This is a genomic window from Chromobacterium sp. Ag138, assembly GCF_055181315.1.
The window spans coordinates 618,568-671,228 of sequence record NZ_JBUPWA010000001.1 but is presented as its reverse complement, the minus strand read 5'-3'; the positions used below and the strand labels follow the sequence as shown (position 1 = coordinate 671,228).

At 67.6% G+C, this 52,661-nt stretch carries 14 protein-coding genes (1 of these 14 running past the window's edge); 11 read left to right on the top strand and 3 right to left on the bottom strand.

Features of this window, described 5'->3' with window-relative positions; all coding sequences use genetic code 11:
* A partial coding sequence (locus ACY3GB_RS02760) for a helix-turn-helix transcriptional regulator (protein ID WP_463087385.1) occupies positions 1 to 1,214 on the top strand: 1,214 nt, incomplete at its 5' end.
* Between the two features lie 510 nt (positions 1,215 to 1,724).
* On the top strand, positions 1,725 to 3,407 hold the full coding sequence (locus ACY3GB_RS02755) for a HilA/EilA family virulence transcriptional regulator (RefSeq protein ID WP_463087384.1): 1,683 nt from the start codon (positions 1,725 to 1,727) through the stop codon (positions 3,405 to 3,407).
* Positions 3,408 to 3,507: 100 nt separating this feature from the next.
* On the opposite strand, the gene ACY3GB_RS02750 is transcribed toward ACY3GB_RS02755, so the two are convergent.
* From ACY3GB_RS02750 to ACY3GB_RS02740, 3 genes are read right to left on the bottom strand one after another with little or no spacing between them, the layout of a single operon-like run.
* Complete coding sequence (locus ACY3GB_RS02750) at positions 3,508 to 6,573, bottom strand: efflux RND transporter permease subunit (protein ID WP_463087383.1); 3,066 nt, start codon at positions 6,571 to 6,573, stop codon at positions 3,508 to 3,510.
* Positions 6,574 to 6,583: 10 nt separating this feature from the next.
* Positions 6,584 to 7,750 (bottom strand): efflux RND transporter periplasmic adaptor subunit, encoded by a 1,167-nt coding sequence (locus ACY3GB_RS02745; protein WP_463087382.1) that lies wholly within the window; start codon positions 7,748 to 7,750, stop codon positions 6,584 to 6,586.
* The gene (locus ACY3GB_RS02740; RefSeq protein ID WP_463087381.1) at positions 7,747 to 9,285 is read right to left on the bottom strand and encodes an efflux transporter outer membrane subunit; all 1,539 of its coding nucleotides are present in this window, start codon (positions 9,283 to 9,285) and stop codon (positions 7,747 to 7,749) included. Before ACY3GB_RS02740 ends, ACY3GB_RS02745 begins: the two co-directional genes overlap by 4 nt.
* Positions 9,286 to 9,868: 583 nt before the next feature.
* Here ACY3GB_RS02740 and ACY3GB_RS02735 point away from each other — a divergent pair.
* The 9 genes from ACY3GB_RS02735 to ACY3GB_RS02695 all read left to right on the top strand — a co-directional run.
* A complete protein-coding gene (locus ACY3GB_RS02735) occupies positions 9,869 to 20,500 on the top strand; it encodes an SDR family NAD(P)-dependent oxidoreductase (RefSeq protein WP_463087380.1) in 10,632 nt (3,543 codons plus the stop codon).
* Between the two features lie 19 nt (positions 20,501 to 20,519).
* Complete coding sequence (locus tag ACY3GB_RS02730; RefSeq protein ID WP_463087379.1) at positions 20,520 to 23,921, top strand: beta-ketoacyl synthase N-terminal-like domain-containing protein; 3,402 nt, start codon at positions 20,520 to 20,522, stop codon at positions 23,919 to 23,921.
* A gap of 10 nt (positions 23,922 to 23,931) precedes the next feature.
* On the top strand, positions 23,932 to 25,203 hold the full coding sequence (locus ACY3GB_RS02725; protein ID WP_463087378.1) for an FAD-dependent oxidoreductase: 1,272 nt from the start codon (positions 23,932 to 23,934) through the stop codon (positions 25,201 to 25,203).
* Positions 25,204 to 25,239: 36 nt separating this feature from the next.
* A complete protein-coding gene (locus ACY3GB_RS02720) occupies positions 25,240 to 25,983 on the top strand; it encodes an SRPBCC family protein (RefSeq protein ID WP_463087377.1) in 744 nt (247 codons plus the stop codon).
* An 8-nt stretch (positions 25,984 to 25,991) separates the two neighbouring features.
* Positions 25,992 to 26,771 carry an START domain-containing protein gene (locus ACY3GB_RS02715; protein WP_463087376.1) on the top strand — a complete coding sequence of 260 codons (780 nt, stop codon included), beginning with the start codon at positions 25,992 to 25,994 and terminating at the stop codon, positions 26,769 to 26,771.
* A gap of 77 nt (positions 26,772 to 26,848) precedes the next feature.
* On the top strand, positions 26,849 to 27,586 hold the full coding sequence (locus ACY3GB_RS02710) for an SDR family NAD(P)-dependent oxidoreductase (protein WP_463087375.1): 738 nt from the start codon (positions 26,849 to 26,851) through the stop codon (positions 27,584 to 27,586).
* Between the two features lie 14 nt (positions 27,587 to 27,600).
* Positions 27,601 to 27,867 (top strand): hypothetical protein, encoded by a 267-nt coding sequence (locus ACY3GB_RS02705; RefSeq protein WP_070978679.1) that lies wholly within the window; start codon positions 27,601 to 27,603, stop codon positions 27,865 to 27,867.
* Positions 27,868 to 27,912: 45 nt separating this feature from the next.
* Positions 27,913 to 43,416, top strand: coding sequence for an SDR family NAD(P)-dependent oxidoreductase (locus tag ACY3GB_RS02700; RefSeq protein WP_463087374.1), 15,504 nt, complete (start codon positions 27,913 to 27,915; stop codon positions 43,414 to 43,416).
* A gap of 62 nt (positions 43,417 to 43,478) precedes the next feature.
* Positions 43,479 to 52,661, top strand: the 5' portion of a protein-coding gene (locus tag ACY3GB_RS02695) for an SDR family NAD(P)-dependent oxidoreductase (protein WP_463087373.1). It continues 4,944 nt past the right edge of the window; only the first 9,183 of its 14,127 coding nucleotides appear in the window; the start codon lies at positions 43,479 to 43,481; its stop codon lies beyond the right edge, outside the window.

Sequence of the window (52,661 nt, the reverse complement as noted above, 5' to 3'; positions counted from 1 at the left end):
GGATGCGAGCCTCAAAAGAGGAGATGCGGGCGCTTTCCTCCCGCAATATGGGATGGCAGCAATTGTTTCGTCGCCGTTTCAGCACGGCTATCGGGTGTTTCACTCGCTTGGTCAACGAACCCGACATCGATCCTCGTCGCAAGGTTGAGGGGATGTTCGGCATCATGAGCATCTTGTTCGAAATGGGGCATCTGAACGATGCCGAGGACATGCTGAACGATATCGCCGCCAAGGCGGAGGAACTGCCGGCCTCCGATGAAGAGCGCTCGAACTGGCGAGGCCTGATCCGGGCGATGTACGCGGATTTGGCGGTGCAGCGTATGCTGCGCCATGCCCCTCAGCTATCCGACCACATCTACTGGCATTCCGGGAGGCTGAATGATTTCATGGCCTTGCGTGATGCGCCGGCGGGCGTTCCGCAGTGCCCGCGCGGAAGCAACGACATCGAGTTGCCGGTGCTGAGGGCGCGGTTGGACTTCAAGGAGTCATTGAATCGCTTGGCCAAAGGCAACAAAGAGGAGCGGGACTGCTTGCTGGCGCATCTGGACTGGGCTGATTCGAATAGTCTTAAGGCGTACCAGAACTCCCTGCGACAGGAAATCGCGCTGGCCAGCCTGGTTGGCGATTACCCGCAGTTGGCGGAAATGGTGTTGCGGCCGTTGAACGCCGACGCGCGCGCCGGAAGCGGCCATCGCCAACTGGAAACCTTGTACTGTCTGTCCAAGGTCAATCAGGCCCAAGGCTATACCGATCGCGCGCGCCAGTTGTACAGCAAGTATGCGATGGCCGCGGCGCATTGCATTCGGGAGGGGGCGGGCGTGGTGGCGCAAAGCAGTCCCAAGAACCATGCCCAGGGGGTCAGCAACGACATTACGGCGAGGCTGCCGGCTAAATATCGGCGCGCTTACCAATACCTTCTGGACAATTTGGAGCGCAGCGATCTTTCCATACGCGAGATCGCCGTGGAAATAGGCGTCACGGTTCGCGCTCTGCAAAATACTTTCCGCAGCAATCTGGGCTCCACGCCATCTGAAATCATTCGGCAGGAACGGATGGTCAGAATACGGCGGGAGCTGCAAAGCGATGATTCAAAGGTAGGGCAGAAGGTAAGGGAAGTGGGCAACAAGTGGGGCGTGCCGAATCGATCCACCCTACTGAATGCGTACAAGCGGCAATTCAATGAAGCGCCATCGCAGACGTTGAATCGGAAGTGAAGCTATTTTGGCGAGAGTTTGCCTATCATGCTGAGTCTTGGTTGACAAGCCGATACTGACCTAAATGACAGGTTGTTTTTTTGAGGTTGTTGTTTCGACGATGGCTATTATTTCGAAAAAATGACATCGATATTTGGCATTTTGGATAATGCATCAAAAAACTCTTGCCATTAGTAATTAAGCGACTTTATATTGTGCGTGCCAGTTCTATATATATATGCCTATTCGGCTGGAATGGCCTTGGCATTTGAGCTGGATCAGATGAAGCGCTCTTTTCATGCCGTCAAATAGCCTGGCTTAGCCGCCAGCCTTTAATTTCAGGGCTGGCGGCGGCATCGCTTTCCCTTTATTCCTCGATTTTCTTTTGAGAGGGGATTGTCGCTTGAATGGCGATGGCTGGATTCGCATTGCGCCAAAAATAGATCAAGCGTTTGAATTAAGTTGCGCAAGACTGCGGCGCCGATGATGTCTCCGCAATAGAATTGCATTCGTAAAGAGGGTTGAAAGAATATGTATCAAAAGCAAGACCACCTTGCGAGTCAGCAATTTATTTTTGGCGACTTTGTATTGCAAGCGGACGGGGTGTTGCTGCATCGTAATCGGCAGGTGGATATCCCGCCGAAGGAGCTGGCGGTTCTGACTGCGTTGCTGCAGGCCTCGGGCGCGCTGATAAGCAAGAACGAGCTGCTGGAGAAAGTCTGGCTGGATGAGGATGTCGGGCAGGAATCCTTATGCCGCTGCATCTACGCTTTGCGGCGTATTCTTTGCGAGAACAAAACCAACCGCTACATCGAAACCGTCTACGGCAAGGGCTACCGATTCTGCCGGCATGTGGCTTTCGTATCCGCGCCGCCTCAGCAGACTAGGCGCTACACCCTCGCGATTTTGCCATTCCATTCAGATGCGCCGCTGGAGGCCCAGGTCCTTCATGCCGAGCTGGTGCAGCATCTTTCGGGCTATGCGCCGTCCCATCTTTCGGTCCTGCCCGCAAGCCTGACCCGCGACTGCCAGGATATGGACAAGATTATGTCCATGGTTGATCGACTGGCCCCCGATTACTATCTCGCCGGCCAGATCCATCGGCATGAGGAAGCCTGTCGTTTGAACCTGGAGCTGGTGCGGACCGAAGGGCACCGGGTGTTGTTGCATGACAATATACAGTTGCCGCAAGGCCTGTTTGCAGCCGATCTCCGCGTCCACTTGGGACGATTGGCGGTGCAATGCGTTCCGGCGCTGCAGGGCACGCCGGGCGAGGTGGCCGAGTTTCGGTCGATGGAGGCCGCGATCGCCTATTTGAACGGCCGGAATGATCTTCAGCAATATACGCCGGCCAGCCTGAAAAGAGCATTGGCCCTGTTTTGCCAACAGGTCAGCGCCAGTCCGCGTGAAATTCAACCATATTGCTGTCTGGCCGAGTGTTACCTGTCCATGGCCCAGCTGGGTCTGTTCGATCAGGAGCAGGCGCTCGAGCAGGCTTGGCAGCTGGTCAGCAAGGCGGTTGAACTCAAGGTCGATCATCCCCAGGCGCTCAGCCTGTTGGCGAGAGTCAGCAGCTTGCGCGGCGAGTCGGTCATCGCGGAGACGCTGTTCCGGCAGGCAAGGTTGTTGGCGCCGGATTCCATCGATATCTATTACCACTATGCTTGGCATCTGTTTCTGTGCGGCAAGCTGGAGCAGGCTCAGCATGAGTTGGACTGTTGCCTGGGACGAGATCCGTCGCGCATCGCCGCCAGCATCCTCAAGGTGTGGATCTCCTACTGCCAGCACGATCTGGAAGAGGCCATCGCATTGGCAACGCGGCAGTTGAACCAGCACGGCCAGGACCATCCGGTGCTGCAAAGCAATCTCGGCCTGCTGCTGGCGGTGAAGGGTGACCTGGCGGCCGCGGACGAACTGGCCCGGCGCGTCCGCGATTCCGGCAACGAGGTGGGCATGCTCGCCGCGCATAATCTGTATATCCGCAGCAGGGTAGAGGGGCCGTCGGCCATTTTCGCCGTTCGTAGCTACCTGCGGGGTATCGACAGCCGCCATGTGCGTACCAGCCTGTTGCCGCTGATTCTGGAAATCGACGGCGTGGAAGCGGCTCAGCTCTATTGGCAGACGCTGGAGAACGAGAATTATGTGTGGCTCCGGGTTTGGCGTTTCGACCCGCGTTTGCAGCCGCTGTTCTCCGGCCGCAACATGGCGGTGTAGCTTACGCGACTCATTCCTGCGGCAGGCGGTGTCCGTCATTGTCGTCAGGTCTCCCTCGATGCTGGGCTGGCTTTGCCGGCCCAGCTGTTTTTCATGCCGTTTACGATGCCAGGGCCGCTTGGGCCGAGTCCTTCTTTGCGCCTTGACGGTCGGCGCCTAGCAGCAGGTAGGTCGCCGGCACCACGAACAATGTGAACAAGGTGCCGATGGACAGGCCGGCGAAGATGACGATGCCCATCGCGTTGCGCCCCGCCGCGCCGGCACCGGAGGCCAGCACCAGAGGCAGCACGCCCAGCGCCATCGCGGCCGTTGTCATCAGGATGGGGCGCAGCCGGATGCCTGCCGCTTCTTCCAATGCTTCCCGTTTGTTCCGCCCCGCGCGCTGCAGCTCGTTCGCGTATTGCACGATCAGAATGCCGTGCTTGCTGATCAACCCCATCAGCGTGACCAGTCCCACCTGGGTGTAGATGTTGAGCGTGGCGAGGCCGATGTTGATGAAGACCATCGCGCCGAACAAGGCCATCGGCACCGACACGAGGATGACCATCGGGTCGCGGAAGCTTTCGAATTGCGCGGCCAGCACCAGGTAGACGATGAATGCGGCCAGAAGCAGCACGATGACAAAGCCGCCGGTTTCCTGCATGTACTGGCGGGATGGTCCGGAGTAGTCCACCGAGTAGCCGCTGGGCGCCACTTCAGCCAGCGTCTTGCGCATGAAGTCCAGCGCCTCGCCCTGGGAAAGGCCGATCAAAGGCACTCCTGACAGAGTGGCCGAGTTCTGTTGCTGGAAGCGGTAAATGGCCGCGGGCGCCACTTCCTGCTGCAGATGGGCGACAGAGGAGGCCGGAACGATGCCGCCGCCCGGTGTGCGCAGCTTGTAATCCAGAATCTGGGATGGATTCAGCCGGTCGCTTTGCTTCATTTGCGGAATCACCTTGTAGGAGCGGCCGTCGATGGAGAAGTAATTGACGTAGGCGCCGCCCAACGCCGCGCCCAGCGCCTGGCCGACATCGCTCTGGGTCATGCCCAGCATGGCGACTTTGTCGCGGTCTATGACCAGCGTGGATTGCGGCCGGTCCACCTTGAGGTCCGAGTCGACGAAGAAAAACCGCCCGCTCGCTTGCGCCTTGGCCAGCACGGCCTGCGCCACGCCGTTCAGCTTGTCCACCGGCTCGGCGGTGCGGATCACGAATTGCATCGGCAACCCCTGGGCACCGGGGAGGGAAGGGAGCTGGAACGCGGCGACCCGAGCGCCCGCCACGGCCGACCACTCCTTCTGCATTTCCTGTTGCAGCTTGGTTGCGCTCAGCTTGCGTTCGCCCCAGGGTTTCAGCAGCATGCCGCCTATGCTCTGGTTGACGGTCGGGGTGCCGGTCATCTGGAACATCTGCGCGTACTCAGGCCGCTTTCTGGCGATTTCATACACCTGGTCGGCATAAGTCTGCATCTGCTGGATGGTGGCGTTGGGCGGGCCCTGGACATGCGCCAGCACGATGCCCTGATCCTCTTGAGGCGCCAGTTCCGACATCGAGGTCATGAACAGATAGATCAGGCCGCACAAGATCAGGCCGCCCATCGCCACCCACACCTGCCAGGTGTCCAGCGCGCTTTTGAGCATGCGCTCGTAGCGGAGCTGGATGCGCTCCATTCTCCTGTCCATGAAGCGGGCCAGCTTGCCGGGCTGGTGGCCGGCGCGCATCAGGCCTGCGCTCATCATCGGCGACAGTGTCAGGGCGATCACGCCCGACATCGTCACCGCGCCGGCCAGCGTGAAGGCGAACTCGGTGAATAACGCGCCGGTGAGGCCGCCCTGGAAACCGATGGGCATGTAGGCGGCGATCAGCACCGCCGTCATGGCTACGACCGGGCCAGCCAGTTGCCGCGCGGCCAGCAGCGAGGCCTCCAGCGCAGACAGACCGTCCTCGCGCATGTGGCGGTCCACGTTTTCGATGACGATGATGGCGTCGTCCACCACCAGGCCGATGGCCAGCACGAATGCCAGCAAGGTCAGCAGATTGATGGTGTAGCCCAGCATCTGCATGATGATGAAGGTGCCGATCAGCGACAGCGGAATGGCGATCACCGGCACGATCACCGCGCGCATATTGCCCAGGAACAGGAAAACCACCGCCGACACGATGATGAACGCTTCGATCAGCGTCTTCACCACTTCGTTGACCGAGATGTTGATGGTGTCGGTGGCGTCGAAGACGATGCTGCTCTTCAGGCCGGTGGGCATCTCTTTCTGCAGCTCGGGGAAGGCCGCGCGCACGCGCTTGGCCACGTCCAGCGCGTTGGCGCCCGGGGCGACCTTGACGCCGAGGAAAACCGAACGCTTGCCGTCGAAGGACACGCTGGAGTCATAGTTGTCGGCGCCCAGCACCACGTTGGCCACGTCGGACAGGCGCACCAGCGCGCCATTCTCCTGCTTGATCACCAGCTTCTTGAATTCCTCCACCGAGTGCAGCTCGGTGCCGGCGTTCAGATTGACGCTGACCATCTGGCCCTTGGTCGCGCCCAGCGTCGTCAAATAGTTGTTGCTGGCCAGCGCGGCGTAGACTTCGTTGGCGGTGACGTTGTGGGCGGCCAGCCGGGTGGAGTCCAGCCAGGCCCTCAGCGCGAACTGGCGGTCGCCCAGCATCTGGGTTTTCTGCACGCCTTCGATGGAGTCCAACTTGGGTTTGACCACGCGCAGCAGGTAGTCGGTGATGTGGTTGCCCGGCAGCTCGTCGCTGTAAAAACCCAGATACATCGCATCGGTGGTCTGGCCTATCTGCACGTTCAGCGTAGGCTGCTGCGCTTGCTGAGGCAGCTGGTTCTTCATCGACTGGACCTGGGTGTTGATCTCGGTCAGCGCTTTGTTGGGGTCGTAGTTCAGCCGCAGCGTGGCGACGATAGTGGACATGCCGCTGGAGCTGGTGGACGAGATGTAGTCCACGCCCTGGGCCTGGGCGACGGCGCTTTCCAGCGGCTGGGTGATGAAGCCGGCCACCGTGTCGGCGCTGGCCCCGTAATAGGCGGTGCTGATGGTGACGATCGCATTTTCGGTTTTCGGGTATTCGCTGACTTTCAGCGAGGAGAACGCATGCAGCCCAAGCACCAGGATCAGCAGGTTGAGGGTAATGGCCAGCACCGGCCGGCGGATGAAGATATCGGTGAATTTCATCTGGCCGTCCTTATTGTTCCTGCGGAGCCGGATTGGCTTCGCTGGCGGGCTGGACTTTGTTGTCGATAACCAGCGCGGTGCCGTTCTTGAGCTTGAGCTGGCCGCTGGTCACCACCTGGTCGCCGGCCTGGATGCCTTTGAGGATGGCCACTTGGTCGCCGCGGGTGGAACCCGTGGTGACAAACACCTGCTCGGCCACCGGCAGCGTCTTGCCGTCTTCGCCGGCCTTGGCGCCCGGCTTGACGATGAAGGCCGTGGCGCCGTAAGCGTTGTAGGACAGCGCGGCCTGGGGCAGGGTCAGGTGGCGCTGACGGGCGCCGGCATCGATGCGGATATTGGCGTACATGCCAGGCAGCAGCTTCTGCTGGTGGTTGGCGAGCTGGGCCTCCACCCGTACCGAGCGGGTGGCATCGTCCACCTTGGGGCTGATGGATGTGATCTTGCCGCCGAACCATTGCCCGGCGCGCGCGTTGGTTTCCACATTGACGGTCTGGCCGGGCGAGAGCTGGGCTAACTGTTCTTGCGGCACGCTGAAGTCGACGAACAACGGGTCGAGCGCCTGCAGCGTGACGATGGCGTCGCCGGGTTTCAAGTACTGGCCCGGATTGACGGTGCGTATGCCCAGTTTGCCGGAAAAGGCTGCGCGTATCGTTTTCTTGTCCACCAGCGCCTGTTGCTGCCGGGCCAGCGCTTGCTTGCTTTTCAGGTCGGCCGCCGACGCATCCAGCGTGGCCTTGGGGATGGCCTTGATCTCGTATTGGGTGCGGTCGCGGTCATAGGCCGTCTTCGCCAGTTCGGCGGCGGCCTTGTGGGATTGCAGCAGCGCGATGTCGTCGGTGTCGTTCAACTCCAGCAGTACTTGTCCGGCTTTCACCTCATCCCCGGACTTGAAGCGCACCTGACGAATCAGGCCCGCCACTTCCGTGGTGACGTCCACGCCCTGGGCGGCGCGGATGCTGCCCACTGCGTGGATTTGCGGTTGCCAGGTCTGGTAGCCGGCGCGGGCGGTGCTGACCGTGACCGGTTGCGCCGACATCTCGCCGACGAATTTGGCGATCATGTAACCCTTGAGAAAATTGAATCCGACCAGCGCGCCGAACAGCAGCGCCAGACAGATCAGCATCACGATCATCCGCTTTCTCAACGGGCGCGGAGTCGGCAGGGTGGTTGTTGTCATCGGGTATTCTCCTGTTGCGGCGGTGCGGCCGTTTTTTGGGTTTCGTCCTGATGCCAGCCGCCGCCCAGCGCCTGGAACAACGCGGCGGTGTCGGCATAGCGCGCGGCCCGAGCCTGGGCCAGCGCGATGGTGGTCTGCTGGTATTGGCGTTGGGCATCCAGCAGCGACAGATAGCCGATCGCGCCCAGGCCGTATTGTTTGCGCGCAAGCTCAAGGGTGTCGCGGGCGGATGACCAGGCTTGGGTTTGGGCGCGCAGGCCTGCCGCGTCGTTGTCCAGCGCGCGCAGCGCGTCGGCTACGTTCTGGAAAGCGGACAGCACGGTTTCGCGGTATTGGGCCTCGGCTTGTTCGTACGCCGCTTCGGCCGCGCGCTTGCGCGAGCGCAGCTCTCCGCCGTGGAACAGCGGCTGGGCCAGTCCCGCGCCGAAGTTCCATACGGCCGCCGCCGGGGTGAGCAACTGCGATCCGGCCCCCGCCTGGCTGCCATAGCCGGCGGACAAGGTCAGTTGCGGATAGAGCGCCGCGGCGGCCACGCCCACCTGGGCGCTGGCCTGACGCAACAGCGCCTCAGAGGCCAGGATGTCGGGACGCCGGCGCGCCAGTTCGGACGGCACGCTGACGGGCAGGCTGTCCGGCAGCGTGAACATGTCCAAGTGGAAAGCCGGAAGTCCGCCTTCTCCAGGCAGGCGTCCGGATAAAGCGGCCAGCCGATGCCGGGTTTGAGCCAGCGATTGGCGCAGCGGCGCCAGCGAAGCTTCAGTTTGCGCCAGCTGGGTTTGCTGCAGCAGCACGTCGGTGCGCGCCGCGCCGCCGGCTTCGAATTGCCGGCGCAGCACGCCCAACTGGCTGGCCTGGTCGGACGCGATGCGTTCGGTGGACTCGATCTGCGCCCGTAGCGAGGCTTCCTGCACCGCCGAGGTGACCAGATTGGCGCTCAGCGCCAGGTAGGCCGCGCGCAGCTGGAAACCTTGGTAATCCACGCTTGCCTGCAACTTTTCCAATTCGCGGCGGGTTCCGCCGAACAGATCGAAACGGTAGCTGACGTTGACCGAGGCGTTGTACAGGTTCAGCGCGCTGGCGAAGTCGGGTTGGCCGAACGGAATGCCGTTGATCTTCTGTCGCTGGGCGCCCAGCTGGCCATCCACTCTGGGCAAGGACTGGCCGCCGCGTTCGGACTGATAGATCTCTCCCGCCTGGCGCAATGCCGCCTGCGCCGCGGCGATATTGGGGCTGCGCGCCAGCGCGTCGCGGATCAGGCCGTCCAGCGCTTCGTTGCGGAACAGTTTCCACCAGTCGGCGGGAATGTCTTCGCCAGCGGCAAATCGCTGCGCCAGGCCTCCCGGGCCCGGGCTGCCGACGGTTTGCGCGGGCAAGGCTGTTTCGGTGTAGCGGTCGGCCTGCGGCATGGCGGGGCGGCTGTATTCCGGGCCGACGGCGCATGCCGACAGTGCCGCGGCGAGGGCCGCGGCGCAAATCAACCGCGGCGCGCGCGATGGGATCGTTCTGTCGGCGCGAGGCCGAAAACCTTCGATCATTCAGTCACCTCATGATGTTGCTATGCGTGAATCCGGCTTCCGCCGCAAACGCGGGCGGGGGAGGACTAGCCAGGGCAGGCCGCTGATCTGGTCCGGCCTCTCCTTCGGGCAGGCGCCGGCCGGGCGATGGCTGAGAGGCTGGAGAACAAACCGCAGGGGCGAAACAGGGGCGAATTTCCGCTTCCGACGAAATCCCGCAGGCAAAACCGATTCGATGGCCGGCATGGTTTCGACCGTTGGAAACGCCACCTCCCGGCATGCGGCTCAATATATCCCGGCTTTGTTTTTTCACTCCGGGCAATGGGAAGCGCGGCGGATGGAGGCGAAGTACCGCGCATTCGCATTTGATTCCCCTGGTTCGCCTATCCGGATGGCGGGGAATGCCGCTTTGCTATAGTCGCCGGCAATCGATCCGTCGCGCCTATTGCGTCAATAAAACGCATGCGCATGGCAAGCGGCCCGAATGGATCGATGCCGGCCGGACCCGGTTTCATCGGGAAACGGCCGTGACAATTTGTCGCCATCGCTGCGATGCGAACGCTTAGCGCGCTTCGCATTCCTGAACATTGGGGTGTCCGTCGAAATGGCTGAGATTGAAAAGTTCAATAATGAACATTTGCAGGAATTGGCCCAGTCCTATTTGCAAGCCGCGATCGCGGAATCGGCGGAGGTGGCGGCCGGCTCCTCGGCTTCATTCGATATTGCCGCGCCATTCGGCGAGTTGGGCCTGGATTCCTTTCGTATTCTGAAGGTCATCAAACGGCTGGAGAGCGATTTCGGCACCTTGCCGAAAACCCTGCTGTTCGAGCACTTCAATATCGAATTGCTGGCTGCTTATTTCGTCAGCCGGCACGCGGCGGCGCTGGCCGAAAAATGCGGCGCGCCTGCCTCTGCGCCGCCTGCCGCGGTGAGCGCGCCCCCGGCCGCAAGCGCGGCGGCGCCGGCGATGCCGGCCGACAGCATACGCATGCTGGAAAAGAATCTGTCCGCGCATCCGGAATTGCAGGCGCAGATGGAAAAGCTGTTCGCCGAGCACAAGAACGAAGGCAGCGTATCCCGCGGCACCCGCAACATCGCCCCCAATCTGTTCATCGGCGCGGCCCGCCGCGGCTACTTTCATTACGGCCGCTACAAGGACCTGGTGATGGCCTACGCCTACACCGGCCCGGCTGAGCACTTCGCGGATCTTGCCGCGGAATTCCATCGCTACTGCGAATCGCGAGGCTACCAGCTGAACATGCTGACCGACGCGCCAGTGGAGACGGTGGGCGAGACGGCGTTCTCCTCCACGCCTTTCGGCGTGGTGCAGAGGGTGCTGGACATCGGCTCGTTCACTTTGGAAGGCGGCGCGATGCGCCGGCTGCGTTACCAGGTATCCAAATTCGAAAAGGCCGGCGAAGGGCGCACGGTCGAGTACCGCTGCGGAACGGACGCCAAGGTGGATGGCGAGATCGCCGCTGTCATTGACCGCTGGTGCGAAGCCAAGCCCATGGTCAATCCGCTGATCCGCATCGTGCGCGAGGAAATCCTGGCCGGCCGCCTGGATGCGCAGCATCGCTTGTTCCTGACCTATTTGGACGGCGCGCTGCAAAACGTGATCCTGATCTCGGCGATGAGCGCAGCCGAACACAAAGGCTACCTGATGGACCTGGAGTTCTATCCGAAGGACATGCCGCTGGGCGGCCTGGAATTCGCGATAGTCAATATCATCGGCGCGCTGGCGCAAGAAGGCTGCGACATGCTCAGCCTGGGCGGCACCTACGGCTGCCGGCTGGAGGGCAGCGGCAACGCCGACCCGGAGGTGGACCGCATCCTGGACGACTTGCACCGGCAGGGCATCTTCAACGACGAAGGCAATCTGCAATTCAAGAACAAGTTCCGTCCGGAAAACCGCACCATCTACCTGAGCCGTCCGGCTGGCAGCGGCCGCGCCGACAATGTGATCGACATCATCCTGATGATCGCCGATCCGGAACGGGCCCAGACCCCGGACGAAGAGAATCATAATCTGCCTGCGCCCGGCGCAAGCGAGGCGATGGCCCCGCCTGTCATCGCGATGGCTCCGCCGGCCATCCGGCCTGCCGCAACCGAGGCCGCGCTGTCGGCTGGCACAGCGCCAAAGGGCGCGGCGCGGCTGGATGGCGAGCGGGTCCGCGCCCTGGAGGCTTGCGGCTTCAATCCGCACAACCTGGCGGCGGCACAGGTGGAATTCGATCTGCGGACCGATTCGTGGGCGCAGCTGGAAACCTCGGCGGTGAGCCGCCGCGTCGATTATCTCCGCGCCAAGTTGCAGCAACCGGCCAATATCGAAGCCGAACTGAAGCGGCTGCTGGGCTTCGAGTATTGTTTGCCGACCGAGTCCGGCCGCGCCGCGGAGAGCTTGTTGTGCAAGGCATGGCCGAAACGCGGCCGCGTGCTGGAGAACCTGCTGTTTCCGTCCGGACTGTTCCACCAGATAGATCAGGGCTACGAACCCTGCGAGCTGCCGCACCCGGCGGCGCTGCAGCCGGATGCGGACGAGCCGTTCAAGGGCAATCTCGATTGGGACGCGCTGCGCGCGCAGACGGCTGACCATGCCGGGGAGATCGCCTTCGTCTGCGTGGAGGTGTGCAACAACGCCTGCGGCGGCCAGCCCGCCGCGCTGTCCCACTTGAAGCGGGTCAAGGAGCTGCTGTCGGCGCATGGCATCGCGCTGGTGATCGATGCCACCCGGGTGCTGGAAAACGCGTTATTGCTGATCCGGCGAGAAGCTGGCCAGACCGGGCGCGATGTTTGGGAGCTGGCGCGCGAAATACTGGACTGCGCCGATATTGTCACCGCCTCGCTGGCCAAGGATTTCGGCGTCAACCGCGGCGGGGTGGTCGCGGTGAGGGACGCCGGCCTGTTTCGGCGGCTGCAGGAGCAGCAGCGGCGCGATGGCGGCGGACTGGATGTGCTCGACAAAAAACTCGTGGGGCTCGCGCTGGCGGAAAGCGATTGGGCATCCGCCCAGGCCGCGCGCCGCGTGGAGTCGTCCGAAAAACTGTGGCAGGCGCTGAAAAACGCCGGCGCGCCGCTGATGTCGCCGGCCGGTGGCCATTGCGTGGTCGTCGATGTCGCGCGCATGCCTGAGTTTTCCGGTTTCGCTCATCCGCTGCCATCCTTCCTGGCCTGGCTGTACCTGAGCACGGGCATCCGCGCCGGCGCGCACAGCGCAGGCATGCGGCAGAACGGGCCGCTGGGCGGCATGGCCAGGCTGGCGGTGCCCCTGGGGCTGAAAGCGGCGGAAATCGATGAACTGGCCGCGCGGCTGGCCCAGGCCTTCCGCGAGCGGGCGAATATTCCCGAGGTCGAGCCGGTCGGCGGCAAGCAGGCCGCCGCCGGCGACATGCATGCCGAGCATGGCCTGATCCGCTACCACCGCCTCCGTCCAGGCGCGGAATCGGAGGCGTCTGCGCCCGAAGCGCGCGCGGAGGCCTCATCGGCGATGGCGTCCGAACCGGTCGCCACGCGCGCCGCGGGCGACATCGCGGTGGTGGGCATGGCCGGGCGCTATCCGCAGGCCGGCACGCTGGCCGAGTTCTGGGACAATCTGCGCGAGGGCCGCGACTGCGTGACCGAGATGCCGGCGGAACGGCTGGCCCTACGCGCCAGCCGCGTCTTCAACCGCGCCTACCGCGGCGGCTTCATCGACGGCATCGACCGTTTCGATTCGCTGTTCTTCAACATTTCGCCGCGCGAAGCGGAAATGCTGGACCCTCAGGAACGGTTGTTCCTGGAGGTGGCCTGGGAGGCGGTGGAAGACGCCGGCTATTATCCGGAAATCCTCGGCGGGCCTGACGGCGGCCGCAAGGTGGGCGTCTTCGTCGGCGCGGTGTGGGCGATGTACCAGGTGGCGGGCGTGGAGGCCAAGCTGGCAGGCGCCGAGGTCCACCCCAATTCCTTCCAGTGGAGCATTGCCAACCGCGTGTCCTACTGGATGAATCTGAACGGGCCCAGCCTGTCGGTGGATACCGCCTGCTCGTCCAGCCTGACCGCGCTGCATCTGGCTTGCGAGGCGATCCGCAACGGCGATTGCGCCAGCGCCATCGTCGGCGGCGTCAATTTGGATGCGCACCAGCACAAATTCGACATCAACCATGCCGGCGGCGCCTTGTCCCCCGACGGCGTATGCCGCACCTTCGGCGCCGGAGCCAACGGCTATGTGGCTGGCGAAGGGGTGGGCGCGCTGTTGCTCAAACCGCTGGATCAGGCATTGCTTGACCGCGATCAGGTCTACGGCGTGATCCGCGCCTCCGCTGTTAACCACGGCGGGCGCTCCGGCGGCTACACCGTGCCGAATCCCAAGGCTCAGGGAGAATTGATCGCCGAGACGCTGCGCCGCGCGCGCGTCGACGCGTCCTCCATCGGCTACATCGAGGCGCACGGCACCGGCACGGAGCTGGGCGACCCGGTGGAGATCGCCGGCCTCGGCCATGCCTTCGCCGGCCAGGCGGCCCAGAGCTGCGCGATAGGCTCGGTGAAAACCAATATCGGCCATCTGGAGGCCGCCGCAGGCGTCGCGGGCGTCAGCAAGGCGCTGCTGCAGATCAAGCACCGCCAGCTCGCGCCGTCGCTGCACGCCGAGACGCTGAACGCTCACATCGATTTCGCCGCGTCGCCGTTCCAGGTGCAGCGCGAACTGGCGCCGTGGCTGCCCAAAGACGGCGCGCCGCTGCGCGCCGGGGTCAGCTCTTTCGGCGCGGGCGGCGCCAATGCCCACGTGGTGCTGGAGCAGTATCCCGATGAGCCGCCGCGGCCGGAAAGCGCCGGCCTGAGGGTATTCCCCCTGTCGGCCCGCAGCGAAGAACAGCTGAAGCTGATGGCGCATCGCCTGGCCGCCCATCTGCGCCGCCCTGATGCCGGGCGCCGGCTCTCCGACATCGCCTACACCTTGCAGCATGGCCGCAAGTCCTTCGATTGCCGCTTGGCGGTACTGGCGGACAGCGTCGACGCCTTGGCGGACAAATTGGCGGCCTTCGCCGCCGGACGAAGCGACCCGGACGTGCTGAGCGGCAACGCGCGCGGCGCCGAGGGCGTCGCACGCCTGTTGAGCCGAAGGGAGACCGAGCAACTGGTGGGCATGCTGTCCGCAAGCCGGGATCCTCGCAAACTGGCGCAGTTGTGGCTGGAGGGCTTGCTGCCGGATTGCCAGGGCATGGAAAGCGAGGGCCGCCGGGTGTCGCTGCCCACCTATCCCTTCGCCGACAAGCGGCACTGGATTTCCCGCGGCGAATCCGTGGCCGCCGGCGCGCCGCAAGCCGCGCTGCATCCGCTGCTGGACAGCAATGAGTCCACCTTCGAGCGTCAACTCTTCCGCAAGACCTTCCGCGCCGGCGAGTACTTCCTCGCCGACCACGTGGTGTCCGGCATTCCCACCCTGCCCGGCACCGCTTATCTGGAACTGGCGCGCAAAGCCGGCGAATTGGCCGCCGGCCGTCCGGTGGCGCGGCTGCGCAACGTCACCTGGGTCAGCCCGCTGGCCTTGGATGGCGGCGGCAGCCGCGAGGCTTTCGTCGAGTTGAAGCCTGACGGCGAGGCGGTGGCTTTCGAAGTGCGCGGCGGCGAGTCGCGCCAGCTGCATGCCCAGGGCCGCTTGTTCTACGCCGACGGCGGCGAAGCGCCCGAGGAAAGAATAGATCTGGACGCCATCCGCGCCCGCTGCGGCCGGACGCTGGACGCCGGCGAGGTGTACGCGGCTTTCGCCGCCGCCGGCATGGCCTACGGCCCCGGCTTCCGCGTGCTTTCCGAGGTGCGCTGCGGCGATGGCGAGACGCTGGGCCGTTTGGAGCTGCCCGCCGTTTGCGCCGCCGACTTCGACAGCCTGCCGCTGCATCCCAGCCTGCTGGACGCGGCGATGCAGGCCGGCGTGGCGGCTTTGCTGGGCGCATCCGGGGAGGCGAGGGTGCCGTACTCGTTGGGCGAGGTGGAGATGCTCCGCCCGCTGCCCCGCGTTTGCTACAGCCACGTGATTTACGGCAGCCGAAGCGCGTCAGGCGTCGCGCGCGACGAGGTGGCCATCGTCGACGAGGATGGCCGCGTGCTGGTGCGCATCCATGAAACCGTCGGCGTGCCCTTGGCCAGTGTGCACGAAAAACCCGCCGCGCGTTACGCGCCGGCCGAAGCGTTCGAGATGCTGCATTACGGCTGCGAGTGGCAGGCCGCACCGCTGGACGCGGAGCGCGCGGATGCCGCCCCCGGCCGGCTGGTGCTGTTCGACACCGATCGGGCGCTGTTCGAGGCATGCATCCGCCGCGGACTGAAGGCCGCGCTGGTTCTGCGCGCCGACCGCTACGCCGAGCCCGGGGACCATGTCTACGAGGTGGATGCGTCCCGGCCGCAGGACATTGCCCGCGCGCTGGCCGCGCTGGCGGAGGCCGGCTGGCCTTTGGAAAGGATTTGCTACGCTTGGCCGGCGGGAGAGGCCGGCGATGAAGGCGGGTTGCGGCAGGCCCTGGACCGCGGCGTGGGGGGCATGCTGTCGCTGTGCCAGGCCCTGATCGAGCGCAAGCCCGCCGCCGCGCAACTGCTGTATCTGCATAGAGGAGATGGGACGCAGCCGCACAATGAGGCGATTCATGGCTTCGCCCGTTCGCTGGAGCTGGAAAATCCCAAGTTGTCCTGCAAGACGCTGCAATTGCCGGACGCGTTCGACGCCGATGAAACCCTGGCGGCGGCGATGGCGGAACTTAGCGCCGCCACGGCGGCGGACAAGGCCGTGCGCTACGCGGGCGGCGGCAGGCTGGCGCGGGCGCTGCGCCGCTTGTCGCTGGACGCGGCGGATGCCGGTCGTCCGGCATGGCGGCAGGGCGGCTCCTATCTGATCACCGGCGGCGCCGGCGGACTGGGTCTGATCTTCGCCGGATATCTGGCGGAACGCTGCCGCGCCAGGCTGACGCTGACAGGCCGTTCCGCGCCGACGCCAGCGCTGGAGTCCATGCTGGAAGCGCTGCGCGCCAAGGGGGCCGAGGCGTCATACCTGCAGGCCGATGTGGCGACCGAGGACGGCGCGCGCGCGGCGGTCGAGGCTGCCCGGGCGCGATTCGGCCGGCTGGACGGCATCCTGCACGGCGCGGGGGTGCTGCGCGATTCGCTGATCAGGAAGAAGACGCGGGAAGACATGGACGCGGTGCTCGCGCCCAAGGTTATGGGCGCCTTCCATCTGGATCGCACCGTCGGCGACGGCGAGCTGGACTTTTTTGCGATGTTCTCTTCGCTGGCGGCGATAGGCGGCAACGCCGGCCAGTGCGATTACGCGTTCGCCAACCACTATCTGGATGCCTTCGCCGCCTGGCGCGACGCGCAGCGGCAGGCGGGCCGGAGGCAGGGCCGCAGCCTGAGCCTGAATTGGCCGCTGTGGGCCGAGGGCGGCATGCGGCTGGACGAGCAGACCGAGAAAATGTTCCGCCACAACCTGGGCATGGCGCCGCTGGCGACGCCGGATGGTCTGGCGGCCTTCGAGACGGCGCTGGCCTCGACGCGCCATCAGGTCGCGGTGGTCAGCGGCGTGCGCGACAAGCTGGAAAAAGCCTGGGGCCTGTCGCCGCGGGCGGCGGCGCCGATCCAGGCTGGAGGCGCGGAAACGGGAGGCGACGCGCTGCGGGCGGCAGTCGCTGAGAAACTGAAGTCGATCGTGACCGGACTGTTGAAGCTGGGCGACGACGACTATTCGACCGACAGCATGCTGCTGGACCTGGGGTTCGACTCCATCGGCCTGACCGCTTTCGCCAACGCGATCAACGAGGCGTACGGACTTGAAGTCAACCCGGTGCTGTTCTTCGAGCATCCGACGCCGGCCGGAGTGGCGGACGCGCTGTGCGGCGAACACGCCGCCGCCGCGCGCCGCGTCCACGGCGGCGCGGCGGCGGCCTCGCAAGCCGTCGCGGCCAAGCCTGCGGCGTTGCTAAGCGGCATCGACAAAGGCTGGCGCGCGCCCGCCGCGGACAGGCCTGCCGGCGGCAACCGTTTCGCCCGGCAACCTATCGCCATCGTCGGCATCGCCGGGGTGATGCCGCAGTCGGAAAACCTGCAAGCCTTTTGGGACAGCCTCAGCCAAGAGCGCAATCTGGTCACGGAAATTCCGCGTGACCGCTGGATCTGGGAGCATGTGCACGGCGAGCCGGTGAAGGATGCCAATAAGTCCTACTCGCGCTGGGGGGGCTTCATGAAGGAAGTGGACAAGTTCGATCCGCTGTTTTTCGGCATCACCCCGCGCGAAGCCGAGATGATGGACCCGCAGCAGCGCTTGCTGATCCAGACCGTGTGGGCGGCGGTAGAGGATGCCGGCCACAAGATGTCCGATCTGTCCGGCACCCGCACCGGCCTGTTCGTCGGTGCCTCCTCGCAGGATTACGTGGATGTGCTGGCCGACAGCGGCGCTTCGCTGGACGGCTATTCGGCTTCCGGCAACTCCCATTCCATCCTGGCCAACCGCATCTCCTTCCTGTTCAACTTGCGCGGACCGAGCGCGCCGCTGGACACCGCCTGCTCCAGCTCGCTGGTGGCCTTGCACCGGGCGATCGAGTCCATCCACACCGGCAGCAGCGAGATGGCCATCGTCGCCGGCGTACAGGTGATGCTGACGCCCACCGCCCATATCTCGCTGAGCGCAGCCGGCATGCTGAGTCCCGAGGGCAAGTGCAAGACTTTCGACAAGTCCGCCGACGGCTATGTGCGCGGCGAGGGCGTGGGCGCGATGCTGATCAAGCCGCTGGACAAAGCGCTGGCCGACGGCGACCCGATCTACGCAGTGGTCAGATCCACATCGGAAAACCATGGCGGCCGCGTCAGCAATCTGACCGCGCCCAATCCCAAAGCGCAGATCGAACTGCTGATTGACGCCTACGATCAGGCCGGCATCGATCCCGCCACCGTCGGCTATATCGAATGCCACGGCACCGGCACCAGCCTGGGCGATCCCATCGAGATCCAGGCGCTGAAGAAATCCTTCGCCGATCTGTACGCGAAGCGCGGCCGCGCGGCGCCGGCAACGCCGCATTGCGGCCTGAGCTCGGTGAAAACCAATATCGGCCACCTGGAGCCGGCGGCCGGCATGGCGGGGCTGCTCAAGACGCTGCTGGCGATGCGCAACCGGCAAATACCGGCGCTGCTGCATTTCGACGCGCTCAATCCCTACATCGACCTGGCCGGCAGCCCGTTCTACATCGTCGACAAGACCACGCCTTGGGCCGCTCCGCGGGATGCAAGCGGCGAGGCGCTGCCGCGGCGCGCCGGCGTCAGCGCCTTTGGCTGGGGGGGCGCCAATGCCCACGTGGTGCTGGAGGAGCACGTCCCGTCAGCGCGCCGTCCGGCGGCGGCGGGCCCGCAGTTGCTTACGCTGTCGGCCAAGAACGATGAGCGGCTGCGCGCCAGCGCGGCGAATCTGGCCGTCTACCTGCGCCGGCATGATGTCGATCTGGCCGATCTGGCCTACACGCTGCAATTGGGCCGCGAAGAAATGGACGAACGGCTGGCGCTGGCAGGCTCGACCCGCGAGGAGTGGATCGCCGGCCTGGAGGCGTATGCGGGAGGGCGGGAGGCCGATGGCCTGCTGAGCGGCCGCGCGGCGCGCAAGCTGGCCGAAGAGGATGCGCTGCGTCCCCGCGGCGGCGACGACTTGCGCCGCCTGGGCGAAGCCTGGGTGGCGGGCCGCCGCGTCGAGTGGGCGGGACTGCATGCCGGCGCTGACCGCCGCCGGCTGAACCTGCCCGGCTATCCGTTCGCCCGGGAGCGCTATTGGATAGCGCCCGCCCCGGTCGAACGCGGCGCGCCGGTATCGGTATTGCGCGGAGCGCAGGTGGGGCGCGTGCTGGCGCGTCCCGCATGGACGCCGCTAGCCGCGGCCGCCCGAAAAGCCGCGGGCGATTTCAGCCGCCGCGAGCTGCTGTTGTGCGGCTTGCCCGCGATCCATGCCGCCAGCCTGGCCGGCAAACTGGGTTGCGACGACGCTTCGCACGCGGCGATGCCGTCCGACGCCGGCTTGGCCGAGCGCTACCGCGCAGTCGCCGTGGAGGGGTTTGAAAGGCTGCAGCGCCTGCTGCGCGCCAAACCGGCTGGGCGGGTCCTGTTCCAGATCGTTGTCGCGGAAAGCGGAGACGGCACGTTGCTGGCCGGCTTGGAAGGCCTGGTCCGCAGCGCCCGGCTGGAACATGGCGGCCTGGCGGCGCAACTGGTGCTGTTGGGTGATGCCTGCTCCGAGGCCGTTTTGGCCGAAAGGCTGAAGTTGGCGGCCGCCGCGCCGGACGAGGCCGTGCTGCGTTTCGCCGGCCGCGACGCCGCCGTCAAGCGCTGGCATGAGGCGGATGCGCCTAAGCACACCGCGCCGGCCTTGCGCGCGGGCGGCGTCTACCTGATCACCGGCGGTTTGGGCGGACTGGGGCGCATCTTCGCCCGCGACATCCTGGCGCGGGCCGCGGACGCCATCGTGGTGCTGACCGGCCGCGGCGGCGAGGATGGGGAGCGGCTATCCGAGCTGAAACGCCTGGCTGCGGAAGCTTCCGTCCAGCCGGCGCGCCTGGCCTACCTGCGGATGGACCCGGCGGATCCGGCCCAGGTGGAGGCCGCCATCGCGGAAACGCTCAGCCGCTTCGGCGCGCTCAATGGCGTGATCCACAGCGCCGGCATGACCCGGGACGGGCTGATCGCCGGCAAAACCCGAGCGGATTTCGAGCGGGTGCTGACGCCCAAGGTGGACGGCGCGGTGAACCTGGATGCCGCGACCAGCGAGCTGGATCTGGATTTTCTGGCGCTGTTCTCCTCGGCCAGCGCCGTTTTCGGCAACGCCGGCCAGGCCGACTACGCGGCGGCCAACGGTTTCCTCGATCAATTCGCCCATTGGCGCAACGGACAGGCGGCGGCCGGGCTGCGCAGCGGCCTGACGCTGTCGATCAACTGGCCGCTGTGGGAAGAGGGCGGCATGGGGCTGCCGGCCAAGGCTCGGGTCCGCATGCTGGAAGCGACCGGCATGCTGCCGATGCGCAGCGAAACCGGCCTGGCGGCCTGGCATGACTGCCTGGCGTCCGGCGGCGGGCAGACGCTGGTGATGGAGGGACAGACGCCGCGGCTGAGGCGGCTGCTGTCCGGCAACGAAGAGGAAGAGGCCCGGCAGCCGTCCGCGCCGGCGCGCATCCCGTCCGCCGACAAGCTGCGGCAGCTGGTGCTTGCCGATTTGCGCGGTTTTCTTGCAAAGGAAGTCTGATATGTTGCATCCGTCACGAATGAGCGCGCTCGACCGCCTGACCGGCCTGATCGAGACCACGTTGAAATTGCCGGCGGCGAAGGTGGACGCCGATGCGGCGCTGCCCGAGCTGGGCATCGACTCCATCATCATGATGGAGCTGATAGACGGCATCGCCCGCGCGTTCGGCCTGGCATTGACGCCGGCCCAGTTCGCCGGCGTCGGCACGCTGCGCGAGCTGGCGGCGCTGTTGGACGCCAACGCTCCGCAAAGCGAACCGGACGCGGTCCGGTCCGCGCCGTCCGGCGCCGATCTGGCGGACTTCGTCAGCCGCCGTTACGGCATTCGCCTGGAGGACGCGGAGGGCGCATCGGCCGAAGCCGTCGCCGACGCGCTGGTTTCCCGGCACGCGGATGCGTTGATCCGCCATTACGGCTTGGCTGGCGAGGCGCCTGCTGCTGCTCCGGCTGGCGGCGACATCGCGCTGGTGGGCCTGAGCTGTCTGTTGCCCGACGCGCCGGACGCCCGCGCGTTCTGGCGCAATCTGATGGCGGGCAAGAACAGCGTCCGCCCGGTGCCGGAGTCCCGCTGGCGCTGGGAAGCGCATTACGCCGACGCGCCGGCGCCCGGCAAGACCCTGTCCAAATGGGGCGCGCTGGTGGACGGCGTCGATTGCTTCGATGCGGCTTTCTTCAATATTCCGCCGGCCGAGGCGCGGGCGATGGACCCTCAGTTGCGCCTGCTGCTGCAACAAGCCTACCGCGCAGTGGAGGACGCCGGGGTCGACATCCGCTCGCTGGCGGGCTCCCGTTGCGGGGTTTTCGTCGGCTACCAGTACTCGGAATACGAGCAGCTGCTGCGCGGCATGGATTTCCGCGCGCTGGCGGACGGCCCGGTGTTCACCTCGTCCAGTCCTACCTATTACCTGGCCAACCGCCTCTCGCATGCCTTCGACCTTCGCGGCCCCAGCGAGGCGATCAATGTCAATTGCGCGTCGTCGGCGGTGGCGATCAACCGCGCTTATTACTCGCTGCTCAACGGCGAGTGCGACCTGGCCATCGTCGGCGGCGTTTCGCTCAATCTGGGCGCGGGCGATTACGTGGCGTCCTCGCAGTACGGATTGCTGTCGCCTGACGGCAGCAGCGGCGTGTTCGACAATGACGCCAGCGGCTTCACCCGGGGCGAGGGCGTCGGCGTGATCGTGCTGAAGCGGCTGGCCGACGCGCGCCGCGACGGCGACCGCGCCTATTGCCTGATCAAGTCCTGCCATCAGAACCACCGCGGCGGGGCGCGCAGCCTGTCCGAAGTGAAGCACGAGTCCATCACCGCCGCGCTGGCAGATTGCTACCGCAAGGCCGGCGTGGAGCCGCACTCGGTGCGCTACATCGAGGTGGACGGCTATGCGCGCAAGTGGGCGGATTCCTTCGAGTTCGAGGGCGTCAAAAACGCGCTGGGACAGGCCATGGCCGGCAAACGCTGCGCGCTGGGCAGCGTCAAGGGCAATATCGGCAACGTGGAAGCCGCCAGCGGCGTGGTCAACGTGATCAAGCTGGCGCTGTCGCTGCGCCACGGCCGCTTTCCGGCCACCATTTCGATGCGCAAGCTCAGCAGCTTCATCGATATCGCCAGCGAGGACCATCCGCTTTACATCGCCGACCGCGAAATCGTCCTGGACGATATCCGCGACGGCGACCAGCCGATCCGCGCCGGCGTCAACTCCTTTGCCGACAGCGGCAGCAATGTCCACATTTTGCTGGAAGAGTGTCTGGAAGCCCGCGAGCGCGAGGAAGATGCCGGCGAGCAGCTGTTCGTGCTGTCGGCCAGGACGCCGGAGCGGCTCGCCGCCTATCTGGACGCTTACCTTTCTTTTCTGGACGCGGAGGGCGCGCATGCCCGCCTGGCGGACCTGGTCTACACCTCGCAGCTGGGGCGCGAGCCGATGGACGCGCGGCTGGCGGTGGAGGCCGGCTCGATAGCCGAGCTGCGCGACAAGCTGGCATCGGCGGCGAAGAGCACAGAGCCGTCCGGCTTGGAGGCGCGCGGCATCTACTACGCCGCCGCCGATGCCGAGCGGCGCAATCCGCTGGCGGGCCTGATCGGCGGCGACATCGCCGCCATGCAGCTGGAACAGGCGCGGGATGGCGGCCGATGGGGGCATGTGGCGCGGTTGTGGGTGCATGGCGTGGAGATGCCTTGGCGCGCGCTGTGGCGCGGCCGCCGCGTGCAGCCGGTGTCGGCGCCGGGCTATCCCTTCGCCGGGACGCGGCACTGGCTGGGCGAGGATGAGGATGACGCGGCCCTTCCTTTGGCGCCGCAGGCCGCCGAGGCTCAGGCGCCGGACGATTGCGCCGGACTGGACGCCGCCGGCCGCGCCATCGTGCTGTTGAGGCGCGAAGCCGCCGTGAAGCTGGGTCTGGCCGTCGGCGACGTGGCGACCGACAAACCATTGATCGAGCTGGGGCTGGGCTCGGTGGACATCATGGAGATGATGCAGCGGGTGGACGCGGAGATGGGCGTGGCCTTATCGCCGGCCGACATTTTCCGCTACCCGGGCATCGCGGCGTTGGCCAGCCGCATCGCCGCCCTCGCGGCGGCGCGCGAGCCGCGGACCGAGAATGGCGGCGAACGGCTGGTGCCGATGCGCGCCGGCGGCAGCCGGGAGCCCATCGTCGCCTTGCCCGGCGCGGGCGGCGGCGCGCTGTCCCTGCAACTGCTGAGCCGCGAGCTGGGCGATAGCCAGCCGTTCTACTGCGTGGAGCCCGCCGGCGGCGCATCCAGCGTGGAGGAGGCGGCCGCAGCCAATGTCCGCCTGCTGGGCGACGCCGGCTTGCAGGGACCGTGCCGGCTGCTGGGTTATTCCAACGGCGGGGTGGTGGCCTATGAAATGGCGCGCCAGCTGCTGGCCATGGGGCGGCAGGTGTCGTCGGTGATTCTGCTCGACACCCTGCGCCCCGATCTGCGCGGCTACGGCATGGCGGCCATGATGGCCGAAGTGTTCCGCCATTTCTCCCGGACGCTGGGCGCCGAGATATCCGTGGATGCCGGCGAACTGGAAGCTCTGCCGGCCGGCGAGCGCGGCGCCAGGCTGCACGCCCTGCTGGGCGAAAAGGGCGTCCGGATTCCATTCGACGCTTTCCAGGCGACGCTGGACATCGCGGTGGCCAGCGAGGGAGCTTGCCGGGCCTACCGGCCGCAGCCGCTGCCGGGCGGCGCGAGGCTGACGCTGCTGCGGGCAGGCGGCGGCTTCGCCGGCGCGCCTGAGGATTATGGCTGGAGCGAGCTGGCGGCGGAGCGGTTCAGCGTGTTTGAGATCGCCGCCGATCATTTTTCCATCGTGACCGATCCTGCGGCGGTGGCCGAGGTGGCCAAGCGCATGCGGCAGCGCGACGCGAAGCCGGCCCGCAAGCCCGCCGCGCAGGGCGAGCTGGCCGTCAGCGGCTAGGGGGACATCCATGAAGCATGAAGAATTCGACGTCATCGTCGTCGGCTCCGGCGTATGCGGCGCCACCATCGCCCGGGCAATGAGCCGGCAGGGACGCAAGGTGCTGATGCTGGAGAGGGGCGGCTCGGCGCCGGCCTGGGAAAGCCTGGCGGGCATCGCCGGCATCGCCGACGAAGTCCGGCTGGGCGAGCGCAAGCTGGCCACGGTCAGGGCATTGACCACCGGCGGCTCCACTTCGATGTATTTCGCCGTCGCCAATATGCCGCCGCTGGAGCTGTTCCGCGCGCACGGCATCGAGCTGGCGGATGATCTGGAAGCGGTGCGCAGCGAATTGCCGATCGCCGCGCTGCCGGACAGGCTGCTGACGGCCAAGGCGCGCCGGTTGCGGGCCAGCGCCATCGAGCTGGGGCATGACTGGCGCAAGAACGAGATGCTGATCGACGCGTCGCGGTGCGATTCCGGCTACTGCTACGAAGCCAAATGGAAAGCGCTGGACTACGTCGAGGACGCGCTGGCGGCTGGCGCGACGCTGATCTCGCGCGCCATGGTGGTGCGCGTGCTGCGGGAAGGCGGCCGGGCGATAGGCGTGGAATACCGGCGGCGCAAGGGCTTCGGCTCCGAGCTGCGGCAGGCTTACGCCAAGAAAGTGGTGCTGGCGGCCGGCGAGCTGGCCACGCCAGCGATGCTGCGGGACTGCGGCGTGGACGGCGTCGGCGCGCGCGGCTTCTTCTGCAACCCCGGCTACGGGGTTTACGGCTTGGTGCCGGGGCTGGGCGGCGGCGAGGAGGGCTTCGTCGGCAGCATGAGCTGCCATCTGGACGACGGCATCGAGCTGGGCGACGCCAATGTGGCCCGCGTGCTGCACCGGCCGATGATGCTGGCGGCGCTGCGTTTCCGCCACTTGTTCTCCTACAGCGATTGCGTGGGCGTCGGCGTCAAGGTCAAGGATGGCCTGGGCGGCCGCCTGGAGGCGGACGGGCGCTTGCGCAAGGGCTTCGACCACGACGACCAGGTCCGGCTGGAGCGGGGGCGGCGCGAGGCGGTCCGCCTGCTGGAGCGGGCGGGCGCCAAGCATATTTTCGATGTCGGATTGCGCGCCGCTGGTCGCATCGGCGGTTTGATCCGCATCGGCGAGCACGTCGATGGCAAGCTGGAAACCTCGCTGCGCGGCCTGCACGTTTGCGACGGTTCCATCATTCCCGACGACATGCGCGGCACGCCGACCGTTTCACTGATTTGTCTGGCGCGCCATCTGTCCCGGCACCTGCTGGCCGTGACCTGAGCGCGGCTTTCATCCACCAACCTTCGGAATCGAGCAATGACATCAAGCAATCAGATGGCGGCCGCCATCCCGGGCCAGGCCAAGCCGCAACGGCGATGGCGCAAACGTCTGCTGCGGGCGGGGCTGGCCCTGCTGGCGCTGGCCGTGGCCGCCCATTTCGCCTGGGTGTATTCAGGCTCCAACCGCTGGGAGCCTTCGCGTGATCAGGACGGCGTCCAGGTGTGGACGTTGAAGACGCCGGGCAGCGGCCTGGTGCTGGTGAAGGCGCACGCCCGCGTCAAATCCAGCCTGTCGGGCATGGTGAAGCTGCTGGAGGATCTGAGCAGCTGCGCCGAAGCCTACTGCTACGACGGCTCGGTGATAGAGCGCCTGCCGACCACGCCGGACCGCTACGCCGCGTACGTGCAGTTCAAGTTCGACATGCCGTTGTTGAAAACCCGCCAGTACGTGCTGCTGCAGGAACACTGGCAAGACCCGGTCAGCAAGCGGCTGGAGCTCAACATCATCGCCGCGCCCAACCGCATCCCGCGCGACGAGTGCTGCGTGCGCATCGCCCATCTGAGCAACCACTGGACCATCACGCCGCAGCCGGGCGGCTGGCTGGACATTGAATTCACCCAGGACACCGACGTGGGCGGATTGCCGTACCCGCTGGTCAATCCGGCGCTGATCGAAAGCACCTACCAGATTCTCCACGGCATGCAAGGGCTGATGAATATGGAGAAGTATCGCAACGCGCGGGTCCCCGGCATCCGCGAACTGGACACCCCGAATACGTGAGGATGTAGATGAGCAAGCTCGAAAACACTTTGTCGCCGGCCGCGATGCCGGCGCCCGCCAAGCGCCGCTCCCGCCTGCGCCGGCTGGGCAAGGCGCTGATCTACGCCGTGCCGGCGCTGGCGCTGCTGTCCGTGCTGGGCAACTGGCTGTGGATGCTGTCCGGCTCCAATCGTTGGGAGTTGCAGTCCGACGCCGACGGCGTGCAGGTCTACACCATGAAGACCCCGGGCTCGTCGGCGCTGCGCGTGCGCGGCATCACCACGATGAAGCAGTTCAGCCTCAGCAACCACATCGCGCCTTTCCTGGATGAAAGCATCCAGAACAACTGCGCCGAATGGGTGCAGGGCTGCCTGGGCTACCGCATCGTCCAGCCATGGGACCCGCGCAGCGGGAGCATCGTCACATTGTGGTCGGTGGAGCTGTTTCCGCCGTTCACCCCGCGAGAAATGCTGCTGCTGGGCCAACTGAGGCAGGACCCGGCCACCGGCGTGGTCACGCTGGAGAACATCGCGGCGCCCAACAAACTGCCGCCAAACGAGAACCGGGTGCGGCTGGAACACATGCACAACGTCTTCCGTTACACCCCGCAGCAGGACGGCGCGGTCAAGGTGGAGGTGCTGTACGACATGGACATGGGCGGCGGCTTTCCGCAGTGGGCGCAGAACTTGATGGCGCCGATGGTGGTGAGGCAGATGCTGACCAAGGACATTCCGCGCCAGCTGAATCAAGAGAAATACCGCAAGGCGAGGTTCGACTTCCTGTCCGACCGGACGCTGGCCAAGCATTGAGCGCGGCGGGGCGCGCTTCAAGGCGCGCCCGGGAGGGCGCTCGCGCGCCATGTTTATGGCAAATGATTGGAGCGACCATGCAGGAAGCAGTCAAACCGGTGGTAGTGGTCAGCGGCGGGAGCCGCAGCCTGGGTCTGAGGATTTGCGAAAGCTTGCTAGCCGGCGGCTACCGGGTGGCGACATTCAGCCGCAACGACACGGCGGAGTTGAGCCGGCTGCGGGATAGCGCCGCCGGCGATTTCCATTGGGAGGCCACCGACGTGACCGACGCGCCGGCGCTGTCCCGTTTCCTCGGGCGCGCGCGGGAGAAGCTGGGTCCGCTGCGCGGCCTGGTCAACAACGCCGGCGTCTATCACGAGGGCTTGTTGGCGATGAGCCGGCCGGACGACATCGCCCGCTTGCTGGACGTGAACCTGGGCGGCGCGATCCGGCTGGCCCAGCTGTGCGCCAAGCAGATGATGGTGGGCGGCGGCGGGGCCATCGTCAACGTGTCCTCGGTGGCCGGCGTCCGTGGCTTCGAAGGCGTGGCGGCCTACAGCGCCACCAAGGCCGCGCTGGACGGGTTGACCCGCAGCCTGGCGCGGGAGCTGGGGCCGATGCGCATCCGCGTCAACGCGGTGGCGCCCGGGCTGATGGAGACGGAAATGGTCTCCGGCATGGTGGCGAGGCAAAAGGAGCAGCTCGTGCGGCAAACGCCGCTGGGCAGATTGACGACGGTGGACGACGCCGCCTCCGTCGTCCGGTTTCTGTTGTCGGACGAGGCAGGATTCGTCACGGGGCAGACGCTGATCGTGGATGGCGGTTTGACGACTTGACGGGAGATATCCAGATGCAACACGACGTTAGACAAGTGATTGAAAAGACGCTGCGCCTGGTGGCGGAGGAAAACCTGCTGAGCCTGCCGGCCTATGGAGACGACACCGAGCTGGTGGATGAGATGGGCTTTACCTCGGTGAGCATCGCCATGCTGTTGTTCCGGGTGGAGGTGGAACTGGGCGTGGACCCGTTCCTGGACGAAAACGTGCGCATCACCGACATCCGCACCGTCGGCGATCTCTGTCGCGTTTACTCGGACTGCCTGGCGGCGCAAGCGTAACCCGGCGGTCGCGCACCGCCCGTTTTCTCGAGAGATGAAGAGCACATGAATAAGGCTAGAGATGTTGCGGTGATCGGCATGGCCGGTCGTTTTCCGGGCGCGGACAATGTGTCCGAACTGTGGACCAAGCTGTGCGCGGGGCATCAAGGCATCCGCGACCTGTCGGACGAAACGCTGCGCCGCGCAGGCGTGAGCGAGGCGGAGCTTGCCGACCCTAGCTATGTGAAGGCCTGCGCGCCGCTCGCCGACGCGGATCGCTTCGATCCGGGCTTTTTCAAGATCGCCCCGCGGGAGGCGGAGTTGATGGATCCGCAGGTCCGGCTGCTGTTGCAATGCGCGTGGGAGACGCTGGAAGACGCGGGCTACGCCGGAGCGGGGCCGCAGAATATCGGCGTGTTCGCCGGCGCCGGCGGCGTGGTCACCAGCTACTTCGCCAACTTCGTCAATCTCCATGATCGCATCGAGAAAATTTCGGCGGGCGCGACCCATATCAGCAACGACAAGGATTTTCTCTCCACCTATCTCTCGTACAAGCTCAATCTGACCGGACCGAGCATGACGGTGCAGACCGCCTGCTCGACCTCGCTGGTGGCGGTCCACCAGGCGCGGATGAGCCTGCTCAACGGCGAGTGCTCGATGGCGCTGGCCGGCGGCGTCAGCGTGCGGGTGCCGCTGGAGCACGGCTACCGCTACCGCGAGGGCTATATCTTCTCGAAAACCGGGCGCATCCGCGCTTTCGACGCCGACGCCGACGGCGTGGTGTTTGGCAGCGGCCTGGGGCTGGTGTTGCTCAAGCGGCTGGACGAAGCGGTGCGCGACGGCGACCACATTTACGCGGTGATCAAAGGCTCGGCGATCGGCAACGACGGCAAGGCCAAGATGAGCTACGCCGCCAGCAGCGCCAGCGGACAGATATCCTGCATCCGCGCCGCGCTGGACAACGCCGGCGTGAGCGCCGACAGCATAGGCCTGGTGGAAACCCACGGCACCGGCACCGCGATGGGCGATCCGGAGGAGGTCAAGGCGCTGTCCAGCGCCTTCAAGCGCGATACCGAGCGCAAGGGCTATTGCGCGCTCGGCGCGGCGAAGGCCAATCTGGGCCATCTGGAAGCCGCCGCCGGTGTGGTCGGCCTGATCAAGGCCGCGCTGGCTGTCCAGCGGGGCGTGATCCCGCCGGTCGTCAACTACGCCAAGCCCAATCCGCGGATACGCTTCGAAAACACGCCGTTCTACGTCGACGCCGAGGCGCGAGGCTGGCCGAAGCAGGATGGGCCGCGCCGCGCCGCCGTCAACGGACTGGGCGTGGGCGGCACCAACGCTTTCGTGGTGCTGGAGCAGCATCAGCCGTCCCGCCGCGTCCGCAAGGCCTCGGGCACGGTCGTGGCGCCCCTCTCGGCGCGGACGGTGGAAAGCCTGCGCGCCTACGCGGGCCGGTTGGCTGACTTCCTCGGCCGCGAGGCCCCGGACCTGGGCGATCTGGCCTATACGCTGCAGACCGGCCGCCAGCACATGGCTTGCCGCGCGGCCTTCGTCGCGGACACTGTCGAGCAGCTGCGGGAGCAGTTGCAGGCCTATGCCGGCGGCTATGAGCCGCTGGCCGCCGCCGGCGCGCAAGGCGAGCTGGCCGCCGCCTGGATGGCTGGAGGCGACGTCGACTGGAGCGCCGCGCGCGGCAAAGGCAAGCGCCTGCGCGTCAGTCTGCCCTCCTATGTTTTCGCCCGCGAGCGCTATTGGCTGGAAGCCGAGGCCCGCGCCGGCGGAGGCGCGCTGCTGCACCCGTTGCTGCACGCCAATACCTCGGATCTGGACGAGCATCGCTACAGTTCGCTGTTCAGCGGCGAAGAGTTCTTCCTGCGCGACCACCGGGTGCGCGCGGAGGCGGAGGGTGAGGCCAGTCGGGTGTTGCCCGGCGTGGCCTATCTGGAAATGGCGCGCGCGGCGGCCGAGCGGACCGGCCTCGCCGACGGCGGCTGGACCCTGCGCGACATCGCGTGGCTGAGGCCGGCCGTGGTCGACCAGCCGCGCCGAGTCAATATCGCGCTGCTGCCGGACGACGCCGGCATCGCTTTCGAAGCTTACGGCGAAGATGACGCCGCGCACTGCCAGGGCCGCGCGGAGGCGGCCGCGGGCGCGTCGCCGGCCAAGCTGGACGTCGCGGGGCTGGAGGCCTCTCTGGACGGCGAGGCGCGCGGCGCCGACGCGGTCTACGCCGCCTTCGATGCGATGGGGCTCGCCTATGGGCCGGCGCACCGGGCGATACGCGCGCTGCGCCGCGGCGAAAACGCCGCGCTGGCGCGCTTGTCGCTGCCGGCGTCCGCGCGCGACGGCGCGGGCGAATTCCTGCTGCATCCCAGCTTGCTGGACGGCGCGCTGCAGGCCGCCTCCACGCTGCTGTTCGATTTGGATGCGCCGCCGAGCGCGCCCGTCGTGCCGTTCGCGCTGGACCTCGTCCGGGTCTGGTCGGCCTGCCCGGCGGAGGAAACACTGGCGTGGGCGCGGATGAACGAGTCGGGCAGCCTGGACATCGATCTGGCCGACGCTGACGGCAATGTCTGCGCGTCGCTGCGCGGCTTCGCCGCCCGCGCGCTGGACGGCGGCCGGCGAGGCGCCTTGTTGGCCACCGAAACCTGGGCCCGCCGCGCAGCCGGCGAAACGGCCTTTTCCGGGGAGAGAATCGCGGTTCTGTGCGGTCTGCCGGATGTGGATGCCGGCGCGCTGGGTTGCGAAACCCTGGCGCTGCCGATGCCGGGCGGCGATGCCGCCGAGCGTTACGCCAGTTTGTCGCTGGCTTGCTTCGGCCTGCTGCGCCAACGCCTGGCCGGCAAGCCGGAGCGGGAAACGCTGCTGCAGTTCGTCATGCCGGATGGCGACGAACCGCGCCTGATGGCCGGCATGGCCGGCATGCTGAAGACCGCCGCGCTGGAAAATCCTTTGCTGCGCGGCCAATTGATTTTCACCGATTTCGCCGGCGGCGAGGCCGCCTTGGCGGCGCGGCTGGCTGCCGACGCCGGATCGCCTGAGCAAACCCTGATCCGCCACGTGGGCGGCGAGCGCATGGCGGCCATTTGGGAAGTGCTGAACGATGCGCCGCAGGCCGGTTCGGAGGAAGCGCCTTTCAAGGCAGGCGGGGTTTACCTGATCACCGGCGGTCTGGGCGGCCTGGGCATGCTGTTCGCCCGCGAGATCGCCAGGAAGGCTGAAAGAGCGCGCATCGTGCTGACCGGCCGCGCGGAGGAGGACGTGGCCGCTTCCGCGGACAAGAGCCGCTTGTTGGCGGAGCTGGCCGGAGCGGGCTGCTCGGTGGAATATCGCCGGATGGACCCCGCCGACGCGGAGCGGACGCGGGAGGTGATCGCCGCCGTCGCGCGCGACTACGGCCGACTCAACGGCGTGCTGCACAGCGCCGGCATGATAGACGATGGCTTTGTCCTGAAAAAAACGGATGAAAGCTTCCGCGCGGTGCTGGCGCCCAAGGTGGCCGGCGCCTTCAATCTGCACCAGGCGACGCTGGATCTGGACTTGGACTTCCTGGCGCTGTTCTCGTCGCTGACGTCCGCCCTCGGCAACCTGGGGCAGGCCGACTATGCGGCGGCCAATGGCTTCCTTGACCGTCTCGCCGCTTATCGCAACCGGCTGGTCGAGGCCGGCGTTTGCCGCGGCCGCGCGCTGGCCATGCTGTGGCCCTTGTGGCGCGAGGGCGGCATGACGGTATCCGGACAGGAAAGCCAGCGGCTGGCCGACGCCATGGGCATCCGGCCGATGGCCACGCAAACCGGCATGCGTCTGTTCGCCCAGGCGCTGGCCGGCGGTTTCGACCAGGCGCTGGCGATGGAAGGCGACCTCGCCGCGATGCGCCGCGTCTTGAGCGAGCACGCCTCGCCAATGGAAACCGCGGCGGTTGCCGCGGACAGCGCGTCCGCGCCGGAGCTGGCGCGCCAGGCGGAAGCCTGGTTGTGCGGCCAATTGCGCGCCTTGCTGAAGCTGGACACGGTGGACCCGGCCGCGTCGCTGGACGCTTACGGCATGGACTCCATCCTGGCGTTGGACCTGACGCGGCATCTGGAGAAGTCGTTCGGCCAGTTGCCGAAAACGCTGTTTTTCGAATATTTGAACCTGCGCGACTTGGCCGGCTACTTCGTCCGCGCCCATGCCGGCAGGCTGACGCGGCTGTTGGGCGGCGAGGCGGCGGGCGGCTCAGCGGCAGAGCCCGCCGCTGAGCTTGCGTTTTCCAATGCGCGCAGCCTGCGGGGGCAAGGCGCGCGCGCGCGCCGCTCCAGCGGGGAGGAGCCCATCGCCATCATCGGCCTCAGCGGGCGCTATCCCGGCGCGCGCGATGTCGGCGCGCTCTGGGAAGCCTTGCGCGAAGGGCGCGACTGCATCACCGAAGTGCCGCGCGAGCGCTGGGACTGGCGCGAGTACTACAGCGAGGACAGGAGCAAGCCGGGCGCGCACTACAGCAAGTGGGGCGGCTTCATCGAGGGCGTGGACGAGTTCGACGCGCGCTTCTTCAATATCGCGCCGCCCGAGGCGGACAAGATGGACCCCCAGGAGCGGCTGTTCCTCGAACACGCCTGGATGGCGGTGGAAGACGCCGGCTATACCCGCGCGCGGCTGCACGCGCCGGCCGGCGGCAAGCCGGCGCAGGCGGGCGTCTACGCCGGCGTGATGTACGGCGAGTACCAGCTGTTGGGCGCCGAATCCAGCCTGCTTGGCCAGCGCATGGGCTTCGCCAGCAATCCGGCCAGCATCGCCAATCGCGTATCCTATTTCCTCGACCTGCGCGGCCCCAGCATGGTGGTGGACACCATGTGCTCGTCCTCTTTGACCGCCATCCATCTGGCCTGCCAGGATCTGCGGCTGGGCCGCATCGGCCTGGCCATCGCCGGCGGCGTCAATGTCACGATCCATCCCAACAAATACCTGATGCTGAGCGCCGGCCAGTTCATTTCCGGCGACGGCCATTGCCAGAGCTTCGGCGAGGGCGGCGACGGCTATATCCCGGGCGAGGGCGTCGGCGCGGTAGTGCTCAAGCGCCTGTCCGACGCCGAGCGCGACGGCGACCGCATCTACGGCGTGATCCGCGGCAGCGCGCTCAGCCACGGCGGCAAGACCAATGGCTACACCGTGCCCAATCCGCAGGCACAGGCCGCCGCGATACGCCAGGCGATTGAGGAAGCTGGCGTCGACGCCAGGAATATCGGCTACATCGAGGCGCACGGCACCGGCACCAAGCTGGGCGACCCGATCGAGATCGCCGCTCTGGCCAAGGCGTTCGGCGAAAGCACAGGAGACACCGGCTTCTGCCGGATCGGCTCGGTGAAGTCCAATATCGGCCATTGCGAAGCCGCGGCCGGCATCGCCGGCCTGACCAAGGTGCTGCTGCAGATGCGGCACCGGAGCATCGCGCCGTCGCTGCATTCCAGCCGTCTGAATCCGCATATCGATTTCGCGTCCACGCCTTTCGTCGTCAACCAGACGCTGAGCGCCTGGGACGCGCCGGAGGCGGGCGGCCGCGCGCTGCCGCGCGTCGCGGGCATCTCCTCCTTCGGCGCCGGCGGCTCCAACGCCCATTTGGTGGTGGAGGAGCATGTGCCCGCAGTCCGCGCGCCGGCAGGGGCGGTTCGCGCGCAGCCGGTGCCCTTGTCCGCCCGCACCGCCGATCAGCTGCGGCGGAAGGCCATCGATCTGCTGGCGATGCTGGACCGGGAAGCCGGCGGCGCGGACTTCCCGGCTATCGCATCCACGCTGCGGCTCGGCCGCGAGCCCATGGCCGAGCGTCTGGGCGTGCTGGCCGCCGACGCCGCCGACCTGGCCGCCAAGCTGCGCGCCTTCGTCGATCACGGCCGTCTGGAGGCCGGCGTGTTCCGCGGCCGCGCCGCAACCGCGGCCGAGCCGCAGGCCGCGCTGTCGCCGGGGATGAGCGAGGCTCAATGCGCGCGCGCGCTGGAGTTGTGGACTGCCGGCGCCGAGACTGATTGGCGCGCGCTGGAGCCAGCGTTTCCGCCGCCGGTCAGCCTGCCTGCGTACCCGTTCGCGCGGCAACGCCATTGGGTGGATGTGCCCAAGGGCCGAGTCGTGGTTCAGGATAGCCATCCGCTGCTGGGAGAGAACCGCTCCGGCTTCGACGGGCCGCGCTATGTATCGGCCTTTACCGGCGAAGAGCCTTTCTTGGCAGGCGAGCCGGGACAGCGCGCATTGGGCGCGGCCGGCTGCCTGGAAATGGCCCGCGCCGCGTTCGAAGCGGTGATGAGTCAGGAAGGGGCGGAGTGCCTGGAGCTGTCCGAGGTGGCTTGGGCCGTTCCCGGCGTCGGCGTTGAAGGCCGCAAGCTGGCCATCTCCCTGTTCGAGCGGAACGGCAACGCCGCCCGCTTCGAAATCCACCGCGCGGATGGGGACGAAACCGTCCATTGCCAGGGCCGTCTGGCCTTCCGCTCCGCGGAGCAAGCCGCGAGGCTGGATCTGGCCGCGCTGCGCGCTGCAGCGGCAGGGCGCTTGCTGCCATTGCCGCCGATGCAAGGCGGCAATGGCCACGCCTTGGGCATCGCCCGGTTGGATCAGGCATTGCGGGCCGCCGCCGAAGCGGCCGGTTTGGACATGCAGCCGGCCTGGCTGGCCGGTGCGCGTTTCACAGGCGCCGTTGAGCAGGCGACTCATGCTTGGCTGCGGCCGGCGCAGGAGGGCCGCGCCGCGCTAGACATCGATCTTTGCGACGATGACGGCGCGGTGCTGGCGCAACTGAAAGGCCTCGCTTACCCGCACGGCGGCGCAGCCTTGGCGCCTGCGGCGGAAGCGGCGGTCGCCGCGGACGCGCCGCGCAAAGTGGCGCTGGCGCTGCCTTCGAGCCCGGCCGGATCGCCCGGCAAGCCGCTGGGCATCCTGCTGGGCGAACCCATCGCCGCGGCGCTGGCTGCCGGACCGGTGGCGGCGACGAAGCCGGCTGTCGCGCTGGGCGCCGCAGCGGCGCCGGCCGCTTCTTTGGCTCAACCCGAGCCGCTGGTCGATTTGTACCGGCATGGCGACGGCGTATATGAGCTGCAAATCGGCGCGCCGAATGTGTTGTCTGCCGTCTGCGCCGCGCAGCTGCGCGCCGCGCTGGACGCCGCGGCGGCCGATGCCGATGCGAAGGCGCTGATTTTGAGCGGTTCCGGAACGATCTTTCTGCAAGGCGGCGCCGACGCGCATGCCGAAGCGCTGCGGGCCGGCCTGTACCAGGCATTGCTGGACTTCCCTGCGCCGGTGATCGCCGCGATGCGCGGCGAAGCGCTGGGCGCGGGTTTCCTGCTGGGCGCGTTGTGCGATTTCATGGTCTGCGCCGAGGCGTCGCGCTACGGCTTCATCGATTTCGAAGCCGGGCTGTATCCCGGCCATGCGCGCGAATTGTTCGAGGCCCGATTCGGACGCGCGCGCGCTGCCGATCTGCTGTACCTGGAACCGCGGCAGAAAGGCGAGCGGCTGCGGCGCAAGGGCTGGACCTGCCCGGTGCTGCCGGAGGCTGAAGTCGAGGGGCATGCGCGCAGCCTGGCCGGAGAACTGGCCCGCAAGCCGACTCAGTCGCTGCGCCTGCTGAAGCGCCATCTGGCCCGGCCCCTGGCCGAACCCGCGCGTGGGCTGGATGCCTCGGCGCCGGCGGCGCGCCGGAAACGCGCGCCGGAAGCGCGCCTGCCGGCGGCCGATTTCGAATGCCTGCAGTTGCGCGGCCATCCGGCCGGCGTGCTGGAAGCGTCCATCCGCGTGTTGGACGGAGGCATCGATATCCAGGCTTTGACCGGCGAGCTGGCGAAGCTGGTCGATCTGGTCAACGCCGACGACGATTGCCGCAGCCTGGCGCTGATGAGCGAGCATCCGGGTTTCCTGCCTCTGGGCGACACGCCGGAAGACGCCGCGGCCTCGCAGGCGCTGATGGCCGAGCTTGGCCGGCTGGAGCGGCCGCTGGTGGCCGCGCTGGACGCCGGCGCGCGCGGTGCCGCCTGGCTGGCCGCGCTCGGCGCGGATGCATGCGTCTATCGAACCGATGGCCGCTATGCGATGGGAGGCTTGCTGAGCGACGCCGCGCAAGCGGCCTTGCGGCGCCATTTCGACGATGAGCCGGCCTACCGCCTGCTGCTGGACGGCGGCGAATGCGCCGGCGCCGAGCTGCTTGGCCGTTTCGGCGCGACGCAGGTATGCGAGCCGGGCAAGGTCGCGCAAGGCGCGCTGGCGCTGGCGGCGAATATGGCGGCGCTGTCCCGCGAGGAGCTGAGCGCCTGGCGCTTGGCCGGCGCGCAGCCGCCCCAGGCGTATGAGCCGGCGGACGAAGATGAAGCGGCCGCGGCCGGTCCGGTGGCGTTGTCGTCCGACGCGGTGAAGGCGGTCGCGCATCCGAACGGCGTGCTGGAAGTGCGCCTGGAGGACCGAGCGGCCAAGAATATGTTCTCCGACGCGTTCAGCGACGGGCTGCGGGAAGCGTTCGCCCACGTCGCGGCCAGCCGCGCCTACAAGGCGGTGGTGCTGACTGGCTATGACCAGTACTTCTCGTCGGGCGGCACGCGGGAAACCTTGCTGGCGATACACGAGGGCAGCATCCGCTTCAACGACAACCCGATTTTCCGGCTGCCGCTGGATTGCGACATCCCGGTGATCGCCGCGATGCAGGGCCATGCGATAGGCGCCGGCTGGGCGCTGGGCATGTTCGCCGATTTCGCGCTGCTGGCCGAGGAAAGCCGTTACTACAGCCCTTACATGGGTTACGGCTTCACGCCCGGAGCCGGCGCGACCCTGATCTTCCCGCTGGAAGCCGGCCGTGACCTGGCTCTGGAGTCGCTGATGACGGCCCGTGAGTATTCAGGCGCGGATTTGGCGCGCCGCGGCCTGCCGCAACAAGCGCTGCCGCGCGGCGAGGTGCTGGCCGAGGCGCTGGCCTTGGCCGGCCGCATCGCGCGGCATCCGCGGTCGTGGCTGCTGGCGTGCAAGCGCCGCCGCTCCGCCCCTTTGCGCCGCGAGCTGGATGAGACCATCGCCAGGGAACTGGAAATGCACGAGCGCACCTTTGTCGGCCAGGCCGGCGCGCTGGCGCGGATTCAGGGCGGTTTCGGCGCGGCGGCGGGGGCAGCCAAAGCCGCCGGCGCGGCGGCTCCGGCCCGCGATGCGGGCAAAGTGGCCGAGCGTCTGCGCAGCCTGCTGGCCCAGGAGCTGAGAATAGACGAAGCGGAGATCGTCGACGACGAGCCCTTCGTATCGCTGGGCCTGGATTCGATCACCGGCGTCACCTGGATACGACGCATCAACGAGGATTACGACACCGACATCGAAGCCGTGCGCATCTACAGCTATCCGACATTGGCGCAGCTGGCGCGGCACGTGGCCGAAACCGCCCCGGTCCGCGAGGAGGCGCCAATCACCGCGGCCGAGGGCGCGCCGCAATTTGAGCGGATCGCACTGCGCTCCCGGCGCAGCCGGCCAAGCACGCCGGCGGGCCGCGGCGGCGATGCGATCGCGGTGGTGGGCATGGCCGGGCGGTTCGCCGGCGCGGACGATCTGGACGCGTTCTGGCGCAATCTGGCCGCAGGACGGGACTGCGTGGAGGAAGTGCCGGCGGGGCGTTGGGACATGTCGCGCCATTACCAGCCGGGCGAAGCCGCTCCGGGCAAGACCTACAGCAAGTGGATGGGCGCATTGGGCGGCTACGACTGCTTCGATCCGGCATTCTTCAACCTGTCGCCGCGCGAGGCGCGCAGCATGGACCCGCAGCAGCGGGTGTTCCTGGAAACCTGCTGGCACGGCATCGAGCATGCAGGCTACGATCCGCGCAAGCTGTCCGGCAGCCGCTGCGGCGTTTTCGTCGGCTGCGCCGCCGGCGACTACCACCGCCTGTCCGAGCGCGAGCAGCTCAGCGGGCCGGGCTTCACCGGCGCATCGCCGGCCATCCTGGCCGCCCGCATCTCCTATCTGCTGGACCTGCGCGGGCCCTGCCTGGCGATAGACACCGCCTGCTCGTCGTCGCTGGTGGCCATCGCCAGCGCCTGCGACAGCCTGGCTTCCGGCGCCAGCGATCTGGCCTTGGCCGGCGGCGTCAACGTGCTGGCCGGTCCGGCCATGCACATCATGACCTCGCAGATGGGCATGCTGTCGCCCAACGGCCGTTGCCGCACCTTCGATGAGGCGGCCGACGGCATCGCGATCGGCGAAGGCTCCGGCGTGGTGGTGCTGAAGCGTCTGGCCGACGCCGAACGCGACGGCGACCGCATCTACGGCGTGGTGCAGGGCTGGGGCGTCAACCAGGACGGCAAGACCAACGGCATCACCGCGCCCAGCGCCGAGGCCCAGACGCGGCTGCAGCGGGACGTTTACCAGCGTTTCGGCATCGACCCGTCCGGCATTGGCCTGATCGAGGCGCACGGCACCGGCACGCCGCTGGGCGATCCGATCGAAGTGGCGGCGCTGAAAGACGCGTTCGCGCCGGATGCCAGGGCGCAAGGCTTCTGCGCGCTGGGTTCGGTGAAGAGCAATATCGGGCACTGCCTGTCCGCCGCCGGCATTTCCGGTTTTCTCAAGCTGCTGATGGCGCTGAAACACCGCCAGCTGCCGCCGGCCGCCAACTTCTCCAGGCTGAATCCGCATATTTCCCTGCAGGGCTCGCCTTTCTACGTCAACGACAAGCTGCGCGACTGGGCGGCGCGGGACGGCCAGCCGCGCCGCGCCGCGATCAACGCCTTCGGCTTCAGCGGCACCAACGCCCACATCGTGCTGGCCGAGCATGCGCAGCCGGAAAACGACTCCGGCTGGAGCGGCGACGCGCTGCTGCCGCTGTCGGCCCGCACCCCGGAACAGTTGCGGGAACAGGCGCGCCGGCTGCTGGCCTGGCTCGGCGAAAACACCGTTGATCTGGCTCGCCTTGCCGCCACGCTGCAGCTGGGACGCGCCGAATTCGGCGAACGGCTGGCGCTGCTGGCCGGCTCCGCCGATGAACTGGCGGCGGGACTGCGCGCCTTCCTGGATGGCGACGACACGGCCGGCGGCCGCGCTTTGCGGGGCAAGGCGGGCGGCAAGGGCGCGCTGTCGGGCATGGGCGGCGACGCCGACTTCCAGGCGATGGCCGCCAAGTGGATGGCGCGGCGCGAACTGGGCCGGCTGGCGGAATTGTGGGTCAAGGGCGTGGCGCTGGACTGGTCGCGGCTGTATCCGAGCGGCGCGCCGCGCAAACTGGGTTTGCCGCCATATCCGTTCGCCCGCGAACGCTATTGGCTGGAAACAGAACAGTCTCCTGTTCCGGCGGTTATCGAGCCGGCCCGCATGCCTGCGCCGACTCCCGCCAAGGCCGCGGCCGCGCCTGCGGCATCCGCGCCGGACCTGTTGCGCCGCCAGTTGCGGGCCAGCCTGGCCGAGGTGCTGATGATGCGGCCGGACGAGTTGGACGACAGCCGCTCCTTCACCGAGCTGGGCCTGGACTCCATCCTGGGCGTGGAATGGATGAAGGCGATAAGCCGCGAGCACGGCGTCGCATTGTCGGCGACGCGCATTTACGATTACCCCAACCTGAAGGCGCTGGCCGCCTTCCTGCATCCGCAATTGGCTGCAGACAGCGTTCCCGAAGCCGCTCCGGCCGCGGCGCATGCCGTGGCAGCCGCAGTCGCCTCCGCGCCGGAGCGCGTCGACACGGCTGGATTGCAACAGGAGTTGAAAGCCAGCTTGGCTGAGGCGCTGCTGATGCAGCCGGGCGATATCGATGCCGGTCGCTCGTTCATGGAGCTGGGATTGGACTCCATCATCGGCGTCGAGTGGGTGAAGGCGCTCAACAGCCGCTACGGCGTATCGCTGTCGGCGACGCGCATCTACGATTATCCCGACTTGAAGGCTTTGGCCGCCTATCTGGCTGGACAGATAGGCGCGGCGGCCCCGGCCGGAAATGCGCCAGCCGAGGCGGGGTTTCCTTTCCGCCAGCGCCGCGACGATAGTTTGCGGGACCTGTATTTCCACAGCGCGGACTGCGAGGGCGACTTCGCCGCCACGGGCGAGTGCGCAGTGTCCTGGCGCGTTAGTCCAGAAAGCAACGTCTGCCTGCGCGAGCACGTGGTGTTCGGCGAACATCTGCTGCCCACCGACGCGTATATCGAACTGGTGCTCAGCGCCCTGCGCAGCCATTTCGACGCGCCCGCCGTCAGGTTGGAGCGGATCGCCATCGCCAATCCGCTGCTGGGAAAAACCGGCTGCGAGCGCCACGCGCGCATCGTTTTCCGCCGCAGCGGCGATGGCCTGCAGTTCTTCGTGCGCTCAGGCGACTCGCTGGAAACTGCCGGAGACCGCCTGCACATGCAGGGCTTCATCGCGCCGGCAGAGACCGCGCCGATGCGGCTGGAGGACAACGATTTCGCCGAATGGGCGACGCTCAACGCGGATGAGATTCCGACCAACGTCGGCGCCTGCTACGCGCCGCTGCGCTCGCTGACATTCGGGGAGGAGGCCGCGCGCGGCGAGATCCGCGTCGCCGACCATGGCTACCGTTTCCTGGCCAGTCCCTTCGCGCTGTACGGCGGTTTGTGCACGGTGATCAACCACGCGGGCCATCTGGCGGCGCGGCACTACGGCGCCAGCGACGACCAGTTCCTGCCGCACCGGATAGGCGCGGTGATCGTGGCCGGGACGCTGAACGACCGCGAATACCGCTGCCTGGCGCGGCTGCGCGCGCGCGCGTTCGATGCTTTCGAGTTCGATTTCGTCCTGCTCGACGCGGCGGGCGAGGCTGTGGCGTCGATGGAGGCGATCAGCCTGCGGCGGGTATCGGCCCAGGCCTTGCGCGGCCGCGAATCTCCCGCGCTGCCGGCCGTTCCGGCGCAGACCGGATATGCGGATAAAATCGCCGTGATCGGCATGTCCTGCCGTTATCCGGGCAGCCCCGACGCCGACGCGTTCTGGCGCAACCTGAGCCAGGGCGTGGACAGCATCGGCGAGATTCCGGAAGCGCGCTGGGGCGAGCGCGCGGCCTGGTTCCACCCGGATCCGCGCCACCCGGGCACCTCTTACTCCAAATGGGCCGGCCTGCTGGACGGCATCGACCTGTTCGATCCGCTGTTCTTCGGCATCTCGCCGGCGGAGGCGGAGCTGATGGACCCGCAGCAGCGCATCTTCCTGGAGGAGTGCTGGAAGACGATTGAAAGCGCCGGCTATGCGCCGGGCGCGATGTCGGGCGTGGGCTGCGGCGTCTATGTGGGCTGCGCGTCCGGCGATTATGGGCGCGTGCTGCGCGACGCGGGACGGGACGGCGCGGGCGCGGCCTTCATGGGCACCTCCAGCGCGATATTGGCGGCCCGGATTTCCTACTATCTGAACCTCAAAGGCGCGGCCATCGCGGTGGACACGGCCTGCTCGTCATCGCTGGTGGCGGTGCACCTCGCCTGCGAAAGCATACGCAACGGCGAAAATGAGATGGCGCTCGCCGGCGGCATCAATCTGCTGACCACGCCGATCGGCCACGTGCTGACCTCACAGGTGGGCATGCCGTCAAAGGACGGCCGCTGCGCGGCCTTCGACGCCGAGGCCGGCGGCATCGTGTTCTCAGAGGGGTGCGGCGTGCTGCTGCTCAAGTCGCTGTCCCGGGCGCTGGCCGACAACGACGAGATCCTCGGCGTGATCGAAGGCTCCGGCGTCAATCAGGACGGCAAGACCAACGGCATCACCGCGCCGAGCGCCAATGCGCAGGAGAGGCTGCTGCGCCAGGTGTACGGCCGTTTCGGCATCGATCCGCGCCGCATCGGCTACGTGGAGGCGCACGGCACGGCCACCCCGCTGGGCGACCCCATCGAAGTGGACGCGCTGAGCGCGGTGTTCCGCGCCGCCGGCGCGGGGGCGCAAGCCTGCGCGCTGGGCTCGGTGAAAAGCAATATCGGCCATGCCGGTTTCTCTGCCGGCGTGGCGGGTATGGTGAAGGCGCTGCTGTGCCTGCGCCACGGCAAGCTGGTGCCGTCGCTGCATTACCGGCAGCCGAACCCGCACATTGATTTCGCAGCTTCGCCGTTCTACGTCAACACGGCCTGCCGCGACTGGGACAGCGATGTTCCGCGCGTCGCGGCGGTCAGCTCGTTCGGTTTCAGCGGCACCAACGCCCACGTGGTGATTTCGGAATATCCGCAGGAGAAACCGGCCATGTCCGATGCGAGCGGCAGCCACGCGGTGGTGCTGTCGGCGCGCGGCGATGAGCAGCTGAGGCAGCAGGCCGAGGCGCTGCTGGCCTGGCTGGCGGATGGCGAGGCCGATCTGGCCCGCGTGGCGCATACCTTGCAGACCGGCCGCGACGCGATGCCGCGCCGGGCGGGTTTCGTCGCCGCTTCGGCCGCGCAGTTGCGCGAACAACTGGCTGCCTATCTGGCAGGGCGGCGCATGGACGGCGTCCACTACAGCCCGACCGGGCTGGACGAGGACACGTTGAGCCTGTTCGCCGCCGACGAGGATATGCGCCGATTGACCGGCGAGTGGCTGGCGCGGCGCAACCTGCCCAAGTTGCTGAGCCTTTGGGTGCGCGGCGTGGATCTGGATTGGAGCGCGCTGCATCAAGCAGGCGCGCCTCGGAAACTGGCGCTGCCGACCTATCCCTTCGCCCGTGAAAGCCACTGGGTCCGCCCGGCTGCCAAAACGGAGGCGAAAGGCGGCGCGCTGCATCCGCTGCTGCACCGCAACGCGTCCAACTTGAATCAGCAGCGTTACCGCAGCCGCTTTCTGGGCGATGAATCCTTCCTGGCCGACCACCGCGTCAACGGCAAGCCGGTGTTGCCGGCTGCCGCCTATCTGGAAATGGCGCGCGCCGCGGTGGCCGACGCCCTGCCGCCGGAGGAAAGCCATCTGCGGCTGAGCTTGGCGCACGCGGTGTGGTCGCAGCCGCTGGCGGCGGACGGCGCGGTAGAGGTGATTGTCGATCTCGCGTCCGCCGATGACGGCGCGATCGCGTTCGAAATCCGCAGCGAGGATGCCGATGGCCGGGAAACGCTGCATTGCCGGGGGATGGCCGTGGCGGAGGCGCAGACCCAGCCGCGGAGGCTGGACATGGAAAGCCTCCGCGCCGGCATGCGGCGCGGCGAACTGGGGCCGGACAAGCTGTATCCGCGCTTCGCCGCCATGGGCTTGGCCTACGGACCGAGCTTCCAGGGCATCGCCGCGCTGCGTCTGGGCGATGGCGAGGCGTTGGCCGAGCTGCGGCTGCCGGCCGGCGGCCCGGACTGCCCGCTGCCGCCTGGCCTGCTGGACAGCGCGTTGCAAGGCGCCATCGAGCTGATCGCGGACAGGGCGGGAGAAAACGGCGCGTGGCTGCCGTACGCGCTGGAGTCGATGCGAGTGCTCAAGGGCTGCGAACGCGAGATGTTCGCTTGGCTGCGCCGCGTTTCGGGCGGCGCGGAAGGACGGCTATTCAAGTGTGATATCGATATGTGCGACAGGGATGGCGTCGTATGCGTGGAGATGCGCGGCTTCTCCGCCAGGCCGTTGGGCGGCGACGAACAGACCCGCGTCGCGGCCATCATCGCGCGCGTCCTCAACAACGAACTCTCCGCCGACCAGGCGGTTGAACTGACTGGGTTGGACTTATGAAGCAAGAGCTGGAACGTATCTATCGCGCGCTGGCGAGCGGCGAACTCTCGCAACAGGATGCCATGCTCCAAATCGCCACGCTTCGACGGACGGGCGGCGAGGCGCTCGCCACGCTGCTGGCTTCGCCGCAGTGGGAAGCGGCTGTCGCGCCGGACGGGGCCGGGGAGGACGCGGGCGAGCGGCTGGTGCTGCTGCGCGGCTTCGGTCCCAAAGACGCCGAGGCGCTGTCTTCGCGACTGGCGCCGGCGACTTGCCGGGTGCTGGAGGGCGAAGGCTACGAAGCGCTGGCTCTGGGCGTTTTCGAGGCGCTGCGGGGCCTGATGCGGGCCCGACCCCAGTCTCCCGCCGGGCTGCAGCTGGTTGCGACCGGGGACGAGGCCGAATGGCTGATCGGCCTGGCCGGGATGTTCGAAACGGCCAGGCTGGAGAACCCGGCGGTCTCCGCCCAGCTGGTTCTGGTTTCCGCCGGCGCCGACGGCGCGGCTCTGGCGCGCGGGCTGCGCGCCGAATGGGGAGGATCGGCGGACGTCGTGGTCCGGCTGGATGGCTCCGCCAGGCAGGCGCGCCGCTGGCGCGTCATCGACGAGGCGCCGGCTGCGCCGGACGCGCTCCGGCAAGGCGGGGTTTATTTGATAGCAGGCGGACTGGGCGGACTGGGGCGGCTGTTCGCCCGCGAGATGCTGAGCCGAGGCGCGGACGTCGCGGTCGTGCTGGCCGGCCGTTCCGAGCCGGAACAGGCCCTGCTGGCCGAGCTGCAAGCCCTCGGGCGCGTGGAATACGCGCGAGCCGACGTTTCCAATCCCGCCGAGACGGACGCCCTGGTGGCGGACATCCTGGCCCGCCACGGCAGGCTGGACGGCGTGATCCACAGCTCCGGCCTGTTGCGGGACGAATTCATCCTGAAGAAGACAGCGGATTCCTTCCGCGCCGTGCTGGCGCCCAAGGTGGCAGGTTGCCGCAACCTGGACCGCGCCACCCGCGCGCTGCCGCTGGACTTCTTCGTTTTGTTCTCATCCATCGCCTCCTGGGCGGGCAATCTCGGCCAAGCCGACTACGCCGCGGCCAATGGCTTTCTCGAGCAGTTCGCGGTCTACCGCAACCGTCAGGCGGCGGTTGGAGAGCGCTCCGGCCGAACGGCGGCCATCGCCTGGCCGCACTGGCTGGACGGCGGCATGCATGTGGACGCGGCGGACATGGACGCGCTGCGCAGGCGCACCGGCATGGGCTCATTGAGCGCGGAGGCAGGCATCCAGGCATGGCGCCGCTGCTTGTCGCAGCCGCAGGGCGCGCTGATGGCGATGCATGGCGATCCCGCGGCGATGCGCAAGGCGCTGGAGCCGCGCGGACATGCCGCGCAGCCGATGGCGAAGACCTTGGCCGCGACGGCCGAGCCAGCCGATCTGGCCGCGCGCACGCGCGATTTCCTGCGCCGCGTGTTTGCCGGCGCGCTCAAGCTGCCGCCTGAGCGGATCGAGGGCCGGGCGGCGCTGGAAAAGTACGGCATCGATTCCATCCTGGCGATGAATGTGACCGGCGAGCTGGAAAAAACCTTCGGCACCCTGGCCAAGACGCTGTTCTTCGAATACCGGACCCTGGACGAGCTGGCCGATTATTTCCTGCAGGCGCAAAAACCGGCCTTGCTGGCCTTGTTCGCGCCTGAGGCGCCAGCGCCCGAGACATCCGCGCCTATCATGCCGGCAGCCGCGCCCGCGATGGCGCGCCGCGGCCGGCCTCAGCGGTCGGCGGCGCCATCCATCGCCGCGTCGTCGGCGAACGAACCCATCGCGATCGTCGGCCTCAGCGGCCGCTATCCCGAGGCATGGGACCTGGCCGCGTATTGGCGCAATCTGAGCGAAGGCCGCGATTGCATCGTCGAAGTGCCGGCCTCTCGCTGGGACTGGCGCGAGCACTACAGCGAAGACCGCGGCGAAGCCGGCCGCCATTACAGCAAATGGGGCGGTTTCATTGAAGGCGTGGACGAGTTCGATCCGCGCTTTTTCAATATTTCGCCCAAGGAAGCCGCCGGCATGGACCCGCAGGAGCGGCTATTCCTGCAACACGCCTGGCAGGCCATCGAGGACGCCGGCCTGAACCGCGCGGCCTTGCAAGCCGCGGCCGCGAACGGACGGGCGGGGCAAGTCGGCGTCTACGCCGGCGTGATGTACGGCGAATACAATCTGTCCGGCAGCCTGGCGAGCATCGCCAACCGGACCTCGTATTTCCTTGATCTGCATGGCCCCAGCCTGACGCTGGACACCATGTGCTCGTCGTCGCTGACCGCCATCCATCTGGCTTGCCAGGATCTGCGGCAGGGCCGCACCGCGCTGGCGCTCGCCGGCGGCGTCAATGTCACGATCCACCCCAACAAATACCAGATGCTGAGCGCCGGCCAGTTCATTTCCGGCGACGGCCATTGCCAGAGCTTCGGCGAGGGCGGCGACGGCTACATCCCGGGCGAGGGCGTCGGCGTGGCGGTGCTCAAGCGCCTGTCCGACGCCGAGCGCGACGGCAACCACATCTATGGTCTGATCCGCGGCAGCGCGCTCAACCACGGCGGCAAGACCAACGGCTACACGGTGCCGAATCCGCAGGCCCAGGCGGAAGTGATCCGCATGGCGTTGACGGAGGCTGGCGTGGCCGCGCGCGATGTAGGCTACATCGAGGCCCACGGCACGGGCACCAAGCTGGGCGATCCGATCGAGATCGCCGCGTTGACCCGCGCCTTTCACGAGGGGCTGGAGCCGGACGAAAGGCAGACCGGCTTTTGCCGCATCGGCTCGGCCAAATCCAACATCGGCCATTGCGAATCGGCGGCAGGCATCGCCGGCGTCACCAAGGTCCTGCTGCAGATGAAGCACGGCGCGATTGCGCCGTCTTTGCATTCCAGCCGGCTGAATCCGCATATCGATTTCGCGTCCACGCCTTTCGTCGTCAATCAGACGCTGAGCCCCTGGGCGCGCCCGGCGCGCGATGGACGGGAACTGCCGCGCGTCGCCGGCGTATCTTCCTTCGGCGCCGGGGGCTCCAATGCCCACCTGATCATCGAGGAATACCGTCCGGTCCGCAGCCCTCAAACCGTGGCGGCATCAGCCTTCATCGCCCCCTTGTCGGCGCGTGCGCCGGAGCATCTCCGCCAGCGCGCGCTCGATCTGCTCGATCGCTTGCGCGTCGGCGGCATCGACATCCGGGACCTGGCCCGGACGCTGCAGAGCGGCCGCGAGCCGATGACCGAGCGCGCGGCCTTCGTCGCGGCCTCGAGCGAGGAACTGCAAGCGCAGCTGGAAGTCTTTGTGCGCGACGGCCGCGCCACGTTCCAGGGCAGCGTCAAATCGCGGGACATGCTGACCCTGGACGAGGCCGACGCCCAGTCGCGAGCCGAAGCCGAGCATGCGATCGCCTCCGCAGATCTGAACAAGCTGGCGCAACTGTGGGCCAAAGGCCTGGATTGGGGTTGGGAGCGCTTGCGCGCGGACGGGGCGGGGCTGATCAGCCTTCCCGGTTACCCTTTTGCCCGCGAGCGTTACTGGCAGGCTCCGGCGGCGGTTCAACCCGCCCGCGCCGTGCTGCACCCGCTGGCGCACGCCAACGTCTCCAGCCTGGCCGAACAAGCCTATGAAACCCGTCTTGCGGGCGACGAGACTTTCCTCGAGGCCGCTGGCGGCTTCACGCGGCTGCCGGCGCTGCTGATGCTGGAGATGGCGAGATTCGCGTTGGACGCCGCCTCGGAATCCCGGGGCGGCTGGGCGCTGAGCGATATCCGCTGGGGCGAGCCGGCGCGGGCGGGACGCGAGCATGCCTTGCGCACCGCCTTGCTGACGCGCGATGACGAGCATGTCGACGTCGAGATCCATACCGGCGAGGCCGTGCATTGCCAGCTGCATGCCGAGCGGGTCGACGAGCCATTGGCCGAGCGGCATGACCTGAGCCGCCTGCGGGCAGGAATGCTTGCGGCTGCGTCCGGCTTGTGGTCTGCGGAGGGACGCCGGCTGGCGGCGCTGCAGCCCGGCGACGAGGGCGGCGAGTGGACGCTGAGTCCCCGCGGCCTGCGGATGGCGGCTTCGTTGCTGGACGAGATGGCCGGCCTGCGCGCCGAACCGCTCTATCTTGCCGAGTTGCGGCTGTCCGGAGAGTCCGGCGAAGCGGCTTGGTTATATCTGCGCCAGGCAGAGGCCGGCGTTTTCGATATCGATTTTTGCGACGCGGGCGGACAGGTTCTCGCTCGGCTGGCGGGCTTGCGCCGCCGCGCCGCCGAGCCCGAGCTGGCCACGCAGGCAGAGGCGCCGCGCGCGGACGACCCGCCGCGACCCGCCGCCCCTATGGTTTCGGCCCCGCCGGCGAGCCGCGGCAAGCCCGTCCTCGTCGCGCTCTCCGAGGCGGCTGAGCCTATCGCCGCGCCGCTGGCTGCCAAAGCGAGGCTGAGCCTGCCCGACGTTTCCGCTGCCGGTGCGGTTGGGGAAAGCGACCGGCTGCGCGACTTGGGCGATGGCGTATTCGGTTTCGTCGTGCCGGGCGGCGATCTGGCTGCCGGCCTGGCCTCTCTGTTCCGCGCGCTGGAGCAGGCCGGCCGGATGTCGTCGCTGAAGGCCTTGCTGCTGACCGGAGGCGATGAAAGCTGGCGCGGCGGGCGCGAAACCTGCGACGCGGCCATCGCATCCGGCTTGCCCCAGGCCGTCGCCCGCTTCCCGTTTCCGCTGATAGCCTCGCCTGCTGCCGGCGCCGTGGGCGCGGGCTGGCTGCTGTCCTTGCTGTGCGATTTCATGGTGTTGGCCGAGGACGCCGAGTACGGCTATGCCGATCCGGCCGCAGACCTGTTCCCGAGCGTAGCGGAAGATCGTCTGCTGCGCGCGCGGCTGGGGGAGGCGCTGGCCGAAGCCACGCTGTACCGCCGGCCTCTTGCGAGCGGCGCGCAGCTGGCGCGCATGGGACTGGCGTGTCCGGTCGCGGCCCGTGGCGAAGCGGCGGACCGCGCGCTGGCGCTGGCCCGCGATCTCGCGGACAAGCCGGCCGAGGCGTTGCGCCTGCTGAAAGCCCATCTGGGGCGCGACGTGGCGGCCCAGGCCGCCGCGCTGGCGCCGGCAGGCCTGCCGGAAGCGACGGCCAGCCCGGCTGAGGATGAGGGCCTGCGGCAAGGCGCGTTGCTGGTGGCGCCTGCCGCTTCAGGCAAAAAGTGGAGTCCCGCCGCGATGGCGGCGGAACTGCGCGCCGCCTATGCCCGGGCGGATTTGCTGCCCGCTTGCCGTTCCATCGTGCTGTCCGGCTTGCCGGCCGGACTGTCCGGCGATGCCGGGCAATGGCCGGCGGCCGAGGCGGAAATTTTGCGCGAGGCCTTGCGCGCCAGCCCCTTGCCGTTGATCGCCGCCTGCGATGGAGAGGCGACTGGACTGACTTGGTGGCTGTGCCTGTGGTGCGACGCGGCGGTGTTTGTCGACGAAGGACGCTACGGCTTCGCGGGCCTGGCCTCCGCGCCGGCCTTGGAAGACGAGGCCGCGCGCCTGGCCGCTCTGCGGTTGGGCGGCAAGGCGGCGCGCGAATTGAGCCTGGATGCGGACAGCCGAAGCGGTTTGTCGCTGGGGCGGCTGTGCGGCGCGGCGGAGATCGCCGATGCCGCCGGCGCGTTGCCACGCGCGTTGGCGCTCGCCTCGCAGTGGCGGGGCTGGCCGCGCGGCTTGGCGCGGGACTGGAAGGCCCGCCGCAATGCGGAATTGAGCGCCTTGCCGCCGGTAGCTCCGGCAGATGCCGCTCCGGCGCAAGCCGAATCTTTCGATTTGGATTTTGGTCCGGTGAGTCTGGACATTCGCCCCGATGGCGTGGCGCTGATCGCCATGTGCGAGCGCGAGGCGAAAAACATGTTCACCCCGGCGCTGGTGGAAGGATTGAAACGAGCTTTCGCGCATGCCGCCGCCGCGCCCGCCTGCCGGGCCGTGGTGCTGACCGGCCATGACGGCTATTTCGCCACCGGCGGCACCCGTGAAACCCTGCAGGCGATCCAGAAGGGTCAGGCGCAGTTCACTGACGAAATGGCCTTTCAGCTGGCCCTGGCGTGTCCGCTGCCGGTGATATCGGCGATGCAGGGCCACGCGATAGGCGGCGGCTGGGCTTTCGGCATGTTCGCCGATCTGGCCTGGGCGGCGGAAGAGGCGCGCTATTTCAACCCCTATATGTCCTACGGCTTCACGCCGGGAGCCGGTTCCACCCTGATATTCCCGGAACGGCTGGGCCTGGATCTGGCGCGGGAAACGTTGCTGACGGCGCGCGAACAGTCCGGCGCCGACCTGGCCGGCCGCGGCTTGCCCGCGCTGCCGCGCCGCGCCTTGCTGGACGCCGCGCTGGAGCGGGCCGCCCGCATCGCCAGCCAGCCGCGCGAGCGTCTGGTCCGTCTCAAGCGCTTGCTGGCGCAGCCGCTGCTGGCAGGCCGCGAAGAGGCCTATCGCCTTGAGGTGGCCATGCATGAGGCCACTTTCGTGCGCAACGACGACACCTTGCTGCGTATAGAAAGCCGCTTTGCGGGAGCCCCGTCGCAGGAGGTTCGTGCGGCCAGCTCGCCGACAGCCGGCGCGGCGGACATCGTCGACGCCATGCGAGGGCTGCTGGCGCAGGAGCTGTTGCTGCAGGAAGCCGAAATCGACGACGAAGCGCCGTTCATCGAGCTGGGGCTGGACTCCATCACCGGGGTCACCTGGATACGAAAGATCAATGCCAGGTTCGGCACCGATATCGAAGCCACCCGGGTCTACAGCCACCCGACCCTGACCGCCCTGGCCGGCCACCTTGCGGAGTTGCTCGCCGGCCGCGAACCGAGCGGCGCGGCAGCGGCTACGCCCACCCGCTCCGGCGACTCAGGCGATGTGGCGGCGACGCTGCGCGCGCTGTTGGCGCGGGAGCTGCATCTGGACCCGGACGAGATAGACGACGAGACCCCGTTCATCGAGCTGGGGCTGGATTCCATCACCGGCGTCACTTGGGTGCGCAGGATCAACGAGCGCTACGGCGTGGATATCGAGGCCACCCGCGTCTACAGCCACCCAACGCTGGCCGAGATGGCCAGGCTGGTGGCCGAAGCCATGCCGGTGCCGGGCCGGGACGTACCGGTTTCGCCGACCGGGAAAAAGCCGGCGGCGCCAACACAGGAGACCGCGCCGACGCTGGCCTCCTGGCGTAAGTCCAGCCGCGCCAAGACCGCCGCCAAAGGCCGGCGCGCGCCGGAGGCCATCGCCGTGATCGGCATGGCCGGCCAATTTCCCAAGGCCGCGGACGTGGACGCGTTCTGGCGCAATATCGCGGAGGGGCGCGACTGCGTCGCCGCGGTGCCGGCGGAGCGCTGGAGCCTGGCCGAACACTACCGGGAAGGCGCGCCGACGCCCGGCAAGACCAATAGCCGCTGGCTGGGCGCCTTGGACGGATACGACTGCTTCGATCCGCTGTTCTTCAGCATCTCTCCGACCGAAGCCGAGGCGATGGACCCGCAGCAACGCCTGTTCCTGCAGGCCGGCTGGCATTGCGTGGAAAACGCCGGCTATAGCCCGCGCGGGCTGTCCGGCAGCCGCTGCGGGGTGTTCGTCGGCTGCAGCGCCAGCGACTACCTGATGCCGTCGGAGGAGGCGCGGCTGAGCGCCCAGGGCTTCCTGGGCACGTCCAGCTCCATCCTGGCGGCCCGCATCGCCTACATGCTGAACTTGCGCGGCCCCTGCCTGGCGATAGACACCGCCTGCTCGTCGTCGCTGGTGGCTTTCGCCACCGCCTGCGATAGCCTGAGCGCCGGCAATTGCGATTTGGCGCTGGCTGGCGGCGTCTATGTGATGGGCGGTCCGTCCATGCACGTGATGACCGCCCAGGCCGGCATGTTGTCGCCGGATGGCCGCTGCCACGCTTTCGACCAGCGGGCCAACGGTTTCGTCCCGGGCGAGGGCGTTGGCGCGTTGCTGCTCAAGCGCCTGTCCGACGCCGAACGCGACGGCGACCGCATCCTGGCCGTGATGCGCGGCTGGGGGGTGAATCAGGATGGCAAATCCAACGGCATCACAGCGCCCAACGAGGACGCGCAAAGCGAGCTGCTGCAGTCGGTTTACCGGCGCTTCGGCATCGACCCGGCTGAAATCGGCCTGATCGAAGCCCACGGCACCGGCACCAAACTGGGCGATCCCATCGAGGTGGCCGGGCTGAAGGCGGCGTTCCGGCCGTTCACCGAGCGCGCCGGCTACTGCGCGATCGGCTCGGTGAAGAGCAATATCGGCCATTGCCTCACCGCCGCAGGCGCGGCCGGCATGATCAAGCTGGTGCAGGCGCTGCGCCATCGCCAGCTGCCGCCCACCATCCACTATCGCCAGCGCAATGAGCACATCCAGCTGGACGGCAGTCCGTTTTACATCAACGACAGCCTGCGCCCGTGGCGCGGCGAGGATGGCCGGGCGAGGCTGGCGGCGGTGAGCTCCTTCGGCTTCAGCGGCACCAACGCCCACATCGTGCTTGGCGAATACCTGGCGCCGCGGCGGTCGAGCCGTGAAATAGAGGTTCTGAACCAAGACGGCAGGCTGATGGTGCCGTTGTCCGCGCGAACGGAGGAACAACTGCGGCGCAAGGCGGCGGATCTGTTGTCTGCGTTGAATGACAGCGAACCGGAGCTGGCCGAGCTGGCCTACACGCTGCAGGTTGGCCGCGAGGCCATGGACGAGCGCGTGGGTTTCCTCGCCGCCAACGTGGCGGAGCTGCGCGGGCAGCTGGCGTCTTTCGTCGCCGGAGAGCCGATGCCGGATGGCGCGTACCGCGGCGACGCGAGGCGCAACCATGACAGCCTGAAACTGTTGAACCAGGACGCGGAAGTGCGCGCCGGTTTGGTAGAAAAATGGCTGAGCCAACGCAGGCTGGGCAAGCTGCTGGAGTTGTGGGCCAAGGGGCTGGATTTCGACTGGAGCCTGCTGTATCCCGGCGCCGCGCCGCGCCGTATCGAGCTGCCCAATTACCCGTTCGCCGCGGAACGCTACTGGATCGCGGCGGGCAGGGCGAAGGTGGAGAGCCCGGGCGATCGCGCGGCGGCGGACGAGGACATGCTGGAGACGGCGACGCCGGTATGGGACAGGCTGTTCGACACCGGCCGCGACGCGGCCGCCGGACGCCGTGCCCTGGTGCTGGGCGCGGATGAGAAGCAGGCCGAACTGCTGCGGCGGCATTATCCGGCCGAGGCGTTCGATTTTCTCGCCGATGACGGCGAAATGGAAGCATTGGCGGATCGTTTGGCCGGGCAACGCTTC

What these genes read in the sequence shown, in the direction of transcription:
- ACY3GB_RS02755 (WP_463087384.1), top strand. Translation starts at nt 1,725, where the DNA reads ATGTATCAAAAGCAAGACCACCTTGCGAGTCAGCAATTTATTTTTGGC.
- ACY3GB_RS02750 (WP_463087383.1), bottom strand. Translation starts at nt 6,573, where the DNA reads ATGAAATTCACCGATATCTTCATCCGCCGGCCGGTGCTGGCCATTACC.
- ACY3GB_RS02745 (WP_463087382.1), bottom strand. Translation starts at nt 7,750, where the DNA reads ATGACAACAACCACCCTGCCGACTCCGCGCCCGTTGAGAAAGCGGATG.
- ACY3GB_RS02740 (WP_463087381.1), bottom strand. Translation starts at nt 9,285, where the DNA reads ATGATCGAAGGTTTTCGGCCTCGCGCCGACAGAACGATCCCATCGCGC.
- ACY3GB_RS02735 (WP_463087380.1), top strand. Translation starts at nt 9,869, where the DNA reads ATGGCTGAGATTGAAAAGTTCAATAATGAACATTTGCAGGAATTGGCC.
- ACY3GB_RS02730 (WP_463087379.1), top strand. Translation starts at nt 20,520, where the DNA reads ATGAGCGCGCTCGACCGCCTGACCGGCCTGATCGAGACCACGTTGAAA.
- ACY3GB_RS02725 (WP_463087378.1), top strand. Translation starts at nt 23,932, where the DNA reads ATGAAGCATGAAGAATTCGACGTCATCGTCGTCGGCTCCGGCGTATGC.
- ACY3GB_RS02720 (WP_463087377.1), top strand. Translation starts at nt 25,240, where the DNA reads ATGACATCAAGCAATCAGATGGCGGCCGCCATCCCGGGCCAGGCCAAG.
- ACY3GB_RS02715 (WP_463087376.1), top strand. Translation starts at nt 25,992, where the DNA reads ATGAGCAAGCTCGAAAACACTTTGTCGCCGGCCGCGATGCCGGCGCCC.
- ACY3GB_RS02710 (WP_463087375.1), top strand. Translation starts at nt 26,849, where the DNA reads ATGCAGGAAGCAGTCAAACCGGTGGTAGTGGTCAGCGGCGGGAGCCGC.
- ACY3GB_RS02705 (WP_070978679.1), top strand. Translation starts at nt 27,601, where the DNA reads ATGCAACACGACGTTAGACAAGTGATTGAAAAGACGCTGCGCCTGGTG.
- ACY3GB_RS02700 (WP_463087374.1), top strand. Translation starts at nt 27,913, where the DNA reads ATGAATAAGGCTAGAGATGTTGCGGTGATCGGCATGGCCGGTCGTTTT.